Here is a 49,074-nt window from a genome sequence, read left to right as displayed (position 1 = left end):
ACAGAATCACTTAATTGCCCCAAAACATAATCACATTCATCAACAAAATTGTCTAGCGTATCCGTCCATCTAGGGCCATCTTCCTGAACCCTGTAGTTGAAAACACGGATACGTTGATGTCCATGTCCCCCAATAGCATAATCAGGGGTCTCCTGCATCCATTCCCTACTATCAGCCAAGATAACTAAAGAATCATCGACAAAGCCAACAACTTTAGCAACATCATAGGCACGGAACTCCCGTTCACCCCATCCGTCGTCAACCCCGCACCCCCACATGCATACGCATGCAAACGCGGTTATGGCAACCGCAAGCAGCCTCGCCATTTCAGACTTGTTCAACAGATTTTCCATACTCTGTTCTCCTTAAAACTTTTTCTGCGTATTTCACTACAAAATAATAGCAAACCACGTTGCATATTCAACGCCCCAGTACCTTCATGGGGGCTATCAAGCGTAACAATCTTATCCACATCATCATTACTCCAGATCCACCACAACATCGTCATCTTTATAAAATTTTAAGGGTTCGCGCCACGTAAACGCAGAATCAAGACATGAAATTTCCTGATTACCAAGACTACATATATTTGCGCGCAGTTCTATCATATCACCCCAAAAAAATCCGCTACTAAATATTAAAGGAGTTGAAAGAGTGTCTGTGTTATTTCTTAGAATATAGCCTTCAAGAGGATGTTCTCCAGAAACAGAACAAATCACATCATCGCCCCACGCCCGTACATCATCGCACTTCTGAATCCATTTTAAATTTTCATCAAGGCGCTTGAATGTCAAGGTTCCAGCCACCGTATCCAACACCGCATACTGACAGGTATCACCACCATATCTTAAAGATTTTTCACTCAAAACAATAATTGATTCCTCAATCCAGCTCCTCATGTTTTTTACAAAAAATGTTTGACTGCACCTTTCCGTTTCAACAGAAATATTTTTCACAATTGGCTTTTCACCTATTTTCCAAAAAGTCATCAAAGGGCCCTTCCATACTTTAGTATAAAGAGAAGGTTGCCCCCCCATACAACAGAATCACTTAATTGCCCCAAAACATAATCACATTCATCAACAAAATTGTCTAACGTATCCACCCATCTAGGGCCATCTTCTTGTATTCTGTAATTGAAAACACGGAGACGCTGATGTCCATGTCCCCCAATAGCATAATCAGGGGTTTCCTGCATCCATTCCCTACTATCAGCCACGATAACTAAAGAATCATCGACAAAGCCAACAACTTTAGCAACATCATAGGCACGGAACTCCCGTTCACCCCATCCGTCGTCAACCCCACACCCCCACATGCCCACACACATGAGAGTCACCATCGCAGCCACAATCAGTCTTTTAATTTCAAACTTTTTCAACAGATGTTTCATACTCTGTTCTCCTTAAAACTTTTTCTGCGTATTTTACTACAAAATAATAGCAAACCAAGTTGCATGTTCAAGGCGCCCGTACCTTCATGCGGACTATCTAGAGTAATTATCTTGTCCACGTCCTTGTTGTAGTTCGGACCTTGAACATATTCGCGGATGGCTACGCCGCCCATGCTGTGACCAATAAGGATGTAGCGGGAGGGTATTTGGCGGTAAAGGTCGGGGTTCTGACGAATGGAATCAAGAGCTTCTTGACCATGTAAGTTCTTCGATGTATCACCTGAATCTACTACAAAACAAGCTTTTACTTCCTGGGCTTCTTCCATCATCGCACGACGATGTTCGTATTTGGAAGCAGGCATATACCATGTTCTGCTACCAAGTTCAAAGGCATTATTATAAGAACTGTTCGCCGGGTTTGAAAAAGAGCGCCACTGATAGACGTAAGAATACTTGCTTTCCATTGGTTTGGGAACAGCCCAACAACCGATGAATAATGCCACCACTAATAAAAGAATATTTTTCATAGTATTCCTTAGCTTATAAATTCAAATCCAGAATTATCTCGTCATCTTTAAAAAAATTCAATCCGCCACGCCAAACGACTCCTGAACATACAACCACTCCATCAACAAGGTTACATAGATGTCCATTTGGTTTTAGCACACTACCAAAGAAGGTTCCAACAGTAAACTTCAATGGGACATCAATAGTATCCTTTCCGTTTCGTAAAAAGGTTGCCTCAAAAGGTTGTTTTCCAGGCATAAAGCAATACACATTATTTCCCCATGTCCGCACATCATCGCACTTCTGAATCCACTTCAAGTCATCATCCAATCTTTTGTACGTAAGCATCCCTGCAACCGTATCCAACACCGCATACTGGCAAGTGTCATCTCCAGCAGTCAAAGGTCCTTTCGCAAATATTGAACCGTCGCGCCACTCCCGCAAGGAAGCAATCGGAAAAGAAACTGAACACCCATCAAAATTTGAACTTATGTTGATAACATGCGGTTGTTCACCAATCTTCCAAAAAGAAAAAGAAGTCCCATTTTTCCATACTGTAAGATTCATAGCCGTATTACCGCCCCAAACAACGGAATCTGATAGTTGTCCCAGAATATATGTATAATAACCGAACCCTTCGTCAACAGAATCCACAAAAACGGGGCCATCCAATTGCTCCCTATAGTTGTATATACCAATAGTCCAGCGGCCAAGTCCAAAACGTTCTCCGCTACACATGCAACCAGCTGCATAACTCCATTTATTTGCATGAGCCACGATAGCAAAGCTATCATTCACGAATCCGACGATTTTCTTCTCGGTCTCTCCTGCCCAGCTATATTCCATGTCATCGCACGGATCGTCGTAACACCCCCACATGCATACGAGTGCGAGAATCAAGGCCGTAAGCGGCCAAAACTTTCCAATCATGGATGAAATCTCTTTACAATTTTCTTTCATAATAGCATCGGTGTGATTTTTATCACACACAAATGTATCCAATATTTAGAACAAAGTCAAGACAAATTGAACGATAATTTTAAGAAATGATTAAGTCGCGGATGGCCACGCCGCCCATACTGAGCCCGACGAGGATGTTGCGGGAACTTGCTGTCGGTAGAATCAAAAGCTACGAGCTTGCCGACTACTCCGAAAAAACAGCTTGGCGCAACGCTTCGAGAGCTTCGTTGAATTTCCAGGATTCACGGTCGCGGGTGGTAGCCATATTGCATACGGCGCGGATTTCAAAGACCGGCACGCGACAAGCCATGCAGGCGGAAATTCCCGCAGCGCCTTCCATATTTTCGATATCGGCATCGAACATCCTGGAACGGGACAGGCCCAGTTCCTCGGTTCCCGTGCAACGATTTACCGTAAGGCCCACAACCGACTTCAACTTCTGCAGATGGGCGGGCGCATGTTCCGGCGCAGTCGCACGCACGGAACTCGGGAACGGATAAAAAGAACCGTCACGGTCCTGATACCCCATATCACCAACAGATTCGGCATCCACGCGCACGACATCGAGCACATCGATTCCGCGGCCAGGATACGCGCCACAAACGCCAAGAATAAACACGGCAGAAATAGAGATTCCGCGACGTTTGGCATCCCCCAGCAGGAAAGTCAGATTTGTCGCAAAATTAAGGATACCGATGCCCAAGACGCAGGCATAGCCACGACCATCCGAAAGTTCAATTAATTTATCTGAAACAACACCGTCTGCCGTATCGGCATACTCGGGAAAGAAGGAGGCGAACTCCGCCGGAGTCGCAAACGCAAACAATTGGTCACGACCGGGGAAATCCATCGGCTACTCCAGTTTTTCGACAGCATCCGCAAGCGAAGCTTCAAGCTCGGCAACGCGTTCCACTTTGAGATTGCAGGGTCGGTCGACTTCGCAACGAGCCGTCGCGACAGCGGTCGCCTTGACGAGACACTGTTCAAATTCCATTCCCTGACTGTCGGCAAAGAGCCAACCGGCAAAGAAAGAGTCTCCCGCACCGATACGGTTGTTCACCTGGATTTGCGGGGGTTGTATCTGCACGCCCTGGAACTTCTTTTCGACCAGGCGGAAGGCACGAACCGGGGAATCCTCGTCGGTGACCACCAGGTTCTTGATCGGGAGGCGTTCCAGCACGGCGGTCGCTGTCATTTTCCAGAACTGCGGACTCGATAGCACTATGGGGAGACCGAGGCGAGTGAGCAACTTGCAGTACTCCTGCATATTGATCTTGAGAAGCTCGACGCCCTTTTCAAGCCAGCCGTCAATGCCTTCGATGGCGTCGACGTATATCTTTTTACCCGTGAAATCCAGGTCGTTCAACAGCGACAGATTGAAGCCTTGGGGGAATGTTCCGCACAAAGCGACACTCTGCGTCGTGCTCCAGTAATCGTTGAGCGTCTGGATAAAGTCCTCGTTCTCAAAATCGGAAAGGACCGGCGAGGGCTCGATGAGTTCGGTAGACTCCCCCTCGCTCACGACGGTCGTGCAAATGCGCGTAGGTTCCTTGATCCACACGGGCGCCTGCTGGATTCCGTAAGCGGAAATCTCATCGAAAATACGCGAACCGTGTTCGGAGCCCAGGAAATGCATCATGAGAGGCACCCCGCCTAAAAGGCGGAGAACTAGGCCGCAGTTGATTCCCTTGCCGGAACCGTACTCTTCGACCTTCTTGATGCGATGCACCTCGCCCGGCGTAAACTTGTCCACGTAGAACAGGCGCTGCCAGGCGGGATTGAGCCCGAGAATCAGGATTTCCTGCGACATGGGTTGCCTAGAAATTCACCTTGAAGAACTTGCGCTTGCCCACCTGGACGACGAGGTTGTCGTCGCCCTTGATTTCGATCTGGGCTTGCGGATCGGCAAGCTTTTCGCCGGCAATCTTCACGCCGCCGTTCTGGACCATGCGGCGAGCTTCGCCCTTACTGGCGAAGGCCTTGATTTCAACAAGCAGGTCCAGGGCACCGTAGGTGCCGGCCGCCACGCTGCATTCGGCGGCATCGCTGGGGATGGCATTACCGCTATGAATTTCGCGTTCCTTCGCGGCAGCGGCCTCGGCGGCTTCTGCGCCGTAGTACTGCGTCACGATGTCGATAGCGAGGCGGTGCTTCGCGTCGTTGGGGTTCATACGCCCTGCGGCAATGTCCGCCATCATCTGCTTGATTTCTGCAAGCGGGATGTTGGTGAGAAGTTCAAACCAGTTCTCGACGATGCTGTCGGCGAGGCTGTAAATCTTGTGGTACATCACGTCGGCGGGCTCGTTCAGGCCCACGTAGTTGCCGATGGACTTACTCATCTTGACCTTGCCGTCGGTACCGAGGAGGATAGGCATGAAAAGGCCGATTTGCGGATCCATACCTTCAAAAATCTGCAAGTCGCGACCGCGAAGCACGTTGAACTTCTGGTCGGTGCCGCCCAGTTCTACATCGCTCTTGATGGCCACGGAATCGTAGCCCTGCATCATCGGGTACATGAATTCGTGCAGGCTAATCGGCGTATTGGCCGTGTAGCGGTTGTGGAAGTCCTCGCGTTCGAGCATCTGGGCCACGGTGAACTGGCCCATGAGTTCGGTCACCTTGCTGAACGGGAGCTTACTGAACCATTCGCCATTGTAGTGGATTTCCACCTGGTCGCGGCGGACGACCTTGAAGAACTGTTCCTGGTATTCCTTCGCATTCTCGAGCACCTGCTCGTGGGTGAGACGCGGACGGGCCTTGTTGCGGCCGCTGGGGTCACCAATCTGGGCAGTGTAGTCACCCACGATGAGCACCACAGTGTGACCCAAATCCTGGAACTGGCGGAGCTTGCGCATCACCACCGTATGTCCAAAATGAACATCAGGAGCTGTCGGGTCCACGCCCATCTTGATACGGAGCGGAACACCAGTATCGTAGGACTTCTGAAGCTTCTTTTCGAGTTCTTCTTGCGGCACAACATCGATAACGCCGCGCATCAAAATTTCAAGCTGTTCTTTTACAGGACGGAATTGCATAATTTTCTCAGTGGTTAGTGGTTGGTAGGCCGAAGGCCGTTAGTGGTTAGGTAAAATCGTTAACACAACTAATCACACAAAGCCCATGAAGAAGGAATAAATTTTCATACTGGACAAATATAGAAAATTAGACAAATTGGGTTTGGAGGCAAATGAGAGCGACCCCACAAAAGAGACATCATCGGACCTTCTCGAGGAAAGACGGGCCGACGGTTGGTCCCACTAAGATCCATAAAATTCTTTTACATATAACGATGTCTTTTTTATATAAATTTACATCATGAACATCCTGGTCTATTTCCTGTTTGCCCTGTCCGGGTTCGCGGGCCTCATTTACGAAGGCTCGTGGGCGCGATACCTTAAACTTTTCCTGGGGCATTCCAGCTACGGCCAGGTGCTCACGCTCTGCATTTACATGGGCGGGCTTGCCATAGGCAGCTTTGTGGCGGGTAAGATGGTGGTGCATACCAAGCGCCCCTTGCTGGGTTACGGTATAGTGGAACTTGCCATCGGTATCGGAGGCGTAGCGTACCACCCGCTGTACAACTGGCTGACGGGGATTTTCTACGATTCTGAATATACGGCGTCCTTGACCAGCCGCGGGGCCGAAATCGCCAAGGTGATTCTGGCTACGGGATCGACGCTGCCGATTGCGATTGCGGTAGGCATGACGTTCCCGTTCATTGCGGCGGGTCTTATGCGCAAGAGCGGTGCCGAAGTTTCACTCCCGATGCTTTACTTTACGAACAGCCTCGGTTCAGCCATCGGTATCTTGGCGACCAGCTACTTGTTGATTCCTGAAATTGGCAACCATGCCACCTTATGCGTTGCGGCCTCCATCAACTTCTTGCTGGCGGCAGTGTTCAGCTTTATTGGCGTAACGACTTCGCCCGTGGCATCCAAAGATGAAGATGCCCCCGAAGTCCACGACGAAGATTACGTGGCGGAGCACAAACTTGCGATGCCGCCGAAGAACACCTGGTTCTGGATTGCGGCGATTACGGGTCTCACCTCGTTCGTGTATGAAATTGTCTGGATTCGCCTGCTGTCGCTATTGCTGGGTTCTTCGAGCCATAGCTTTGACCAGATGCTTTCGGCGTTCATTTTGGGGCTTGCGCTGGGTTCTGCGGTAAGCGGAAAACTCTTGAAGAAGGACAGTCTCGTCGTCCTTTCGATGGCGCAGATTTTTATGGCTTTCTTTGCGCTTTGTACCTTATACTTCCACCAGCCCTTCTGGGGCATGATGAATGAGGCAAACCAGATTTTCAATCCGACCTCTGACGGTTACATTTGCTGGAGCCTGTTCAAGTACGCGCTTTCGATGCTCTGGATGATTCCAACGAGTTTCTTTGCCGGCATGACGCTACCGTTGATTACCTTGATTTTGACTCGCGCCTTCAAGAGCGAAGCCCCGATTGGCAAGGTCTACGGCTGGAATACGCTCGGTTCCATTATCGGTTCGGCAGGCGGTGGACTTTTGCTACTGCCCCTGTTGCAGCTCAAGGGCGCACTCGTGACGGCCGCCTTGCTCGACTTCGCCATCGGCTTTATCTTACTGGTGATTTACCGCAAGCGTTTCCGCTACAGCGTGATGTTCTATATCATGGTGTGCGTCATGATTATGCCCGCCATCTTCGTGAAGTTCGATCCGTCGCTGATTACCTCGGGCGTGTTCCGCAGCTACAAGAACATGCACCCCAACGAAAAGATTCAGGTAATCGACGGAAAAACCGCAACCATCAGCTTCCACGAATCGCCGGTGCATTATTACGTGAAGACCAACGGCAAGGCCGATGCCAGCATGAGCAAGAACCGCGAGGCTCCGATTTCAAGCGACGAACTCACGCAGGCGGCAACCGCCTTTATGCCCATGGCCGTAAAAACGGAACAGTACGACGCCGCCATGGTGGGCTTCGGTAGCGGCATGGGCGCTCATTACCTGCTCGCCGACCCCCTGCTCAGGGACTTTGACTGCGTGGAAATCGAGCAGGCGATGATGGATTTGGCGAAGGGCTTTTATCCGTGGAACTACCGCGGCTACGATGACCCGCGCATCCATATCTATATTGATGACGCGACGACGTTCTTCCATACGAACCGCCGCAAGTACGACATGATTATCAGCGTGCCCAGCAACCCCTGGGTGAGCGGCGTGGCAGGACTCTTTGCGCATGAGTTCTACGCCAAGATGCGCCGTTACATGAGGCCGGGCGCCCTTTGGGTGCAGTGGATTCAGACTTATGAATTCAACGACCTGATGTTCCTGAACATTCTGAAAGCTCTGGATACGGTTTTCCCGTACGTTAGTTTGTATAAATCCACCGATGAACCGGACATCATCATGATCGCAAGCGACGAACCGGTGATGCAGAAAGGCATTGGACGATTCTCTACGGATACGGCGCTGGTTGCGGAATTCAAGCGCATCCACCGCGACCCGGAATTCTTCGGCGAAAGAAACTTCCTCTTCACAAACAAGATGGTCAAATCGCTGCTCGAAGGTGTAAAGCCGAACAGCCTGTTCATTCCGATGGTCGACAACAAGGCCGAAGAAGCCCGGTTCGTCCACTCCGAGGCGCACATCGTGAGCGTATTCGACAGTTGCGAAATTTGCTGGCAGCAGTACCTGGACCCCGAGGACTATGCGCTCCGCCGCCCCGCTCGCGTAAAGGCGATGCTTGAAGAACCGAAGGATGAATTCAAGAAGACAGCCCTGCTGGCCTATGCGGACGAACTCATCGCCGCAAAAAAGACTTCGGATTCCATCGTTGCCGATTCCGCTTCCGCAGACAGCATTCAGCCGGAAGACCCGCGCCTTGCCGAACTTGAAGCATCTACAGGCTACCAGAAATTCCGCGAGAACTACATCGAGTGGATACGCGCAGTCCCGATGGAAGCGCGAGACTCCGACGAAGTCTATATCAAGGTGAGCGAAGCCGTGAACGCAGGTGCACTCCCCCGCAGTTTTGCCGACGAATTCAACATCATGGACGCGGCACGCCAAGGCGTGTACAAGCAGGCGGCACTCCTGATTGCGGACTTCTTCGACCGCTACGAGATGAACGACATGGGCGACATTTTCCTGCGGAACTGCATCGTGATAGCACTCCTCGCTGGCGAACCGGAACTTGCGAACATCGTCTACGAAAACGCCATCCAGAAGAACGAAGACTTCTTTGCCGTGGAGAAGCGCCTGATCGAGCGCGAAATCCAACGGGCAAGAAGAAACCCATAAAATACGCATCTACAGAAATGCCATCGTATGACTTTGTAGGGAAATAAAAAGACGAGCCCCTTGAGGGCCCGTCAAACAATGCTGTATATAAGCGACTAGAACAGGAAACTTACGCCGACCGTCGTGTAGAACGTTTTGAGCGAAGATTCCAGGAAAATGTCTTCGCGCATAAGCGACTTGTTCGAAAGACTCGTGAAGCACTGCACCACGCGAATGTTCACATGGACCCAGCGGGTAAGCATGTAACCGAGATCGAAGGCACCGCCCACTTCCATACCGGAAGTGGAAATGGTATTGTCCTGGGATTCCGTCGCAGCCCCGTTCTTGAACTCGGAGGTTCCGTTGAGCTTGAGACCCATATTCAGACCCAAACCGACATAGAAGTTGTAGTCTTCGAACGTATAGCGGAAAATAATCGGAATGTCGAAAATGAATATGTCGATGCTACCCGTATTCGTGTAGATGTTCATATCCTTTTCGTAGACGTAGTGACGGTAGTTGAAGGTGAGTTCCGGAACAAGGCTCAGGTCCTTCAGCATGAAATTCATCTTGAGCATCAAGCCACCGCCCACCTGGAAACCCATCTTCCAGCCATCGGAATTTTCACCAAAAAGGGTGTTGGTACCGACCTGGGCTCGGATACCGAGCATCACGGCACGGGCAAAGCCCTCGTTACGCATACGGTTGATTTCCGATTTCTTCGTGGTTTCCGCCTTGTAGCGGGCGTACGCACTGGCATATTCCTCGTCGTTCGCAAACTCACTGTCGGTAGAGCCGTCGTAAGCAGGAGCATCGTTTTCCGAAGTGCTCTCGGCGGACGGAGCCGTCGCCCATCCCTCGTCGTCAGAAGAATCGTCCTGGGCCATGGCGGGTACGGAAAGCGCAAACGCCGTGGCTAGAATTACACACAATCTCTTTAAATCCATGATTCAATAATAATAAATGAATATGTAAAACCCGCCTAAAAAATAATTTCAGTGGGCCAAAAGTGTGTAGAAAAATTTTTTTACTTTAACAGAACGGCCTTTTGGACCTTACTAGAGCAGCAGCGTAACACCGAGCGAAACATGCATCGCGTAAAGTTTTGAATGCTTTAGAGTCGATTCCGCAATCCGGTCCAGGTCCAACACGTTCGTGAAGTTCTGCACGACCCTGAGGTCCATAACCAGCCAGCGGTTCACCACATAACCGATATCGGCAAGCCCGCCAATTTCCACTCCGACCGTCGGAATCGTATTGCTGCGCGTTTCCTTCGACTTGTGGCCCTCGGCTGTAATGGTCTGCTTGAATTCGGATTCACCGCTCATCTTGAGTCCGAGGTTCACGCCCAAGGCAAAGAAAAGGCCGTCTTCATCAACGACGAGCTGTCCCATGACCGGAATTTCGAACAGCATTTCATTGATGGCCGCCTCGTTCTCGCCGTAATCGGACTCACTCTCGTAACCGTAGTGGCGGTAGCTGAAGTTCAGTTCGGTCGCCACACCGAAGGATTCACCGAGCGGAAGCCGCGCCATAAGGCCTGCCCCGAATTCCGGCCCGAAATTCCAATCACCGGATTTTTGTCCAAAACTCTTGTTTACGCCACCCGACACGCGGACGCCGAACTGCACGCCCATCGAAAAGCCCTCTTTGCGGGCGCGGTATTCCGCCGCATTTTCGGCAACATAATGGGGAGCATCGTCGTCTTCCTCGTCGATATTCACCGTCGCCACCTTGGCGGAATCGGCGGTACTGTCGGAAACGACGCTATCTGCGGGTACCTGCTCGCCAGAAGCAGATTCGGCGGAGGATACTTCTGAATTTTCGCCGTACTGGAAGTCTTGTTCGGAGGCCTGTTCGGCAGGGACATAGCCGCAGCCGTCACCCACGCAATTCGGGTCGTTCACTTCGCCGGAACCTTCAAAAACACCCTGCGCAAAAGCAAGAGGGGAAGCAAGGGCTCCTGCAAGAAGAACGACTGCCAAACGGTTCGACAGCGAAAAGGTTTTCATACTTTTAATTATAACAAAAAATCGGGGAAAGCGGACAAAAAAAATGCCGATCAATAATTCTAAATTTGTGGCATGCCTATTCTTTCTGCCCAGAACCTGTTGTTGCGAATAGGGGCGAACGCCCCGTTGCTGGATAACGTGAGCTTTGACATCGAGGCCGGCGACCGAATTTGTCTGGTCGGCCGCAACGGTTGCGGCAAGAGCACCCTTTTAAGGGTGCTTTCGGGCGAGACCGAGGCGCAGTCGGGCGATATCGTAAAAAAGACCGGGCTCCGGATTTCGCGCATGATCCAGGAAATTCCCGCACACATCGAAGGGACGGTTCGCGACGTGGTGATGGGAGCCGTTTCTGTCGGAAATTCTGCCGCATGGAAGATTGGCGATGACTCGGCGCGCGACACCCACGCCGAGGCGATTTTGGGAAAGACGGGAATCGATCCCGAGGCATTATACGACAGCTTGAGCGGCGGGCAGAAACGCCGGACACTTTTTGCGCGTGCCCTTGCGCAGGACCCGGACCTGTTGCTGCTCGACGAACCCACGAACCATCTGGACATTCCCGCGATCCAGTGGCTCGAAGGAATCGTGACGAGACTAAGCAGCGCACTTTTATTCGTAAGCCACGACCGCACCTTTGTGCGACGGGTTGCAAACCGCATTTTTGATTTGGACCGAGGCCGTATACGCTGCTGGGATTTCCCGTACGACAAGTTCGTACAGTTTAGGGACCAGGCGCTTGCCGAAGAGGACAAGGCGAATGCGCTTTTTGACAAGCGGCTTGCAGAAGAAGAAGTTTGGATTCGCAAGGGAATCCAGGCGCGGCGGACCCGGAACGAGGGCCGCGTGCGGGCGCTTATTAAAATGCGCGAGGAGCGTGCGGCGCGCCGCACCCGAACGGGCAACGTGAATATGCAGATTACCGAGGCCGACCGTTCGGGGCGCCTGGTGGCAAGACTCACCGACATCAGCTACTCCTACGATGGGGAGCCTCTCATCAGCGGGCTTTCGACCGAAGTTTCCCGCGGCGACCGCATCGGAATCGTAGGGCCGAACGGCTCCGGAAAGACGACGCTTTTACGCCTGATTCTGGGCGAACTCAAGCCCGACACCGGCGAAGTACGCCTCGGCACGAACTTGCAAATCGCCTATTTCGACCAGATGCGTACAAGGCTCCGCGAAGACAAGGCGCTGGTGGAAAACATCGCCGATGGCCAGCAGTATGTGATGTTAAATGGCGTGAAGCGCCATGTATTAAGTTATCTGCAAGACTTCCTTTTCTCGGCGGACCGCGCCCGTGGTCCCATCAGTGCGCTTAGCGGCGGTGAACGCAACCGCCTGCTGTTGGCTTGCCTCTTTAGCCACCCGAGTAACGTTCTCGTTCTCGATGAACCGACGAACGACCTCGACATGGAAACGCTTGACCTGCTCGCCGAACTCCTTGCGGATTACAAGGGAACAGTGCTTACCGTAAGTCACGACCGCGCCTTCCTCGATTCTGTCGCCACAAGTATTTTAGCAATCGAAGATGGCGGCAACGTATTTGAATCAGTTGGCGGCTACAGCGACTACGAGGCGAAGAAAAAAATCCGCGACAAGGAAGCGGCGGCGGCAGCGCGTATTGCCGCCGAAAAAGAAGCGGAAAAGGCGGCGAGGTCCGCACAGAATTCCGCAGCGGTTTCGGCGGCGCAGGCCCCTGCGGGGTCTGCCGGCGCTCCTCCGAAAAAGAAAAAGCGCAGCTACAACGAGGAGCGCGAATACGCCGCCCTCCCCGAGAAAATCGAAAAACTCGAAGCGGAAATTTCGGAACGCCAGACGGAACTTTCTAAGCCCGAAGTGTTCACGAACGCCGCCCGCATCGTGGAACTGCAGAAAGAAATCGCAGACCGCGAAGCCGAACTCGAAAAGGCCTACGAACGCTACGAGGAACTCGACTCGCTGGGTTAAGCCAGGGTGTTAGGGGCCGGCGACTGAGGCCCCTAGGCGAGGGGGTAGCGGCCTTTCGACAGGCTCAGGGCCATTTGTCACTGAGGCTGGCGATAGAAGCGAGGGGGAGGCTTCCCCCTCCGGATAAATCAGGTTGACGGAACTATTTTATTTACAAAAGTTTACAAATGCTTCCCGAGACGCCTATTTTTCATTATCCCAAGTTGCAATATTCATATTCTTATATTACATTTAGAAGGATGGATATTAAAGGGAAATCATAAGAGGTCTATTATGATGAAAAAAATGGTTTCATATATGGGTGCCTTGGGCATCTTGGCAAGTTCCGCTTTCGCGGCTCCTGCAACGGTTTGGGGACCTGAAGGCGCAGGCGACAAAGCTCCCGCCTACTGGTACTCCTACGAATACGGCACCGGTGCTTCGATCGACACTTCTACGACTGCGGAGAACGTCAAGGTCGCCGACATGGTGGCCAAGGCTGGCAGCGCAAGCAACGGAGCCGGTTTCGGTTTCGCATGGGAACAGAACGCCGCCTATAAAGATGTTCCTGTTTCGCTTTCCGGCTACAAGGGCATGTGCCTGACCTACAGGTCCACGGCTCCTTTCCGCGTAGACTTCAAGCAGTCCACCATTACCGACGACAACTACTTCGGCTCGGAACTGAAGGCATCCAGCGGTTTCAAGAAACAGTTCATCGCCTTTGCCGACCTGAAGCAGGGGTGGAAATCCACGACGACGGTCACCTGGAACATTACCAAGCAAATCGGAGTCCAGTTCGGTTTCAAGAATACCCACGCAACAACGACTCTCAACACGAACACAGTCGAAATCGCAAGCATCATCCTCGGTGACAAGTGCGAAACCAAGCCCCCTGTCCTCGTAGGGACCGAAACGGATTCCACCACCTTGTACGAAGGCGACACCCTGGACATCAACCTCTCCAAGATTTTCAGTGACGATGACGGCGATGCGCTCGTAACCGCCTTGATTACGAGTGGCAAGGCCAACGCCTCGTTCATCAAGTCAAAGACCTCCTATGAGCAGACCGACCATATCTATATGGTGGCAGCCGCCAATACGGATGGCACGGCAACGGTCGTCCTGCAAGCAGACGATGGAGAAAACGACCCCGTTGATTACACACTCACCGTAACAGTCAAGGATAGGGAAAACGCGCCGGTCGCAGTGAACGATACCTACACCGTCAAGGAAGACTCCGTCCTCAAGGTCAAGGTCACGAACGGTCTCCTGAAAAACGACTACGATGTTGATGACCCGAGCGCCCTGTCTCCGCTGACGATTACCGTCGTTACCGAACCGGAGAACGGAACGCTCTTAATGGAAACGAATTCCGCAGGCAACCTGAACGGAGGCTTCACCTACACGCCCAACCCGGACTTCTACGGAACGGACGTCTTTACTTATACCGTCACCGACGCCACTGAAAATGTAAGCAAGCCGGCAACGGTAACCATCAACGTGACCGCAGTCAACGATCCGATGGTTCTGGTGAAAGTCGATGCCGACCTTTTCAAGGACACTCTCCGGCTTGAAGAAGACTTCGATCCAGATGCAACAGACGCCTTTGAAATTCCCGCAACCGCATTCGTCGTTGACGATCCCGACGGTCTTGAATCTGTAACCTACGGTGTGACCTCTAGCGGAATCGTAAAGGCCGAGTACAGCCACGCCGCCGGTTCCCACTATATTCTATTCACCCCGATTGCCAATGCAAACGGACTTGCAAAGCTGACCTTCTGGGCCAAGTCCGGCAAGGATTCCGTCGGTGTCAACTTCTTCGTGAACGTACTTGAAGTCAAAGACCTGCCTGTCGCAACCGACGACAGCTACAAGGTCGTGCAGGATTCCCTGAACAAGATTGCTAAACCCGGCGTGCTGAAGAACGACCTGAACCCGGACAGCGCAAAGGCTACGCTTACCGCGATTCTCGTGGAAAATGCTGGCGAAGGAACCGTTAAGCTTGCTGAAGATGGTTCTTTCACCTACGATGCAGGACATTACGAAGGACTTGACTCCTTCCAGTATGTCGTGGTAAACGACAAAGGCGACACATCGCTACCGGCAACAGTTATCCTTACGGTCGGACACAAGAACCAACCCCCGAAGGCGATCGCCGGTGTAGCAGACACGGCCAGCAAGCGTCTTTCGACCCTCAAGGAAGATTTTGGCAGTCCGGTGACCTTTCTGAAAAAGGAAATGCAGACCTGGTTTACCGATGATACGGATGACGCCACCAAGTTCACCTTCTCGGCCCGCAGCGACGACAGCCTGCTTGCCCCGATCGTGATTACCTCGACGGGAGCTATCCAGGTCAAGTCGGTCAAGAACGCCTGCGGCAACGCCGAACTCATTATCGTCGCTAAGGACTCCCAAGGCGCAACGGGAGAAATCATCCTTCCGGCCGTCATCGCCTGTTTGAACGACCGCCCGGTGATTGCAAAGGCCATCGACACCCTGTATGCCGGCCTCGGAGAAACCTGGAACCTCAAGTACGAATTGAACAGCAACGTTTCCGATCCTGACGGTGATTCCCTGACCTATCAGATCGAGCCGATTAAGAATACCGATTTGTTCACATGGTCTATGAAGGACGGTATCATCTCGATTGCAAGCGCCAAGGACTCCGTCGTTGCCCCGGGCACCATGTTCCCGATTGCAATTACTGTAAGCGACGCCGAATTCTCCGGAACGTTCAAGCTGCTCGTAATCGCCAAGGAAGCTCCTGCATCGTTTGCTCCAGTGATGGCCTCTCCGAAGATGAACTGGCAGAGCGCCATCGTAGCAAACCGTGGCACAGTCGCCCTGTTCGACATGCAAGGCCGCGTGATGTGGCAGGCCAAGCTCCCGGTGAGCGAAGCCGACGTGCGTAACGCTGCCGCACAGGTGCAGGGCAGAAAGATCCTGCAAGTGAACAAGCAGACCTGGACAATTAAATAGACGAGAGAACGGGCCTACGGCCCTACAGACGAAAGACGAGAGATATTTCGTAACGATATTTAAAAGAAAGGGCTCCGCGATGCGGAGCCTTCTCTCGTCTGTAGCCGCAGAGCGGCGTTCTTTCGTCTCTCGTCTACTTTACGAGCGCTTCAGTATCCAGCGCGATGAGCAGTTCTTCGTTCGTTGCAACGACCATCGCGGTCGGGGTGCCGTCCTTGCTAATGATGTGGCCGGATTCCTTGCCGTTTTTCTCGTTGCGGGCTTCGTCGATCTGGTAGCCGAGAATCTTGAGGTTGTCCATCGCCATCTTGCGGACAAGCTTGCTGTTCTCGCCGATACCGCCGGTGAATACGAGCGCATCGATGCGGGGGAGTGCCATGGCGATGCCGCCGATTTCGCGGGTGAGCCTGTAGGCGAACGTTTCGAGGGCAATCTGTGCGCCGACATGGCCTTCGCTTGCGGCCTGCGTCAGGGTGCGCATGTCGTTAGAAAGTCCGGAGAGGCCGAGCAGGCCCGATTCCTTGTTCACGAGCTTGTCGAGGCGGTCGATGTCGTAGCCGTATTTTTTGCTGATGAAGAAGAGCACGGCCGGGTCGATGCTTCCGGAGCGGGTGCCCATGATGAGGCCTTCCAGCGGGGTAAAGCCCATGGTGGTATCTACGCACTGGCCGTTCAGAATGGCGGAGCAGCTGGAGCCGTTACCGAGATGAGCCGTGATGAAGCAGCAGTCTTCCGGCTTCTTGCCGAGAATCTTGGCGGCTTCGCCAGTCACGAAGCGGTAGCTTGTACCGTGTGCGCCGTAGCGGCGAATCTTGTCTTCTTCGTAGAACTTGTAGGGGATGCCGTAGAGGTAAGCCTTGCGCGGCATGGTCTGGTGGAAGGCGGTGTCGAACACGGCGACCTGCGGGAGGCCCGGGAAGAACTTGGTGGCGCATTCCATACCGGTGGCGTGTGCGGGTTCATGCAGCGGGGCGAACAGCGTGATGCTGCGGATATAGTCGATGACTTCCTGCGTCACCTTTTCGCTCTTGACATACTTGCCGCCGTGCACCACGCGGTGGCCGATGGCTTCGATGGTGTCGGTGAGCTTCTGTTCGGCGAGGAACTTCTGGACTTCGGCGACGGCTTCGGCGTGCGTGGGGCAGTCGAAATTGAAGTCGATGTTGCCGACCGGGCCCTTGGCCTTCACGTGGCCATTTACGCCGATATTTTCGACGAGGCCGCTAGAGATGGATTCTTTGGTCTGGGTGTCGATGACAGCGAACTTGACCGAGGAGCTGCCGCAATTAAGAACGAGTACGCGCATTGTAGTTTCCTTTTTAGTTTTAACGGTTAATAAAATAGGAATTTTATTAACTACATTTACGCCGATGTTCAAGAAAGTTGCAGAGTTTGACAATCGCGTGTCGGTTTATTGGACCAACCGGCATTATTCCGAGAAGACGACGAAGCTCCTCAAGTTTTATGTGCGCCTGGGTGACGGCTATATTTGGGGCGTTTTTGCACTGGTTCTTTTTTTGCATTTGGGATGGTCGGCGTTTTGGCCGATTCTTGCACAGGCTTTGGTGGCCATGGTGTTTTCGCTTGGCCTGTATGAGGGCGTAAAGCTTAGCACAAAGCGTCCGAGGCCATTTGCGGCGAACCCGCAAATCAAGGCGGAAGTTCCGCCGCTCGACAAGTACAGTTTTCCGTCTGGCCATACGATGAACAACTTGGCGGTGGCCTCGGCGGTGTTTTATGCGGTACCGCAGTACGGTTGGATCATGATGCTCTTGCCGCTCACATGGGGACTTTTGCGCGTGTACTTTGGCGTGCACTGGCTCACGGATATTATTTGCGGTTTCCTGCTTGGCATCTTGAGTTTTGCGATTGCGCATGCGATTTGGGCTTTTTGCTCGCCGGCTGTTCTTGCGGCGATCGGTGTCGGGGCTTAGATGGAATTTGTACCGGCGGCGAAGTTTTTTGATTCCCTTGCTTCCGACGAACGCGTATTCCTTTTGATTCGTCACGGAGAACGCAGGCATATTACTCCCGAAGATCCTGATTTCGGTGCGCATGTGGGCCTTACAGAGCGTGGGCGCAAGCAGGCCTTGGCGCTTGGCAAGTGCATTCCTGCCGAGGGCGACATGAGTTTCTTTTCGAGCCCGGTAGGCCGCTGCATCGAAACGGCGCAGAATATTGGTAAGGGCCGCGGCATCAAAAATTCGCTCATCGAAAAACTGGATTGTCTCGCAGAATACTTTGTTCAAGATTACGATGAGTACACCAAGGTGCTGCGTTCCGGTTTTTACGAAGGCATTTGCCAGTGGCTGCAAAAAGAAGCTGCAGGTAAGCCGCGCGGCGATAAAGAAGCGTTTGCGCCTCTGGCCGGGCGCTCCGAAGAAATGCTTGCGATGATGCTTGAAAAGGGGAACGCCCGCTTCAACATTTTCGCGACGCACGACGCCTGGGTGGTGCCGTGCCTTACACACTTTTGCAAGATGGCCTTTATGCCTCAGCGCTGGATGAATTTCTTGACCGGCATGGCCGTGGCGGCGACGCCTCGCGGCAAGCGCATCGTACCCATAACAGCGCTTGATTCCGGCTGGTTGGAATTTTAACCTTCTTTGGTGAAAATTCTCCATTCTTGTCGATATCGCCTCTTTTTTACATATATTTTAACCATAAACAGTAAGAAGGGGTTTTATGGGTTTAATTTCAGGGGACTCGCATTCAAACAATCTATGATGATTCTGGCGGCCATTACGGTCGTCTTCGGCCTGATATTCGGCATATGAGCTACAAGACTCAAAATATGCTGAACAGGATGACCGTTGAAAATGGAGAAGAGTCTAGCCGCGCAAACGCAAATTACATTGACAAGTTGTTCAATGCGGGAAAACTGGTTCCCCAAATCGTAGCAGTCGTACTCGCATACGAACCTTGAATGGGGCCTGAAACACCCAAAGGCGAATTCATGCGACTCGCCCGTTTCACTGAAAACGAAATCAAGCTTGTCACCGGCGGGCACTACGACGACAAGGAATGGTACTACAGTACAAGGGACGGCAAGACCAGCCGCTGGCATACGACCTCAAGCAAGGTTCCATGGTCGTGAAAAACGCAAGCTCCGAAATCAAGGAGATTTTCGAAGTGACCGGTTTCTGCGACATCTTGACTGTCGAATCATCTTATTTCGTCAGGTAGAAACTTTCAGGGTTCACCGAGATGCCGTCAATGCGGATTTCGTAATGGAGTCCAATGCTTGACTGGGTCCCGCTCTCGCCAATCAGGGCGATGGGTTGGCCACGGTGAACCGTCTGTCCCTGGTTGACCAGGTTCTTACCCAAATGGGCATAGAAGGTGCGCACGTCGTGGCCATGGTCTATCTTGACCGAAAGGCCAAAACCGCGATGCTTGCGGACCTCGATAACGGTACCTGCACCCGTTGCATAGACCGTATCGCCTTCGGCTGCCACGTAGTCAATTCCTCGGTGCGGAAGTTCGCTGTCGGTAAACGGATCATAGACGATTTCGAAACGCTTCTTGACGGCATGGCCGTTCTTCATCGGATGAAGCACCGGAATCTTTTCGGCCGCGACGGAATCCTTTTCCAGGGCGGCCAGCAGCTTTTTAAAGGAAGCCTCCACCTCATTTACGCTCTTGCGTTTCTGCAGCAGGGAATCGTCGAGGGCCGAACCATCCAGCATAAAGCCGAGACCGCCCACCTTCAGGGTACTGTCGCGGAGCACGCGCGTTTCTTCGGCGCGCAAGATTGAGGAGTCCACCGAAGCTCGGATTTCCTTGAGTTCCTTCTTGATGGCGGCATTCTGACGGTAGACATTCGTCACATTCCCGCTCGTTATGTTGTCTAAAATCTGAACAGGGGAGAAAAGAATAAAACCCAGAACGGCGGCCACCACGGCCACCACGGCGACAACCGCACCCCAGAAAGAGAAACGGTAGCTTTTACCCGAAGCGGTCTTGCTCGGGAATACATGGACCTCAAGTTTCTTCACTTTCGGCCCCGGGGTTTTCTATACGCTTGCGGAGAGATTCAATGTGGCGTTTTTCCTCTTCGATGGCACCCAGCAGTTCTACCACGGACGGATCGTCCTTGATGGTCTGGAGCAGGTCGTCTCGAACCGCCCCGTGAAGCTTTTGGCCCAGCGCCATAAAACGCTTTTTGAGCTTGGATTCCTCGTTTGCAAGCTCCACCCGCAAAAGGGCCGTCGATGCCAAATTCAAAGCCTTGTTTTTTATCTTATTTAGCGTTTTTTCTGCCATGTTCAGATTCCTTTTGTCCGTAAAAAAATTAGTTTTTTATCTGTATAAAAATGGAGATCAACTATGAGCCGTAGCGACCGCAGACGCGCAAAACAGAACGCAAAGCAATTTACCCCTAAAAAGGCCAATGCACTGGACCCCAAGATTATTGCAGTCCTTGGCGCTATTGCCGTAATTTTCTTTATTGGAACTATGCTTATCCAGAGAGGCGCATAAATGAAGTTCAATATCAAAAAATCCGTATTGCAGGACGCGCTGCAGATCGCAATCAGCGCCATTCCCAACAAATCGACCCTGCAAATCCTCAACGACTATTCGCTGCGACTGGAAGGCAACTTCCTCGAAATTTGCGCCACCGACTTGAACCTGGGTGTGAGGATTAAGCTCGAAGTCATGGGTGAACGCGACGGCGAAGCCCTGATCAACGCCCGCAAGTTCTCCGACCTCATCAAGGCACTCGTGGAACCGAGCATCGACACCATCAGCGTGGACGTGCAGGACCACCTCACCCGCATCAAGTGGAGCGAACGCGGCCAGGCCTCCATCACGAGCTTTGACGCCAGCGACTTCCCGCCGTTCCCCGAAGTCGAAGGCAGCTCGCTCACGCTCGCCGCAAGCGAACTTGCATTCCTGGTCGAAAAGACCGCATTCGCCGTTTCGACCGACAACACCCGTCAGAACCTGAACGGCGTGTTCATGGAAGCAAAGGACGGCAAGGTTTCCATGGTCGCCACCGACGGTCACCGTATGGGCCGCGCAAGCATCGACCAGGAAGGTGCCAACCTCGAATCCGGCGTGATCGTCCTCCCGAAGGTGCTGCAGCTCGTGCTCCGCCTCGCAAAGAACGAAGACTCCGTCGAAATCTGCACCACCGAAACGCACGTGCTGTTCCGCATTGGCGCAACGCAGATTATCTCGAAGCTGATCGAAGGTCCGTATCCGAACTACCGCGCCGTGATTCCGCAGAACTTCGAACGTACCGTACAGGCCAACACGACCGAACTCCTGAACAAGGTCCACTGCATCCTGCCGATGGCCAATCCGCGTACCCACCAGATCCGTTTCCAGATGGACGGCAACAACATGGAACTGTCCGCGACCGACCCGGATGTCGGCGGTGAAACGCGCGAAGCACTCGCCGTGACGCACAATGGCGAAGGCAGCTTCAGCATCGGTTTCGACGGCCGTTACTTCTACGAAATCCTCAGCATGTGCAAGAGCGAAGAAGTGGTGCTCAAGATGAACACCCCGATCGGCGCCTGCATCATCGAACCCGTCGGTGACGACATGGGCTTCAGTTTCTTGCTGATGCCGCTCCGCCTCGCCGACTAAGGATTGAGCGGATTTTAAACAAATTAAAAAGTCCACTCCGGTGGACTTTTTAATTTCTCTCCTGCTTATTCTAACTCTGAATTCCGAAATCCGAATTAGCCATGTCCAACGCCATCCGCAAACGCATCAGTAGAAAAATCACCAAGGCTCTCCACGACTTCAACCTGATTGAAGACGGCGACAAGGTACTGATCGCCGTAAGCGGAGGCAAGGATTCCAGCGTGCTGCTGATGGAGCTCGCGAGCCGTATGGGAAAATTCCTGCCGAACTGCGAAATCGGAGCGATCCATATCCAGAGCGACTTTGCCGACAAGGCTCCTCGCGAATTCTTGCAGCGCATGGCCGAACAGTATCCGCAGATTCCATTCTTCTTCAAGGACGTTGCCGTCGAAGGACGTCTCAAGGAAGGCCGCAAGCTCAACTGCTACTGGTGCAGCACGCAGCGCCGCACCGAGCTCATCAAGTTCGCCCGCGAAAACGGATACAACAAGATTGCACTCGGCCACCACATGGATGACATCGTAGAGACGCTCCTGATGAACATGCTGTACAAGGGCGAATTCAGCGGCATGCCGCCGATGGTCCCCTACGAGAAATACCCGTGCAGCATCATCCGCCCGCTGTGCTACTGCGAAGAATCCGAAATCATCGAGTACGCCGAAGACGCCGACATCCGCAAGTTCACCTGCACCTGCGAATTTTCGAAGGCAAGTCACCGCAAGAGCATCCGCGAAGAAATCAAGAGCCTCACCAAGGGAAATTCCACCCTCAAGGCGAACCTGTTCGAAAGTATGCGCAACATCCGTATGGACTACCTGCTGTAACGCGCCGTCCGCGTATTTCTCCACCATATTTTATCTATAATTAGGTCATGGTCGCAAGCGAAGTCAACGCACTCATCAAGAAACTCTCCCCCTTCATGGAAGAGGAATCCGAGATATTCCGCGAACTCATGACGTTTTTCGGACAGGGATCCAAGATAGACGTCCACCACGGCGATCTCTCCAAGTTCCTGGGATGCAAGCGCCTTTACCGCGTCATCCGCCTAAAGGGCGAAAGCTACAAGGATTGCGTATACCAGCTGGCCGACAACTACCCCGAAGCAATGGATGCGCTCGGAATGCTGCGTTACTACAAGGCTCCCGTCGGGCCTGTCCGCTGGGAAGAAGTCGAGAAAGCGGAAATTGCCATGGGGCAGGAACTCACGATGGCCGCCTACGGCTGGATGCCCGACGCTTGGACCCTGTTCGAGAAAGGAGAAGGCCATGCAGATCCCGGGCAGCACGAACTCGTCGCGATTCTTGCGTTTGACTTAGGGGAATAAACTAGACCACAACGGCCTACTGTTTCAAGAATTCAAATAAAGTAACGCCAGGAAGTTTCGCCTTGCCGCGACTTTTTAGGTAATCGACCAGCGGAAGCTCCAACACCTGCTTCTTGAAAGCGGCATGGCGAAGTACGGGGAGTTCCCCTTGGCGGAACACGACGAAACCCGTATGCGTTGCATCGAGATCGTCCTTCGCCGCGACAAAGGCGATTCCCGTCACCATCAGGGGACCTTCGTAAGGTTTTGACACCATTTCGACGGCGCGGTCATAGGGCAGGTAGCGGATATCCATCGGCGCATCGGGCTTGTCGTACTTGAGTTTTTTCGCATTGAACAAGGCCCGCTTCGGCATCGTGCGCTGCACGACCGTATCGCCGTTCACCTGCATCGGGCGGGCAAACTTTCCCTCGCCCACCCAGTCGGCCAGCAAATAATGCTTACGGTGCATGTAGTCAATAACACCGTCCCTGTAACGGATTTTCTGAAGCAGCGGGGCAATCGCATTCTCGTTCGGTGCAAGGGCCATGGCAAGCACATGTTCCAGATAAGTCACGCAGTCTACGGAATCCATGTACACAATCGGCTTGCTCTCGATGGAATCCAGGTAACTTTCGCCCATGGGTCCCAGACGGTACGGGGTGCCCTTCATCATGCGGGAGAAGTATTCGAGACGCGCCGTCAGTCCCGCCACGTTCTGCGCCGAGAGCCACAACTGCTTCATCTTCATGAGCGAGGCGTAATGGTCATTGGTCCGCAGCACCAGACGCGTCCACAGGGTATCGAGGACATCCTTGAGCCTGGCGTCGGGATTCTTGCCCGTCTCGTTCAGATACATCGCGACCGCGAGCGTATCGCCGTCTAACGCGTAAATGTACCCCACCAGTCCGTGCACTTCGCCAATGAAGCCCGTCTTGAAACGGGTCAGCCACGGGTACGGCAGGTCGAGCATGCGTTTACCGCCGGTTCCAAGCCCCGGCCCGGCAAAACTGTTGATGTAAAATTTTCCCTTGGGGTGCCGCGCCATTTTCGCAAGCAGAGCCGTCTCGGTCGAGGGTTTCACCTTGTTCCTGGGGGAAAGGCCGCAACCGTCCCATATTTCAAAATCGGCCGTATCGAGCCCGATTTCCTTAAGGAACTTCATCTCCATCGCGCGGCCGCCCTCGACGCTTCCCTCGCCCGCCTTCTGAGCGCCCAAGTTACGGAAAAGCGTTTCGGCGTGCATGTTCTGGCTACGCTGATTGATTTCGTCGAGAATGCTGAGGAAGGGCGCCGCCGAGTAGGTAAAGGACCTTATCTGGATTCCCGCCGGGACATTCTGCCGTTCGACAAACGCCACCCCGCGCTCCTTAAGGGCATGGATAAAGGCTGCCTTGAAGTAGGCAATCGGATTACGCACCGGCAGTACCAACTGGCTGGAATCCACGCCTATTCCGATAGCACCGCCAATCGTGATTTCCGGTTTTGCCGAATCGAGCGCCCAGGTCCACTTGCGTTTTTTTCCGGGAACGGTCAGCATCTCGTTCTTAAGGACAACATAACCCACATCCGGGAGAATTTCGGCAATGGCCGTATCGCCCACCTTTTCGCCCGGCTTGAAGCGAATCATGGTGCAGTTGTCATTAAAACCGAGCGGAGCAATTTCGGCGCCGTACCAGGCGTCGTAAAAATTCTTGCGCCAATGTTCGGCACGCCACGGGCCTTTGTAATAGGCAGTGTCCAGGGTGATCTGGCCAAGCACGGTGTCGATTCCCAGCGCGTGAATTGAATCTGCCATTGCGTTCAGAATGTGGAACGGATCGGCGTAATAGCGGCCCGAAAAATTGGGATCGCCCTCGCCACGCACATTCACCTTTCCGATAAACTTTTTCTTCTGGACACTTCCGTTCAGCGACACTTCGGTCTTGGGGGCGTAATCAAGCGGCAGGTAATGGAGAGCCGTCGCCGTCGTCAAGGTTTTCAGCGTACTTGCCGGAGTGAACTTCTCGGCACCGCGGATATTCCCCAGTTCAGCACCGGACTTTACCGAACGAATCGAAAGCCCGTAACGGGAACCCGGTACCATGGAATCCACGTAGACCTGGAAAGAATCCAACCTGAAATTCGCGAAAACGACAACCGAAAGAAAACAGACAAAGAATAGAACTTTTCGCATACTAACGCTTGCGGAAACGGATAATGAATATCAGGAGCAAAACAACGGCAACGGCACCCAGCGAAACCACCACGATCAGGCGCGGACTGAAGCCGGACGAATTTCCGACAAAGTTTATGCCCTTGTCGTATTTCTTTTCCTCGACCGGTTGCATCAACGCATCCCTGATCCGTTTGCGAACGGCGGCGCGGTCCGCATCCTTATATCCGAAGAGACTGTTGATTCTTTCATGCGTTTCCAAGACAAGCTGCGCCGTCGCATCGTCGACTCCGGAATCCCCTTGCGCAATGTTCCTTGCAACCGAGTTCACCATCGCATTCACCAACATTTCGATTTCGCTCCACTCGGGAATGTTCTGGCAGCTACGGCCATTATGTTCCAACCCCGTCACCAAGTGACTGTAGCGGGAATCCTGCATCCAGATTCGAATCAAGCTTCCGTCCGACGGGATAAATCCGCTCTGTCTGGAATAGTAGTCGATATTGTCGGCGCGGACCATGAATAGGAAAAGGTCGTTCGCCGTTTTCCGTTTCGAGAGGTTCCCGTTCTTGGGCAAGACCAGATGGGAGCCACCGACAAAAGTGAAATTTCCGACAGGACCACCAGGCGCCGAAACGGATATCAAGCCGTCCTTGGCAATCGGGCTTTCCTTAAGCCCGCCAATGTCGCTATCAAATTCAATCTTGCGAATCAGTTCGGGGGTACCGAAAATCAGCAGCTGCTCGGAGCGCACGAAGCGATCTGCCGCCGAACTGGAATTTTCATGGAGGTTATGGGGAGAAACATCCTGGTCACGGAGCAGTTTCAAATAAACACGAAGTCCCACAAGCGTAGAAGAATCCGCCAGGGCGCTGCGGTAACCGTTCTCGGTTTCGGCGACAAAGTCACCACCAAAATTCCACAGGAACGGCGACATCTGCTGGTAACCAGTCCAGTCGTCCTTGACGCCGAACTCGAAAGGAACCACCAGGCCTCCGGCCCTATTCTGCACCTTGGCTTCGGCAATGGCGCGCAGCACGCCAAAGAACTGTGGATAAGTTTCAATCTCGCTATCGTGCAATCCGAGTTCCAACCAGATCCGTTCATTGGCAAAGAACCCGCGAACATCCAGGAACCAGGGAATCGAATAGACAACGGTGTCGCGACCGATATGAGAAGCCTTCATCATTTCGGGGTAGAAACGGCTCGTATCGACAGCATCCAGCATTTCCGTCAGCGGGGAAATCAAGCCCGCCTTGGCAAAATACGGCACCCAGGTGGACCCCAGCTGTAACACGTCGGGATAGTCCGTTCCCGATCCCGCCTCGGTCGCAAGGACCTTGTTGAGTTCGGCGAAAGCAGCACCCCAGTCCAGGAAACGGATCTTGACCGGGATCCCGCTCTGCTGCGTATACTTCCGCATCAGTTTCTGGAGCGCCGTTCCCGTATTGATATCCTGGTCCATAACCCACAGAACAAGAGTATCCGGGGGAGGGGCTGCGGCACGGAGTTCCGGAACAGCAAATGCAGGAACAACCCCGGCCAAGGCCAAGGTTATCACAAACAAAGCAATGCCGTAAACCCGTCCAAGCATGAATCTTTCCCTAATATACAAACAAATTTATTTTGCAATTCTCAGGAAATCGTCGAAATACTTCGGATACGTCTTGTTGATGCAAGCAGGATCCATAATCTTGATAGGGACTCCACCCAAGGCGACCAGGCTAAAGCACATTGCCATACGGTGGTCGTTATAGGTTTCGATTGTCGCGGGCTGCAAATTTTCCGGCGGGAAAATCGTAATGGAATCGGTTGTTTCGCGGACCTCGGCACCCACCTTGCGGAGTTCCGCAGCCATCGCCGCGATACGGTCGGTTTCCTTGACTCGCCAACTGGCGATGCCGCTGATAGTCATCGGGGCATCGGCAAACAGCGCGAGTACGGCAACCGTCATCGCCGCATCCGGGATTTCAACGGCATTGAACTCGCCAAGACTCTTGAGCTTACCCTGCGGTCCCGTACATTCCACCCAGTCGGGTCCCATGGTCACCGCGGCACCCATTTTCTTAAGAACATCGACAAAGGCGATGTCGCCCTGGCGGCAATCCGTACCGACTCCCAAAACACGCACCTTTCCACCGGCAATGGCAGCGGCAGCAAGCGGATAACTTGCGGAGCTGGCATCGCCTTCGACCATATAGTCGCCCGGAGTCTTGTAGACGCCCTTGGGCACATAGAAATCCATCAGGTCGGCATGCTTCACCTCGATGCCGAAATGTTTCATCACGTCGAGCGTGAGCAGGATATACGGAGCGGAAATCAGTTCGCCCTCGACATGGATATGCAACGGAGATTCCGCGTACGGGGCACATATCAGGAGCGCCGTCAGATACTGGCTCGAGATATTGCCGCGCACCGACACGGATCCGCCCTTAAGGCCATGCGCATTGATGCAGACCGGCGGAAAGCCTTCCGTTTCCAGATAACTGATATCGGCGCCAAGCGAACGGAGCGCATCGACCAAGTCGCGAATCGGGCGTTCCTTCATGCGTTCTTCGCCGCTCAGGTGGAACACGCCGTGCCCCAGCGCGAGAGCCGCACACAGGGAACGCATCGCGGTTCCCGCATTGCCCAGGTAAAGGCCGGCGAAATTCTTGCCGTCTTCCAGCAAAACCGTCTGAGCGTCAATCGGAGCTCCGCAACCTTCGATGACGGCCTCGGTAAAGTCTTCGGACATTTCCACATGAACGCCCAGCGATTTCAGGGCCTCGCCCATGTAGCCGGTGTCGTCGCTTTTCAAAAGGTTATGTAGGCGTGTCGTTCCAGCGGCAAGAGCCGACACCAAAAGCACGCGGTTCGTGATACTTTTCGATCCGGGAACGCGAAGTTCACCGTTATAAGACTTCAAAGCGGGAATCTGTATGTTACTGGGGCGAAAAAAAGGTGTATCCATGTCCGTAAATTTATAAATTAAAAAAGTAAAACGATTACACGGAGTTTAAAACATGAGCGAAATCACAGACCACAAATTCACGGTCCGTTTTTCGGATTGCGACGAGTACGGCAGACTGAAGCTTTCACGCCTTTTCCAGTTCATGGAAGAGGCGGCCATCGCCGACGCCGAAGCGAACGGTTTCGGGCTGTGGAAAATGATCAAGGCCGGCTATACCTCCGCCATCACGCGCATGAAGATGAGAATCGACCATACCCCGCTCATGGGGGAAACGCTCGGGGTTACCACCTGGATCAAGGAAATCTACAAGGACAAGGTGGTGCTCAAGGACTATGCCGTCGTCGATAGCCAGGGCCGCGCCCTCGCCGAAGGGACCTCATCGTGGATCCTGGTGAACCTGAAAACGGGATTTGCCGAGCACCCGTCCAAAAGCCCCTACCCCTTCCCGGTGCAGCTCGAAAAAAGTGCGCTACCCGAAATGCTCCAGGTGCTGCCCATGGGCGAAGACCCACAGTTAGTTTATACAGAAAGAGCCCGTAACAGCGACCTCGACATCAACCACCATGTGAACCATTGCCGCTATGTGGACTGGATTATCGACTGCCTTTCGAAACAGGAACTCAAAGAACGCGGGATACGTTCCATCCAACTGAATTTTGTCCAGCAGGTTCCGCTCGGTGCCAACATCAACATCATCCGGTTCAAGGATACGAACCACCACGCCGTATTTTTCGGAATGAACGCCGACATGGAAAAAAGCCCGACGACAAACCGTTGCCATTTCCAGGTCCGCGTAGGCTTCAGGGAGTAACCCTCAGGGCATCACCACCCCGATTCCGGGCCACATTCCAAAAGAGACTGTCCCGTGCAGGTCCGTGCGGAAAACCGCAGCGGAATCCCCTGTCACATAGCGGAGTTTCTGGAGGACTTCTGCGGTCGGGTGACCGTAGCGGTTATTCCGGCCGACACCGATCACCGCATACCGCGGCGACACCCGCGAAAGGAACCTGAGCGTGCTACTTCCCGCCGAGCCATGGTGCGGCACCTGCAACAAGTCCGCAGACAAGCTAGGCGAAAGCTCCAGAAGTCGGCGCTCTCCCGCCGAATCCAGGTCGCCCGTCAACAGCAGCGATGGTTTTTCGGAGTCGTCTTCGAGAGCCACCTTCATCACGACACTCGCCCCGTTTTCGCCGAACCGCCCATATTCAGGAGGCCACAGGACATCCAGTTTCAAGCCGTCGGCAAGCCACACCGTATCGCCTCGGAAAAGCGTATCGACCGGTATCCCGAACCGCCGGGCAAGACGCAGGACACTGTCGGGCACAAGCCCCGATGCCGTATCCGGCCCCACCAGCAAGCGTCCGACATGCAGACGCCCCGCTGAAAGCGCCTCCCCCATTTCCATAAAACCGCCCACATGGTCGCGATGCCCATGACTCAGGAGCACCCACGAAAGCGAATCGACTCCACGGGCCAAAAGGGAATCCACCACCCCCACCGAATCGGGACCCGAATCGTAAAGCGCATAGCGGCCCTCCCTTTCCAGCAGCACGGCAAGCCCCTGCCCCATATCGAGGACCGATACACGGACAGGATCCGGCTCATCCTCGCCGCCAGAACCATAGGCACAGCCACCCAGGACAACCCCCGCGACCACCGCGGCACCGCCCCACAGCAAGAAACACAGAAGAATCCAGAGCGGAATCCACAAGTTCGTATTTTTATGTATCAGCATAAGACAAAACTCCATTTTTGCAAAAGTCTCTCCTATATACACGCACGGACCGCGAAAAATGGGAAAAAATACTCCAGACACGACTTATGGCAAGCTACGACGCGCCATGTGCGAACAAAACGGGGATTTTTTACTATCTTTTAGCTTAACCCGAGGTTTATAATGCAATTACCCAAGTACAAGAAGAAAAAGCGTATCAAGCTGAAAGTCTGTCAGGAACCCGGCTGCGGCCGCGAATTCTGGGGCCACCCGATCGCCAAGTACTGCGAATTGCACCGCGACATCAAGCAGCGCCAGAAGCAGAAGAAGGACGTGGACAACATCGAGTCCAAGAACATCATCTTCCGCCACAACTACACCGAGTCGATGGACCTCACCTTCAAGTGCTGCCTCGAAGGCTGTAACGAGATGTTCACCATCCGCGTGTTCCCGAAACAGTACATCTACCCCCGTTTTTGCGACGAACACCGCAACGACTTCAAGCGCGCAAACTTCCTGCGCATCATGTCGAAGCTCAAAAACGACTAAAATTTCGACTTTTTCGTAAAAATTTGGATGCCACCCTTGAAATTTGAGGTGGCTTTTTTATATTTGGGCTCACAATCATGGTGGGTGTAGCTCAATTGGTTAGAGTCCCAGATTGTGATTCTGGATGTTGTCGGTTCGAGTCCGGTCACCCACCCTTAAAAAATTCCTGCGAGATTTCGCAGGATTTTTTTTGAGCAGAAATGGATTTGTAGTTTTTTTTCGAACTTGGTTTCTTCCTTCGTCCAGAACCAAGTTTCGTTAAACACGCTCGCTTCGTCATATCTTGTACCGATTGCAGAGAAGCCCAGACGGTTTGTTGCACCGGCGCGTTCCCAGAAGCCGTTCACCGCCATCAGGTCTCCCGGAGCTTCAGTTTCCTTCAACAGGTCATTCCACTCCGTAATCGAGGGAATATGCCAACCAGCCGGGCAAATGCCTAGTTCCAGGGTGTCGTCAGGATATTCCCGCCCATCCAACGCAGCCTTCCAGGCAAACCAATCGCAAGGGGCAACGCGAACAAGAACTTTTTCATAGATCCTCCTAAAAACAACCAGTTTCAAGCCAACCGCGTTCAATACAAATTTAACAAAAAAAAACGACCACCTACCAAGCTAGGGACAACAAATTAAAAAGGAACCCCCGGCGCACTGCCGAGGGTTTCCCCATGTTCAATCATGAATCCCGTCGCGCGGCTTTCGCCTTGCTCCAGGACAACGTCTTACGAGAGACGGCTAATCATGTAACCGGCGCAGACTGCGGTACCGATCACGCCAGCCACGTTCGGGCCCATGGCGTGCATCAAGAGGAAGTTCTGCGGGTCATACTTGGCACCTTCCACCTGGGAAACACGGGCAGCCATCGGCACAGCGGACACACCGGCGGAACCGATGAGCGGGTTCACAGGGTTCTTGGGAGTGCACTTGTTCATGATCTTTGCAAGGAAGAGGCCTGCTGCGGTCGAGAAACCGAAGGCCACCACACCCATAGCGATAATCATGAGGGTCTGCGGACGGAGGAAAATGTCGGCAGACATCGTGAGACCCACGGAAGTACCGAGGAAGATAGTCACGATGTTCATGAGTTCGTTAGAGGAGGTCTTCACCAGGCGTTCGACAACGCCGGCTTCCTTGAAGATGTTACCAAGCATGAGCATGATGATAAGAGCAGAAGCATCGGGCACCACGAGGATGCACACGATCATCACCATCACGGCAAACACGATGCGTTCTGCCTTGGACACCTTGCGGAGCGCCTTCATACGGATCTTGCGTTCCTTGTCGTTGGTCATGAGGCGCATGATAGGCGGCTGGATCAGCGGAACGAGAGCCATGTAAGTGTAAGCTGCCACGGCGATAGGTCCAATGAGGTGCTTTGCTAGTTTGTTTGCAGTAAAGATGGAGGTCGGACCGTCGGCACCGCCGATGATGCCGATAGAGGCCGCTTCACCGAGAGTAAAGCCACCGAAAGCCACGGCGCAGAACATGGTCGCAAACACGCCGAACTGAGCGCCACCGCCGAGGAGCAGTGTACGCGGGTTAGCGATAAGCGGTCCGAAGTCCGTCATGGCACCCACGCCCAAGAAGATGATGGGCGGGAAGAGTTCCAGGTGGATACCCTGGCTGATGTAGTAATAGAGACCGGCAGTCGGGGTAAACATACCTTCGATGCTCCAGCCACCATCGTAGAATCCCGCACTGGGGATGTTCACCGCCAGTGCGCCGAGGGAAATCGGCAAGAGCAGCAGCGGCTCATACTTTTTGACAATCGCCAAGTACATCAGGACGAAACTCACGATCCACATCACGATCATCGAAGGGGTGACGTATGCGAATCCGGTGTCGCCTGCGAACTCAACGACCGAATTTAAAAGAGAACTCATTTATCTGTACCTCTTAGGCGATGGTCATGAGAGTCTGGCCGTCGACGACAGTGTCGGTTTCCTTGACGGCAATGGAGTTCACGGTGCCGGCGCACGGAGCGACGACCGGGTTTTCCATCTTGAGAGCTTCGATGATAGCCACTTCCTGGTTGGCGGCAACGGTGTCGCCGACCTTGACCTTCAGTTTGAACACGGAGCCAGCGAGCGGGCTCTTGACTTCGGTACCACCGGCAACAGCAGGAGCGGCGGCAGGAGCCGGAGCGGCAGCGGGAGCTGCAGCAGGAGCGGCGGCAACGGCGGCATTGGAATCAAGAACTTCTACTTCGACATCGTAGGTCTTGCCTTCGAAACTGATACGGACGGTTTTCTTCATTTTGATATTTCCTGGCTTAAAAGCCTGTTGAGTTTTAAAAGTTTACCTTACTTGACGATCGTCCAAGCAGGAGAGTTGATGTTTCTGTAAGCAGTCACGCGGCAGGGCTGACCGATAGCCTGGGTCGCCGCTGCGGTCACGAGGGCGAGGAACTGGTCGTTGCTCATGCCCGGGTGTTCTTCGAGGGCTGCCACGGCGGCAATGCCGAGGAAGGCCTGGAGCTGCTTGTTGGTGAAGCCCGGATGGACGCTCTTCGCGTTCGGATCCCAGTCGCAGTGGGCAGGACCGATGGTCACCGGTGCTGCAGCGGCGGGAGCGACGGCCGGGGCAGCCTTAACTGCAGGTGCCGGAGCCTTGTCCTTGTTGAGGCCGAGCTTGGCCATGATGAAGTTCATGAGGTAGCAGAGCACCGTGAGGCCCACGATGACGCACATCACCACGATAAGACCGGTTGCCTGGAATTCAATCAGGGAGCCGATACCGAAGGTGTCGGAGTCGCCCTTACAGCCCTGTTCGGTCGAAAACTCGCCCTTGCAGTAGGTCGAGCCCAGCTTGGCCTTGGCGATGGGCAACACCTTGTGGCCGCCGGCGTTTTCGATAGAATCGCGAACGTCGCGTGCAAGAACTGCCTGATCGTAGGTCTTATAGAGAACCGAATGGTTACCAGAGTGGGTTTCCACGATCTTGTAAACCATATCGTCATTCATACCCGGCATAGAAAGCTGCTCCTGAACCTGGGCGGCATCGGAGGGGAGCATGAGTCCGAGCTGTTCGTCGAACTTGCCCTTCACCTTTGCTGCAGGTTGCGGTGCAACGAGAGCCGGCTGCTGCACATCCTGGGCCGGGGCTGCGGCGGGAGCCACTTCCTGAGCTTCGGGTGCATTGGTCTGTGTTTCGTTCATATTGGATTCAATCCATTCTTTTGGGTTTCTGTTTTGTAAAAATCAGCGGGGAAAATATAGTTAAAGGCCTGTACCGCGTCATCCGGCACACTCAAAAATACACCCCGTATAAGATTTCAGGCATATTCCTAAAAAAAACAGAAAAGACCAACTTTTGTTCCAAGCCCCAGATTATCATATTACAGCACCATCTGTTTACATTTTTGTAAGGATGATATTTTACCGTTTCAATTTAGCCAAGCTTTCAAAGGGTAGCAATTCCCCGCCGTTTGTGTCGTTGCGGAGGTCGTTGTATATGTTTCTGCAGTTGGCACAAATGCAGTGGAAATTCTGACGAACATTTTTTACCGGGCGCTTGCTCGGGAAAAAGTTCTTCACAAGATCCAGTTGAAGAGGCACTACCATGCTGTAATGATATGTTTTAGGAGCGCTTTCCGTATTCGTTTCACACAAATTAGAAGCAAAATTCCTTTTTGCAGAGACACAAAAAGCGTTATAGAGAAAATTGACCCACAGCCATTCCAATTTCGTCCCGAGAGAGTCGTTCAGCACCATCCCCGAATGCCCCTCTTTCCATACATATCGAGGGAACGCCTTTTCGAGATCCCGAATGCTTAGATGCGCGCCACACTCCGTATCCACCAGGAAATCAGGCTGGATATTCACATAATAAGTCATCCGGCCCTTGCCAGACCAGTCTTCGTCATGATAAGGGTCGGACACGATTCTTCCGCTCATGACCACGCCGGTTTTCCCCTTGCCGACTCGGAGCATAAAGAATCGGTCCCCGCAGTGAACCTTTTCGTGTTCCCACACGCTCCAGTTCAGCATGTAGTTTTGCGTATTTCGCGCTTCTTCCATGGCATTCTTGAAACGGTTCATGCCATAGCTGGAAATTTCTGGATTCCATCTCAAAATGACGACGCTCATAGGGACCTCCTGTGGTTTTGGGCCTGCACAGGAAACATACATTCATTCAACTGTCATAAAATGACAAGTTTGATAATTTTCTGTTTTTCGCCTGTAAGCAGATGGATTTGATATGAAAAAAGAGTTGACACGTTGGAAAGTCACCCCTATTGCGGAATTTTGCCGTTTGATGTATATTCAGGCTATGGCTCGGCTACACAATATTGACTTTCTCAGGAAATTAATGTATCTTGGTTATTGTCGAGATATCGGCAACAAGTGCGTGGTCCTGCCTCAGTGGACAGAAACAAAAGGCGAGTGGTCCTGCCTTAGTGGACAGACTCAAAAGGTGCGATGTCCTGCCTTAGTGGACAATTTTAAAATATCCCTGACCGAAAAATCCGCTAGATAAAAAGATAGATCCCGTATAAGGCTAGATTTCTATCGAAACGCATGGCATGAAGCCTGCTTTCACCTTAATGGGACCTGTTTACTATAAAATATATAAATAGAGGCAAAAAGTCAAATAGCCAACCGTTTAATATCGCCTTTTTTTGGACGTTCCCCACCTTGGTGGCCATGCGCACTAAACAACAAGTTGTTAAGTGCTGTCCGCCCACTGGCGTGGGTCGGGCTATATTGCAAGGCGCCCCGTGTGTGCCTGCGGCACCCTCGCGCCACTCTTGCAACGGAGCCTCGCTCCAATAAACAGCAATACAAGACTGCCGCGAGTCTCCGCCCCAAGGGGTCACTATCCCTAACGCGAAAAGCGTTATTGTTCACCGAATACTTCTTCAACCATTGATTTCAAACGTTCAGCATCTGCCAAATGAGGCATTCCGTAATTCCACCATATAGGCAGCCACTTAATCTTTGAATTGCAATATTTCATCGCCTTTTTCAGGCTCAATTCATTCTCCCTAGGAAACCGTACTCCAGGTATAACGCCACAAAGAGAATCCGAAATAGAAAACGAAACCAATTCATCAGTCTTCTTCAAACTTTTATCTATAAGAAGCAACCGAAATTCTTGTTCATCTCTAAAATCTTGGCACTTTTAAAAAAGCAAGCTTATCTTTTCCGAGGTTAAAAGCGATTTGCAATTCTGCTCCAACGATTCCTGTAGTGGATAAAGATTGTTTGTGTAAGTCACTTCTTTGCAATAGATTTCACACGAACCGAAAGACTTTTCAAATGACTTCACCAAATTTTCTCTATCAAATACCAAGCAAACACCCTTGTGATTATCAGCATATTGAGCCCACATCCTTGAGCGGGCCCATCCTTTGGATAAATTGTTATAGCAATTTTCTTGAGAATCCTTCGGCGGATTATAAAAAGACATATCCATAGCAAAAGATGCAAAACGAACCGAGCGAACCTTTTCATCTACAGCATTTTTATAGTCGCCAATGATTACGGCGAGTTCTTCATTTGAAGGATTGCCATAAATTACCCGCCCATCATCACGATGATCTTCAAATTCCAACGGGTCATTCTTGTTTACAAGGGGCCCCAAACGCATTTGTTGGCTCAATAAAATCCCCAACGCAGCAGAATATGTCGTATAATGAAATAGAAACTGGTTCTCTTTCTCAGGAACATTGCATTCTAGAAGGATATCGGAGGGATATTTCATTTACGCATCTATTCCATTTCCGGATAGGCAACCAAATATGTTTGAATCAATTCACAGATATTGTTAAATATATCTTCTTTAGAATTTGTATTCTCAACAATACTGTCATAGAAAAAATCTAGACCTCCAAGCATTATTTGAGTAAATCGTTCTTCATCGGGCCCAGCAGCTTCAGTCCCTCTTATTCTAAAAGCCTTGTTTATTCTCTCTTTTAGCGAAACACTTCCTTTCTTGTCATTCAACATAACAAGCTCATAGAAATATTCTATTTCGCGACCATATCGGATCATTTGTTCCGGGTCAATTTTTGCGGGTTCTATTTTTGAATCATTATCAACATTCGCGCTCAGGTTTTGCCAAAGACCTAGAACAATACTGATGTAAAACACATCAATATTTCTGCATGACAACAACTCTGTAAGTTTACGTACTTTCTCGGCATGCAAGCCCTTTATTTGGTACAATTGATTAAACAAAGCCATTTTTATCCTCCTCAACTTTTGTGCATTGGAATGATTTATCCATAGGAACCAGCTTGTAACTCCGTCCAATCTTCGAGAACATTCTTTCTCTTGCTATTTCACCATCAACATCCTTAATAAACACGATAATTTGCTCAGACACCTTAGGTAAAACATCACAAAGAGATATTATTCTTTCTTTGTCTAAAACAGAAAACGGAGCATCAAGAACCAGAGGATATGATTCCAACTGCATTTCAGCATTTTCCTCTCTATTTTGCTTAATTACATCAAGAAGCCCAGAAAGGAAAGCAAATATTACAGAGAGGCCCTGACCTGTTGAAAGCTCTTTTTTGGATGTGGTAGTGATATTATATTCATCATCTATGCTAATCGTAAAATCGGCGTCATATATTTTCTTAAAGGCATTCTGCACAGCATTTACAAGATTTTGTTTCTTTTCTTGTTCATCCTTACTAAGTTCCTCTTCAAAGTCCTTTACAAGTTTGTCCGTTATCTTTTTCCATTCAAGAACTTTTCGTCCTTCTTCACTTGTTTCAAGCAAGTTTTCTCTTTCTCGTTTTAATCTATCTGATTCTGATTTTATATTGTATATCAATCTTTGATAATTTGTGATTTTCTCTTTTGAGTCCTCCAAATCTTTCGTAGACAATTTCAAATTTCTTTCAATCTCAGAAGTATCCTCGGCTTTTGCAAGTCGTTCATCAAGAACTTTTATTTCCTCCTCAAGGCCATCTATTGATTCGAGATAATCAATAACTCTTTCTTTCCTAGCTTTCAAATTATTCCAGAGATCCTCACCAAAACGCTTTTTATCTTGTGTTTCTCGCCTTACTGTAGATATAAGTGTTCCTAGCGACTCGGGGGGAACTATGTGTCGCCATTTTTCAAGTAAATCAAAACTTGCCTCATTTTTATTTATACAAGTTCCACAAATACATTTCCCTCTTTTCTCAATCCAATCTATAAGGTCTGCATGCAATTTATCGGGAATGTCATCGGATTCTATATCCGAAGCCTCCTTTAAATAATCCAGCATTGCATCCATAGCATGTCTTGCAAAAAAATAGGGCGATGATTTGACAAAATCCAAAATTCCAGACTTGTATTCTTGCTCTATACGATTTTTCTGTTTCGTACACTCATTTTGCTTGGACTCTCTTTTTTCTGCAATCTCTTTTGAAGATTCTATATTTTTCAGTTTGCTCTTATATTCTGCGATTTTTTCTAAATGATAATCACGACTATCTTCTTCCTCTTTCATCTGGTTTTCAAAAGTTTCCAGATTCTTTACGTTAGAACTAATTTTTGAGTTTAACTGATTTAACTTTTCGTTAAAATTTCCAGATATACCGGAAACACTGTACTCTTTTGAAATAGATTTCAAATGTCTTATGGCATTCTTATAATAATCAAGATCCAGCAACGTATTTACGGCTTCTCCGAAAGCACGCGATTTACCCTTCTTTATATCATCCGACATGGCTTCTATTTTTTCGCCACTCAAGAAAAAATATTCAGATAACTCTTCTGGAATTATTTCATTAACAAATTCTTGTTTGTTCGATACCTCTTTTTGCACGCCATTTTCAATATAATACACATGAAATTGCAGAGACAATTCACCGAACTTATCATTCTTTTTTCTATATGTAGAGGTTCGGGTTATTATGTAATCCTTGCCACCATGAGATATCTCTAAAGAAACCGTAGCAGGACAGGACTGACCATCCTTCAAAGAATCAATCTTCTTCTGCGATAATATATCTTCTGGCTTTTTAAAATCTGACTTGCCATACAAGCACCACCGAAATGATTGGCAAAGAGTTGTTTTTCCAAAACCAGTACCACCCAAAACAAATGTTATGTTTTTCTCTGGTTCAACAGAGAATATGATTTCATTTTCACCATCATACTGACGGAAATTTTTCAAGACAATCTTTTTTATAAGCATGATTTTTCCTCAAGTTTAACGGAGTTTTGAATCAGTCGTTTGATTTTTGATTCCATTTCTTTCGGTTTGCTAGTTTTATTATGTTTGTTTTCATGTTCCCACTCGGCAATTGTATCAAACAGTTTTTTGTATTCTTCAGAATTCATAGAGAACATCCTCCGCATTCATTTGTTTGGTTATTTGAAATTTCCTTTTTATTTCGTCAATTAGAGACAATGTTTTCGATTTGTTTAAGGCAAGTGATCCGAACTCCGTCATTCTCGCAACCTCGTTACGTATCAATGTTGAATACATCTCATTTTCTGAAGGATCCATTGCACCTGCAACAATCAAATCATACGGCAAAGTTATAAAGTCGTAAATAGTCGCCTTTACCTTATCTTTGTGTCTCCTTAAAACACGACCTCGTCTTTGAACATATTCTTTTGGATTTGTAGAACTAGCCAATATAAAAGCTGTTTCGACCATAGGTATATTAACACCTTCGTCCAGACATCTAATTGCGACAATCGCTTGCAAAATTTTTTCTTCAAAACGCGTTATTATCGATGAACGTTCTTCCGAACTTTCTTCTGCGGTAAACTTTGCAATGCGCATATCAAATTTTTCATAAAGATTCATCGTTATCGCTTCAATCTGCCTAACATCATCTTGATTTTCCGAGTCAAATCCATGAACATCTTCGCTATATTTTGTAGCACCACAGTAAATCAGAATTTTATTTTCATTCTTATATGGTTCAATTCTCTTTATAAGTTCTGTAAGTTTATTTTTTGCACCAGCAATTAACCTAGAACGAGCAATAGCCAGCTTTTTTCCATATTCAGACAAACATTTTTCATGCGTTTTTGGAGATATTCGAATCTCTCCCGCCATCTGCTTTGTGAGTTCCGCATACGACTCCCGCTCTTTTGAATCCAACGAAACAACAACCGGAATATAATCATAGGGAACTAAATATCCAGCATCTATAGCCTCTTTCAACCCATACTCTATACACTTTTCTCCAAAATAGGAATGAAGGAATTTCGTGCCAAATTCGTCCATATGACGGTCTATTGTCGCAGACAGCGCCAATTTATACATGAAATTCATTCTTTCAAGATACTTTATAGCATCTTGCGCACCTAAATTATGAGCTTCATCAGCAATTAAAAGAATCGGTTTTCTATTTTTTGCCAAAACTCCTTGAACGAAATCACTTTTAAATGTGGCAATTGTGGACACCAAGCAAAAGAAACCTCGTTCGTTATCGCAGAAATTTCTTTTATCAACAGCCCTTTTTAATTTTTCCTTCCAATCTCTTTGCGGCGAAGATCCAAAAGCAACAATTGGCTTGATATTGAACTTTTCTATATCTTCGAGCCATTGCGTGACAAGATGAATATACGGACAAAGGATAACAACACTCAAATTACCATTATCATGTTTTCTCAAACAATCAAGAGAGAATAGTGCCGTAAGAGTCTTGCCCGTTCCCGTCGCCATATCATAAATACCGCAACACCCTTTCGCCATCCAGCTATTGATAGCTCTCTTCTGATATTCGCGAAGCATATCAAAGGAAATAGATTTTTCTTCACCAGTTCTATAGTCAGGACTGGACTCATGAACATTTGATGGAACGGAATCTGTAAAACCTTTATCCCAATTTGGCACGCTAAAATCTATATTTTGCCTTCTATACTTCTCTAAGATTTTATTCGTTACCGAAGGAAAGTCAACAACAGTCAGTTTTTGTTCAGTATTATTCCAAATATTTTCAAAGGCGTTTATTTTTGATTGAGCCCGTTCTCTATCTTCCGATTTCCAATCACAATAAACGTTAACAGACTCATAATTATATCGCATAGCGGTTCTTGATTCGTTCATGCTTCCGTCAAATGCAATTTTCTGACCATCAAAATCTTCAAATACACCTAACTTTTCATGATATATTCCAACTTCATTCCCGGAATCAATGAAAGCTATTTTCAACGACAGGAATCCATTGGCAATTAAATTCGCCAAAAGATTCAGTCTTGCATTTCTAAAATAATCCGTTTCTTCAATATCTAATTCCCCAAGTAATCTGCGCTCTATTATTTCAGAACGCTTTTCATAGCCAGCACGTATAGCATCAACATCTTCATCACTTAATTTAGGAGAAGCAACAATTTGTATTTGACCCTTATTTTTGACAAGTTCGGTAATTCCCTTAGTTATTTCAACTAATGATGTTGACGAAAAAAAGCCTACAGAGCGTTTGTAAATTTTAGCACAGGAAAGAGCAGGAATAAACAATTCTTGAACAACATCGTTCTGAGGAGAACGATATTCATTACGAATTGTTAATGTTGTCAAAGAATTCATTTCGTAGATTTATTTAATTCCATTTTTTAAAGACATTTCTAATCCATCAAGGGTTGTCTTCAATTTTGAATACAATCCTTCATATCGTTTGTCTAGAAATTCCTTTAAAGTTGTTGTTCCAATAACGCAATCTAGATTTGGTAAAATTCCTCTTACATTCTCATCGTTAGAATATTTTGAGTAATCCATATCAAGAATTAATTTGTTGTCATATTGCGTTATGAGCAGCATGTTTAACGGAGAATTAAACGGATTATCTGCTTTTGTTCGAAGTTCTTTAGTGGTTTGGCTAATTTTTTTCTTCGGATCTGAACCCAACGGATTTATGTGATGTATTTCCAATTTTCCTTCATAGAAAACATTTATATCATCATTGTCGGATTTATTATTCTTTTTATCTACAAAGAAACTTTTATATCCAAATCCCCTACTTAAATAATATTGGCAAATATAATCAGTCATGCTCTTTGACGGATATTTTTCCGTTTCTGCAGCTCGACACATCGTAAGAGTTTCCTTATCCGAGTAGAATTTCTTATTCAATACATCACTTCTAAATTCTTTCAGATAGGCAAATTCACTTACAGGCGATGAGGATGCAATGTAAGACTCAAATTTTTCAATAGAACTAAGAATGTCTATTTTTTGATTTGATGGATACATCCACGCAAAAATGCTTATCCAATACCAGTACTCAAACAAATCGTGCATCTTCTTGTTTTTAAAGAGAGATTCATCCGCGAAAAAATATGCAATAACAGTAAGCTGCGCCTTATAATTAATGGCATCAAATTCCCGAATACCACTTCTCGTCTGAAAAAAGAATAATGCTCTGGCTATAGCAATACATGTAGATTTATAATTCTTCATGACATCTTCAGCCGAAATTTTCAGAATTTCCGTTTCTTTTGTCACTAACGGCGTGAAGTACTTGTCCGTTTTCTCTCCTTTTATAGCTTTTGCCGAGAATTTTTTTCCTTTGTTCTTGTGCGTTAAAAGAGCCAAAACATCCAAGAAGACGCTTGTAAACATTTTCTTCATTTCCCCCTTTGATGTTATTACATTTGCAATATCAAAAGGATTGTATGACACCTGATTCTGAATAAGCGTTTGCATTTCAGACGAAAGCACTTTCTTATCAAATTCAAAATTCGTATTTAGAGAATCAAGAAGTTGTTCGTAAAAATTTTTATCATCTTTCGTTCCGACTGTTGCAATAATCAAATCAAGAATGCTTAATTTTACTCCACCTTGGTTTAAATTGCTATAGATATCAATAGCTCGAGCCTTGTCGGAATTCTCCACCTTAATTTCTTCAAGTCCAATTTCACTCAAGCATTCTGTGAAATAAGCGGACAATGCATTTGTCCACATATTTTTAGCAATATCCTTCTTTTTTCCTTTATGGTGATTTGCAATTTGGTCCATTATACTTGCACGGAATTCTGCAATTAAGCCCTCATGTCCATTAATAAATTGGAGCGGGAAACGGTAGAAGTTAGCTCCAGTTTCATCAGGATTAGGGGAAGTACAATATTTATAAATATCTTCGAAAATTTTTTTGTTTGTTATTTCAAATGCTTTCTGTTTCTTTTCTACATTCTCTGATATTTCAAACACATATTTTGAATCAATGACAGCATTGATTTCAGAACTTGAAAAGAATCTTTCTTTAAATGAAAGATTTCTCACACCAAAAATATCTTCACTATTTTCATTATCTTTTGCAGGAAATTTCACAAAATAAAGACATAACAAATCATTTGACGCAATGTCTTTTTCAGCATTAAAAAAATTTTCAAAATAATATGTTGAGAATCCCGCAAGCAAACTTGTAAATCGCTGTTGTCCATCGATTAAATAATCAACTTTTTTCTTAGTTTTTTTGAGAATTCTGCTTCGTGGTCTTGCACCAATTTGTTTGCAGTTAAACTTATCATCTTGTGATTCTAGGCTAAGAATACTGCCAACCGGTATTTTTGCAAGAATACTTGCATACAATCGTTTCATACGATCCTGTTCCCATACAAACCCTCGTTGGAAATCCGGCAGAACCAAATCATTAGTTTTAATTCTTTTTAGGATATCTTTGAAATTCATAATTACATTCTCCTAGATTATAAATTTTCTTTCAAAAATGACATAGTCTTTTTCAACAAAATAAAGTCTTCATCTCTCGTTAACGCGCTACAACTAAATCTCACAGTTCCCGAAGGGAACGTTCCTAACGTTTTATGGGCAAGCGGAGCACACTGTAGTCCACTTCGAATAGCAATATTCTTCTCGGCAAACACACTTGCCGCAGTATCACTTGGCAATCCGTCAATTACGCAGGAAACTATGCCCACATATTGATTACTTTCATTATCACCAACGATTTTTACAAAATGATAAGAACGAAGGATTTTCAGCAATTCTTTTCGTTTTAATTGTTCATGCTCCCATAAATAATCCATTCTCTCATCTAATATCCAACCCAAAGAAGCATGCAATCCAGCAATTCCGGCAATGTTAAGGGTCCCCATCTCATATCGTTGAGGTATGTCATTAGGCATATCCTGATTGGCGCTTTCAAAACCGGTACCCCCAAATAAAACTGGGGTCAAATCAAAATCAGGCTTCATCGCAAACCCGCTAATTCCTGTTGGCCCATAAAGCGTTTTATGTCCGGCAAATACAGCAAAATCGATTGTTTCCAAACCGACATTAATATCAACTAAGCCCGCAGTTTGCGCCATATCTATAACGGTAACGGCGTTGCATTTTTTCGCCATCGAGCAAAGCTTTTCTACTGGAGAAATAAGACCTATCACATTGCTAGCATGGCTCACCACCATCAAATCGGGAGAATCTTTGGCAAATTGCGCCAGGATTTTTTCAAAATCGTAGGTTAGATTCTCCTTGATGGAAAGGAGTCTCACATTAATTTTCCCTATTTTCTCATAATGGTGAAGAATCCTTGTCACTGCATTATGTTCAAATGGAGATATATACACATTTGCTCCTGCAGTCATTTTGCCATCAAGAACGCCCTGCAAAATCATATTCAAGGCAATCGTTGCCGACGGAGTAAATACGATTTGTTTATTCTCGCAATGCAGCAACTGTTTAAGACGTTTTCTTGTTTCAGAAACCATCTTGCCAGCGCCCATCGAAAGCTTGTGGCTTCCGCGGCCTGCATTTCCACCACATTCCCTATAGAACGTATTCATAAAATCATAAACACATTCGGGCTTAGGGAAAGTTGTTGCAGCATTGTCGAAATAAGCCATCAGTTGTTCTCTCCGCACATTTTTTGAAGGATGTCCACAACAACCTGTCTTTTTTCCGCAGCAGTCAAAGCTTGTCCCATTGTATTAAGGGCATCTTCCATTTTATTGAAGAGCAACCGCGAACGAGGCGACAGATTGACTTTATTAAACGTCTTTGTAGATTCACGGCCTTCTTCATCGGTAAAAGAAAGCCTATAGCTATTATCCTGATTTCGTTTATCAGATTTTTTATAGTTTTCTGCAGTATTTTTGCACTCTTTCAGTTTATTTTTAAAAGAATCGATTGTATTAAAATTCCAATCAACAATTCTCAATCCAGTCAAAATTTCTGCAAGATCTTCAATGAATTTTGATTCGTCCGACATATTCTGATAGAAAAGATTCAGCATCCTATCAGTTATACCATCATCAAATACATTGTCAGAAACATTCTTGTCAAGCTTTTTAGTCCATTCTTTGCATATAGAAGGCACAGAGGCTTTCTTTACTGGCTGATTGGCGAAAACATTTCTTGTTATATCTAAAAGCGACCGCTTTAGTCTAATTATTGAATCATCGATGTCTTTTTTGGCATCGGATAGCTTCGTAAGAACATTTTTCCCACATGATGTTTTTCCCGTAAACACCATTGGAATTCGTTCAAAAAGAATTTCTTCACAACTTGCATTTTGTGTAAACAAATTCAAAAAATCAACAAAGACCAGGTCGGTTCTTTTGGGATTTGCCTTTGAATAAATTTCTTTCGTGTACTTAGGTAAATCGAAATACCAACGATTCATCGCAGAAACCAATCCATCAATTTCAAGCGATTTCATCTCGTAAGGAGTGAGCCACTGACCAAACAAAATTTTCATATCACGGATGTATTTTTCCTTAGTCGCATCCCAAGATATGTATGTCAGAGTATATGAATCAGGATTTTTATTTATCTGGTTTAAGGTCTGCGCAGAAATTTCTACAGAACCATTTTCATTATGAATAGAAATAGACTTTTTATGGCAATGCAAGAAGGCGGCAATAAATATCGGTATGATTCCTTTTCTCATGCCGATTCTTCCACTAGGTGATGTCAATTTTCGATAAAGCGCATCAAAAGAAACCTTATTCTTCTCAGCAGCATTATTGACAAACCATTGCAGAGCGTCGATAATAGGTTTTACAACGGCAACATCATCCTTTTTCTGGAAATCAAAATTTAATCTTACGTCATTCTTTTCATTAATCAACAGACCAGCATTTATCAAAACACTACGCATAATGAACACATCAGGGCCCGTTCCGGTCAAACCAAGATTATATTCAAGTTCGTTTCTTAGTAGAGCAGAAATAACCTTATCTCGGGCGTTCTCCATTACTGTTGTTGGAGAGTTTTTGTTGATAGCCTCGTTCTTGATAATCGGAGCTTTTGAATAAATATTTTCACAGATTTCAGAAAGTTTTTCAGAGAGTTCCGATTTTCTACCAATACAAGCGTCCTCTCCACAATAAATATATGACGAAGCGTTTCTTTCGGCTCTAGTATAATCGGCAATAAATCCGTGTAATACCTCGCTTAAATCATCTATCACGACTTGATATTCGTCTTCTAGAGCACTGTCGCCATGAGATTTCTCGCGTAGGGCATAAACTGCGCTATATTTTTTTGCAGTACTTTCGATTTCGTTAAACTGCGTGGGAACAACAAACAAAATTTGTCTCTGTGCAGCAGAAACTTGTTCGATCAAAGTGCGAATCTTTTTTGCTGAATTTTTCCCACTTAAAACGACCGCGATAACTCGACCATCAGAATCACTATCGGCATATTTACTTTGCCAGTCCGTATCTTCTAAGAATTCTTTATCAGAAACAAATATGAAATCAAACCATCGAGTCATCTCATACTTGTCATTATATCTCGAAGGATATAAATACGCACAGGTATTAAACTCGTTTAAAATATCGCACAAGTCAAATTTACTGCGCTGCCGTTCAATTTCATCATTTATCGTCTTTTCAATATCAACACCAGAAGATTCTTTCAATTTCAAATAAGAATTACTCTGTCGCAAATAGACGACGAATTCTTTTTCTACAAGATTATCAATAGCTAAAAGAATATCTTCTTCTGAGTATTCATTTTTGAAAATGCGGAATATTTCTTCTTTAACCGGCTTGATTTTTTCAAACTGTTGCAGGATATAAAGCAAGCACAATGTTTTTATGATCTTACATTCAAGAACTTTTTTCTTCCCAATTTTATCCAGAGCGCGACTTGCCAATAAATAGACATCACGAATTTCATTATTGTAGATTTCCTTCTTGAAAAGCTGTTCAAAATAATCAAACAACAAATCAGGAGTTACTAACTTGAAGTTAGAATCGTCATACCCACTTAAGAATGCAGAAAGCGTCGAGTGCCCTTGTGCCGACAAGAACGTAAAAAGAGTTCTTTCATTTTGTGCAATCTGCTCTGAAAGTCGAGGAAGAATAAAAATACTGACCGGATGAAGCGGGTAGCAATCAAGTAGCAGTTTTTGCACCTCATCGGGCTTCATTTCATTAAACAACGGGTGCTTACCATATAGTGCAAACAGGTCATCAAATTTCCGGCTTTGACTTTTCTTAAAGCGATTCCAATCAGCGGGTTTCTTCTTAATGACCGATGATATTATCTCATATACTTGCGTAAAATTATTGTTGAGCAAGACATGCTCAAATCGTTCTGAGATACCTCGCCATCCATCTGTTTTCTGTTTCGGAAGTTGGTCAATATAATTCGCAATCTCTTTATGCGAAATAAGCATAAGGTGCATCTGCGTATCACCACTTCTTGAACACTTTTCCGCAAAATCTTGCAACATTTTTGTGTCGCTAACACTTGCCGTTGATATGTTGGCTTCAAGATACTTGCTAAACTCGTCGTACACAACATAAAGACCGGTCCATTTTGAGGTCCTTTTTAATGCCTTAGCAACACTTTCGTATAAATCAACAACATCAAAACCCACAAACGGATTGAATATACTTCCGGCAGTCAATTCGGGATAAATCTGTTCGAATTGGCGATATGCATTCACATCAAAATCCTGCAATTTTTCAATGAACGCTTTGGTTGTTCCGTTTATTTCTTTTGCAAACGCTTTAAATGTTTGAGGATAGTCTTTTTCCCATTTTTGAATCGTTTTTATTGCCGCGGCATAATTGGTTTCCGGCATAACATCCATCAGGTTATTATCGCTCAAAGTTTTCTGCAAAGAGAATATAAATGCCTGATGCAAACTTGTACTATTGCCAGAAATAACTACAGGCAACAGCTTAACCTTTCCACTATAATAATTATCCAGCAGTGCAGATAGACGGTTATTTTCTTGAAGTTTTTCGTTTAAATGATCAAATAATTCGCGATTCTTTTTCATCAACAAAGAAAGAATCGTAAGTACAATATGGCTTTTGCCTTTTCCATAAGCACCAATTAGAATCCTAGCTCGATTAGTAGCACTACTCTGAGTACTTTCAAGGATGTCTTCTAACAAGGACAACGACGATCTCGTTGGGATAAAATTTCCCAATTTTTCTGTATTATGCAAATCATATTCAATATTTACAGAATACTGGAAACCACTTGCAGTTTGAATCATTTTGCTCATAACATTAAGCCCTTTCATTTGCAATGGATTCGTAATACTTTTGAACGCAATCAATGTATTGTAGTTCTGGATGCTTAATCCTTACGACATCCAGCCCTGCCGTTCTAATAATCTTCGCTTCGCCCAGTTTTTCAAGATTTCGTAAAACTTCAAGCAATGTTATAGAATCAAGATTGAAAGCCTTCCCAATACTTTCTGAAGTCAATAGCAAGTCTTTCAGTAGAATTTCCTCTGTTCCGCAATGTTTCTTCTGAATTAGGGCTAGTGTAATCCAAGGATTAAATGACGAGGCACTCAGAATATTCTTCCTATATACACTATCTCTCTTATTCAGTACTTCAATAAGGTTCATCTCACCAAACGGACAATCGATATTGCTTTCAGCAGAAACCTTTGCGGGATTCAATTTATAACGGGGAACATATGTTCCTACAATACAATTAAAGTCATCTTCCAGTGTTCTTGTGGTTCCAGATTCTTTTTCATCTTCACCAACATTCATCGAAATGTAACTTCGAATAAAATTCAGAAAATCTTCTTGTGTAAACTCACTCATCAAGAATTCATTGAAAAATACATACCAACTGGTGGCAAGTTCTTTATTTGTCGCTAGTTCATAGTGAAGCAACAAAAGCGTTCCCAATTCCTCAATATAGCGGTCATTTTCTCGAATTAAATTTCCCAAATCTGTAAATTTCTGAACTCTCTTTGTTGCGGCGTTTTCATACGTGATGCCAACGGCCTGCATCCAGTAACGAAGGGACTTAACCATATTACTGCCAATTCCAAGCACATCCATCGGATTGTTTTCTTTATCTATAAAAACTCGACCTTCGGTCTGCTCAACATATTTGATTCCCTTAGAAAGCCAACCTTTACGGATAAAAAACGTCTCATGAGCTCTAAATTTCATCTAACGAACCTCTTTCGTTTTCAAATACTTTCCCATCAAACATCCCATTGCTAAAACAGATTGGTTTACACACATTTTGCAATGAACGCATTTATTTTCATCAATGTGATATCCATCAGCAGTTATGCTAATTGCACCAGCCTTACACACGCTTTCGCACTTCAAACATTTTCTGCAACCATTAAACTTCCGAATCTGATAAGCAATTTTTCTTTGCAAATCGTCATGATCCGCAACATTCATTGTTCTTATCTTTACAGCATGTTCAAAGCCATCAACGGTAAATGGTTGGAGAGAAATGATTGGAACATTTGTACGGACATCAAGTACAAGAACTTCATGAAGAAGTTTTCTACCTAATTCACGATTAATCTTTCCAAACGGCACAAACATATTCACGAGTTCGTCATCAAACGGACGTACTAATCTGTAATTTTTCGCATGGTCTTCAGCGGTGCAATTCGTGAACTTAATTTTG

The 49,074-nt window shown here is 48.2% G+C and carries 45 protein-coding genes, 1 tRNA gene and 1 pseudogene (1 of these 47 cut by a window edge); 14 read left to right on the top strand and 33 right to left on the bottom strand.

The window, feature by feature from the left end; genetic code table 11:
- From Q0P86_RS02145 to tyrS, 8 genes and pseudogenes are all read right to left on the bottom strand, one after another.
- Positions 1-353: pseudogene (locus Q0P86_RS02145) on the bottom strand (hypothetical protein); the annotation flags it as partial.
- Positions 354-479: 126 nt separating this feature from the next.
- Positions 480-989 (bottom strand): hypothetical protein, encoded by a 510-nt coding sequence (locus Q0P86_RS02140; protein ID WP_294111148.1) that lies wholly within the window; start codon positions 987-989, stop codon positions 480-482.
- Positions 989-1,393, bottom strand: coding sequence for a hypothetical protein (locus tag Q0P86_RS02135; protein ID WP_295037124.1), 405 nt, complete (start codon positions 1,391-1,393; stop codon positions 989-991). The genes Q0P86_RS02140 and Q0P86_RS02135 overlap by 1 nt, the downstream gene beginning before the upstream one ends.
- A complete protein-coding gene (locus Q0P86_RS02130; RefSeq protein WP_295037123.1) occupies positions 1,390-1,920 on the bottom strand; it encodes a hypothetical protein in 531 nt (176 codons plus the stop codon). Before Q0P86_RS02130 ends, Q0P86_RS02135 begins: the two co-directional genes overlap by 4 nt.
- 13 nt (positions 1,921-1,933) lie before the next feature.
- Complete coding sequence (locus Q0P86_RS02125; RefSeq protein WP_295037121.1) at positions 1,934-2,902, bottom strand: hypothetical protein; 969 nt, start codon at positions 2,900-2,902, stop codon at positions 1,934-1,936.
- Positions 2,903-3,044: 142 nt separating this feature from the next.
- On the bottom strand, positions 3,045-3,710 hold the full coding sequence (locus tag Q0P86_RS02120; RefSeq protein WP_290990997.1) for a futalosine hydrolase: 666 nt from the start codon (positions 3,708-3,710) through the stop codon (positions 3,045-3,047).
- 3 nt (positions 3,711-3,713) lie between these two features.
- A complete protein-coding gene (locus Q0P86_RS02115; protein WP_072979149.1) occupies positions 3,714-4,670 on the bottom strand; it encodes a 1-phosphofructokinase family hexose kinase in 957 nt (318 codons plus the stop codon).
- A 7-nt stretch (positions 4,671-4,677) separates the two neighbouring features.
- Positions 4,678-5,895 (bottom strand): tyrosine--tRNA ligase, encoded by a 1,218-nt coding sequence (gene tyrS / locus Q0P86_RS02110; protein ID WP_290991001.1) that lies wholly within the window; start codon positions 5,893-5,895, stop codon positions 4,678-4,680.
- 280 nt (positions 5,896-6,175) lie between these two features.
- On the opposite strand from tyrS, the gene Q0P86_RS02105 reads away from it, so the two are divergent.
- A complete protein-coding gene (locus Q0P86_RS02105) occupies positions 6,176-9,130 on the top strand; it encodes a spermine synthase (RefSeq protein WP_295037117.1) in 2,955 nt (984 codons plus the stop codon).
- A 95-nt stretch (positions 9,131-9,225) separates the two neighbouring features.
- Here Q0P86_RS02105 and Q0P86_RS02100 read toward each other — a convergent pair whose 3' ends face one another.
- Both Q0P86_RS02100 and Q0P86_RS02095 read right to left on the bottom strand, forming a co-directional pair.
- On the bottom strand, positions 9,226-10,056 hold the full coding sequence (locus Q0P86_RS02100; RefSeq protein WP_295037115.1) for an outer membrane beta-barrel protein: 831 nt from the start codon (positions 10,054-10,056) through the stop codon (positions 9,226-9,228).
- 111 nt (positions 10,057-10,167) lie between these two features.
- Positions 10,168-11,121: a porin family protein gene (locus Q0P86_RS02095; RefSeq protein ID WP_295037113.1), complete on the bottom strand. Its 954-nt coding sequence runs from the start codon at positions 11,119-11,121 to the stop codon at positions 10,168-10,170.
- Positions 11,122-11,193: 72 nt separating this feature from the next.
- Here Q0P86_RS02095 and Q0P86_RS02090 point away from each other — a divergent pair, with 72 nt between their 5' ends.
- Both Q0P86_RS02090 and Q0P86_RS02085 read left to right on the top strand, forming a co-directional pair.
- A complete protein-coding gene (locus tag Q0P86_RS02090) occupies positions 11,194-13,065 on the top strand; it encodes an ATP-binding cassette domain-containing protein (RefSeq protein WP_295037111.1) in 1,872 nt (623 codons plus the stop codon).
- A 273-nt stretch (positions 13,066-13,338) separates the two neighbouring features.
- A complete protein-coding gene (locus Q0P86_RS02085; RefSeq protein WP_295037108.1) occupies positions 13,339-16,023 on the top strand; it encodes an Ig-like domain-containing protein in 2,685 nt (894 codons plus the stop codon).
- Positions 16,024-16,156: 133 nt separating this feature from the next.
- Here Q0P86_RS02085 and Q0P86_RS02080 read toward each other — a convergent pair whose 3' ends face one another.
- Complete coding sequence (locus Q0P86_RS02080) at positions 16,157-17,329, bottom strand: acetate/propionate family kinase (RefSeq protein WP_295037106.1); 1,173 nt, start codon at positions 17,327-17,329, stop codon at positions 16,157-16,159.
- A 64-nt stretch (positions 17,330-17,393) separates the two neighbouring features.
- Between Q0P86_RS02080 and Q0P86_RS02075 the strand changes: the two genes are divergently transcribed.
- From Q0P86_RS02075 to Q0P86_RS02060, 4 genes are all read left to right on the top strand, one after another.
- Positions 17,394-17,957 carry a phosphatase PAP2 family protein gene (locus tag Q0P86_RS02075; RefSeq protein WP_295037104.1) on the top strand — a complete coding sequence of 188 codons (564 nt, stop codon included), beginning with the start codon at positions 17,394-17,396 and terminating at the stop codon, positions 17,955-17,957.
- Positions 17,958-18,623, top strand: coding sequence for a histidine phosphatase family protein (locus Q0P86_RS02070; protein WP_295037102.1), 666 nt, complete (start codon positions 17,958-17,960; stop codon positions 18,621-18,623).
- Between the two features lie 173 nt (positions 18,624-18,796).
- Positions 18,797-18,949, top strand: coding sequence for a hypothetical protein (locus Q0P86_RS02065; RefSeq protein WP_290991026.1), 153 nt, complete (start codon positions 18,797-18,799; stop codon positions 18,947-18,949).
- Positions 18,950-19,120 carry a hypothetical protein gene (locus Q0P86_RS02060; RefSeq protein ID WP_294111179.1) on the top strand — a complete coding sequence of 57 codons (171 nt, stop codon included), beginning with the start codon at positions 18,950-18,952 and terminating at the stop codon, positions 19,118-19,120.
- A gap of 73 nt (positions 19,121-19,193) precedes the next feature.
- Here Q0P86_RS02060 and Q0P86_RS02055 read toward each other — a convergent pair whose 3' ends face one another.
- Positions 19,194-20,021: a M23 family metallopeptidase gene (locus tag Q0P86_RS02055; RefSeq protein ID WP_290991031.1), complete on the bottom strand. Its 828-nt coding sequence runs from the start codon at positions 20,019-20,021 to the stop codon at positions 19,194-19,196.
- Complete coding sequence (locus Q0P86_RS02050; RefSeq protein WP_290991034.1) at positions 20,008-20,289, bottom strand: hypothetical protein; 282 nt, start codon at positions 20,287-20,289, stop codon at positions 20,008-20,010. Before Q0P86_RS02050 ends, Q0P86_RS02055 begins: the two co-directional genes overlap by 14 nt.
- A 63-nt stretch (positions 20,290-20,352) precedes the next feature.
- Between Q0P86_RS02050 and Q0P86_RS02045 the strand changes: the two genes are divergently transcribed.
- The 4 genes from Q0P86_RS02045 (at position 20,353) to Q0P86_RS02030 (ending at position 22,945) form a co-directional block, all read left to right on the top strand.
- Positions 20,353-20,505, top strand: coding sequence for a hypothetical protein (locus tag Q0P86_RS02045; RefSeq protein WP_175547423.1), 153 nt, complete (start codon positions 20,353-20,355; stop codon positions 20,503-20,505).
- Complete coding sequence (gene dnaN / locus Q0P86_RS02040) at positions 20,506-21,621, top strand: DNA polymerase III subunit beta (RefSeq protein ID WP_295037099.1); 1,116 nt, start codon at positions 20,506-20,508, stop codon at positions 21,619-21,621.
- 101 nt (positions 21,622-21,722) lie between these two features.
- On the top strand, positions 21,723-22,445 hold the full coding sequence (locus Q0P86_RS02035) for a tRNA 2-thiocytidine biosynthesis TtcA family protein (RefSeq protein ID WP_290991039.1): 723 nt from the start codon (positions 21,723-21,725) through the stop codon (positions 22,443-22,445).
- Positions 22,446-22,492: 47 nt separating this feature from the next.
- A complete protein-coding gene (locus Q0P86_RS02030) occupies positions 22,493-22,945 on the top strand; it encodes a hypothetical protein (RefSeq protein ID WP_290991043.1) in 453 nt (150 codons plus the stop codon).
- 16 nt (positions 22,946-22,961) lie between these two features.
- Here Q0P86_RS02030 and dacB read toward each other — a convergent pair whose 3' ends face one another.
- The 3 genes from dacB to aroA are packed head-to-tail and all read right to left on the bottom strand — an operon-like array spanning position 22,962 to position 28,032.
- Complete coding sequence (gene dacB / locus Q0P86_RS02025; protein WP_295037097.1) at positions 22,962-25,100, bottom strand: D-alanyl-D-alanine carboxypeptidase/D-alanyl-D-alanine-endopeptidase; 2,139 nt, start codon at positions 25,098-25,100, stop codon at positions 22,962-22,964.
- Between the two features lies 1 nt (position 25,101).
- Positions 25,102-26,673 carry an extracellular solute-binding protein gene (locus tag Q0P86_RS02020; protein WP_295037095.1) on the bottom strand — a complete coding sequence of 524 codons (1,572 nt, stop codon included), beginning with the start codon at positions 26,671-26,673 and terminating at the stop codon, positions 25,102-25,104.
- Positions 26,674-26,700: 27 nt separating this feature from the next.
- Positions 26,701-28,032: a 3-phosphoshikimate 1-carboxyvinyltransferase gene (aroA, locus tag Q0P86_RS02015; protein WP_295037093.1), complete on the bottom strand. Its 1,332-nt coding sequence runs from the start codon at positions 28,030-28,032 to the stop codon at positions 26,701-26,703.
- A 52-nt stretch (positions 28,033-28,084) separates the two neighbouring features.
- Between aroA and Q0P86_RS02010 the strand changes: the two genes are divergently transcribed.
- Positions 28,085-28,843: an acyl-ACP thioesterase domain-containing protein gene (locus Q0P86_RS02010; protein ID WP_290991055.1), complete on the top strand. Its 759-nt coding sequence runs from the start codon at positions 28,085-28,087 to the stop codon at positions 28,841-28,843.
- Positions 28,844-28,846: 3 nt separating this feature from the next.
- Here the strand turns inward: Q0P86_RS02010 and Q0P86_RS02005 are convergent, their stop codons facing one another.
- The gene (locus Q0P86_RS02005) at positions 28,847-29,767 is read right to left on the bottom strand and encodes a ComEC/Rec2 family competence protein (RefSeq protein WP_295037091.1); all 921 of its coding nucleotides are present in this window, start codon (positions 29,765-29,767) and stop codon (positions 28,847-28,849) included.
- Between the two features lie 162 nt (positions 29,768-29,929).
- Here Q0P86_RS02005 and Q0P86_RS02000 point away from each other — a divergent pair, with 162 nt between their 5' ends.
- Both Q0P86_RS02000 and Q0P86_RS01995 read left to right on the top strand, forming a co-directional pair.
- The gene (locus tag Q0P86_RS02000; RefSeq protein ID WP_290991060.1) at positions 29,930-30,295 is read left to right on the top strand and encodes a hypothetical protein; all 366 of its coding nucleotides are present in this window, start codon (positions 29,930-29,932) and stop codon (positions 30,293-30,295) included.
- Positions 30,296-30,375: 80 nt separating this feature from the next.
- Positions 30,376-30,449: transfer RNA gene (locus Q0P86_RS01995), tRNA-His, on the top strand.
- A 1-nt stretch (position 30,450) separates the two neighbouring features.
- Here Q0P86_RS01995 and Q0P86_RS01990 read toward each other — a convergent pair.
- From Q0P86_RS01990 to Q0P86_RS01915, 16 genes are all read right to left on the bottom strand, one after another.
- Positions 30,451-30,855 carry an FISUMP domain-containing protein gene (locus Q0P86_RS01990; RefSeq protein ID WP_295037087.1) on the bottom strand — a complete coding sequence of 135 codons (405 nt, stop codon included), beginning with the start codon at positions 30,853-30,855 and terminating at the stop codon, positions 30,451-30,453.
- 158 nt (positions 30,856-31,013) lie between these two features.
- Complete coding sequence (locus Q0P86_RS01985) at positions 31,014-32,174, bottom strand: sodium ion-translocating decarboxylase subunit beta (RefSeq protein ID WP_163437804.1); 1,161 nt, start codon at positions 32,172-32,174, stop codon at positions 31,014-31,016.
- Between the two features lie 13 nt (positions 32,175-32,187).
- The gene (locus Q0P86_RS01980; RefSeq protein ID WP_073321322.1) at positions 32,188-32,547 is read right to left on the bottom strand and encodes a biotin/lipoyl-containing protein; all 360 of its coding nucleotides are present in this window, start codon (positions 32,545-32,547) and stop codon (positions 32,188-32,190) included.
- A gap of 47 nt (positions 32,548-32,594) precedes the next feature.
- Complete coding sequence (locus Q0P86_RS01975; protein ID WP_295037085.1) at positions 32,595-33,449, bottom strand: hypothetical protein; 855 nt, start codon at positions 33,447-33,449, stop codon at positions 32,595-32,597.
- Positions 33,450-33,668: 219 nt separating this feature from the next.
- The gene (locus Q0P86_RS01970) at positions 33,669-34,379 is read right to left on the bottom strand and encodes a hypothetical protein (protein WP_295037083.1); all 711 of its coding nucleotides are present in this window, start codon (positions 34,377-34,379) and stop codon (positions 33,669-33,671) included.
- A gap of 751 nt (positions 34,380-35,130) precedes the next feature.
- Entirely contained in the window at positions 35,131-35,358 is a 228-nt protein-coding gene (locus tag Q0P86_RS01965; protein ID WP_295037081.1) for a hypothetical protein, read from the bottom strand.
- A 57-nt stretch (positions 35,359-35,415) separates the two neighbouring features.
- The gene (locus Q0P86_RS01960; RefSeq protein WP_295037080.1) at positions 35,416-35,997 is read right to left on the bottom strand and encodes a DUF2971 domain-containing protein; all 582 of its coding nucleotides are present in this window, start codon (positions 35,995-35,997) and stop codon (positions 35,416-35,418) included.
- An 8-nt stretch (positions 35,998-36,005) separates the two neighbouring features.
- On the bottom strand, positions 36,006-36,479 hold the full coding sequence (locus Q0P86_RS01955; RefSeq protein WP_295037078.1) for a hypothetical protein: 474 nt from the start codon (positions 36,477-36,479) through the stop codon (positions 36,006-36,008).
- A complete protein-coding gene (locus tag Q0P86_RS01950) occupies positions 36,466-38,433 on the bottom strand; it encodes an AAA family ATPase (protein WP_295037076.1) in 1,968 nt (655 codons plus the stop codon). The genes Q0P86_RS01955 and Q0P86_RS01950 overlap by 14 nt, the downstream gene beginning before the upstream one ends.
- The gene (locus tag Q0P86_RS01945; RefSeq protein ID WP_290737396.1) at positions 38,424-38,579 is read right to left on the bottom strand and encodes a hypothetical protein; all 156 of its coding nucleotides are present in this window, start codon (positions 38,577-38,579) and stop codon (positions 38,424-38,426) included. Before Q0P86_RS01945 ends, Q0P86_RS01950 begins: the two co-directional genes overlap by 10 nt.
- Positions 38,569-40,785, bottom strand: a complete 2,217-nt coding sequence (locus tag Q0P86_RS01940) for a DEAD/DEAH box helicase family protein (protein WP_295037073.1) — start codon at positions 40,783-40,785, stop codon at positions 38,569-38,571. The genes Q0P86_RS01945 and Q0P86_RS01940 overlap by 11 nt, the downstream gene beginning before the upstream one ends.
- A 9-nt stretch (positions 40,786-40,794) precedes the next feature.
- Positions 40,795-42,885, bottom strand: a complete 2,091-nt coding sequence (locus tag Q0P86_RS01935; RefSeq protein ID WP_295037071.1) for a DUF262 domain-containing protein — start codon at positions 42,883-42,885, stop codon at positions 40,795-40,797.
- Positions 42,886-42,902: 17 nt separating this feature from the next.
- The gene (locus Q0P86_RS01930; RefSeq protein WP_295037068.1) at positions 42,903-44,057 is read right to left on the bottom strand and encodes an aminotransferase class V-fold PLP-dependent enzyme; all 1,155 of its coding nucleotides are present in this window, start codon (positions 44,055-44,057) and stop codon (positions 42,903-42,905) included.
- Positions 44,057-47,683: a hypothetical protein gene (locus Q0P86_RS01925; protein ID WP_295037067.1), complete on the bottom strand. Its 3,627-nt coding sequence runs from the start codon at positions 47,681-47,683 to the stop codon at positions 44,057-44,059. The genes Q0P86_RS01930 and Q0P86_RS01925 overlap by 1 nt, the downstream gene beginning before the upstream one ends.
- A gap of 4 nt (positions 47,684-47,687) precedes the next feature.
- On the bottom strand, positions 47,688-48,596 hold the full coding sequence (locus Q0P86_RS01920; RefSeq protein ID WP_295037064.1) for a DUF4007 family protein: 909 nt from the start codon (positions 48,594-48,596) through the stop codon (positions 47,688-47,690).
- Positions 48,597-49,074, bottom strand: the end of a protein-coding gene (locus Q0P86_RS01915) for a phosphoadenosine phosphosulfate reductase family protein (RefSeq protein ID WP_295037061.1). 1,262 nt of this gene lie beyond the right edge of the window; the window shows 478 of its 1,740 coding nt (coding positions 1,263-1,740); the start codon falls outside the window, past its right edge; the stop codon is at positions 48,597-48,599.

This window comes from uncultured Fibrobacter sp. (assembly GCF_946062555.1).
Taxonomy (GTDB): domain Bacteria; phylum Fibrobacterota; class Fibrobacteria; order Fibrobacterales; family Fibrobacteraceae; genus Fibrobacter.
Note: the sequence above shows the minus strand (reverse complement) of the source record. Positions and strands in the feature narration are given on the sequence as shown.

What these genes read in the sequence shown, in the direction of transcription:
- Q0P86_RS01975 (WP_295037085.1), bottom strand. Translation starts at nt 33,449, where the DNA reads ATGAACGAAACACAGACCAATGCACCCGAAGCTCAGGAAGTGGCTCCC.
- Q0P86_RS02130 (WP_295037123.1), bottom strand. Translation starts at nt 1,920, where the DNA reads ATGAAAAATATTCTTTTATTAGTGGTGGCATTATTCATCGGTTGTTGG.
- Q0P86_RS01985 (WP_163437804.1), bottom strand. Translation starts at nt 32,174, where the DNA reads ATGAGTTCTCTTTTAAATTCGGTCGTTGAGTTCGCAGGCGACACCGGA.
- Q0P86_RS02070 (WP_295037102.1), top strand. Translation starts at nt 17,958, where the DNA reads ATGGAATTTGTACCGGCGGCGAAGTTTTTTGATTCCCTTGCTTCCGAC.
- Q0P86_RS02140 (WP_294111148.1), bottom strand. Translation starts at nt 989, where the DNA reads ATGACTTTTTGGAAAATAGGTGAAAAGCCAATTGTGAAAAATATTTCT.
- Q0P86_RS02100 (WP_295037115.1), bottom strand. Translation starts at nt 10,056, where the DNA reads ATGGATTTAAAGAGATTGTGTGTAATTCTAGCCACGGCGTTTGCGCTT.
- Q0P86_RS02135 (WP_295037124.1), bottom strand. Translation starts at nt 1,393, where the DNA reads ATGAAACATCTGTTGAAAAAGTTTGAAATTAAAAGACTGATTGTGGCT.
- Q0P86_RS01960 (WP_295037080.1), bottom strand. Translation starts at nt 35,997, where the DNA reads ATGAAATATCCCTCCGATATCCTTCTAGAATGCAATGTTCCTGAGAAA.
- Q0P86_RS02115 (WP_072979149.1), bottom strand. Translation starts at nt 4,670, where the DNA reads ATGTCGCAGGAAATCCTGATTCTCGGGCTCAATCCCGCCTGGCAGCGC.
- Q0P86_RS02060 (WP_294111179.1), top strand. Translation starts at nt 18,950, where the DNA reads ATGGGGCCTGAAACACCCAAAGGCGAATTCATGCGACTCGCCCGTTTC.
- Q0P86_RS01980 (WP_073321322.1), bottom strand. Translation starts at nt 32,547, where the DNA reads ATGAAGAAAACCGTCCGTATCAGTTTCGAAGGCAAGACCTACGATGTC.
- dnaN (WP_295037099.1), top strand. Translation starts at nt 20,506, where the DNA reads ATGAAGTTCAATATCAAAAAATCCGTATTGCAGGACGCGCTGCAGATC.
- Q0P86_RS02020 (WP_295037095.1), bottom strand. Translation starts at nt 26,673, where the DNA reads ATGCTTGGACGGGTTTACGGCATTGCTTTGTTTGTGATAACCTTGGCC.
- Q0P86_RS01945 (WP_290737396.1), bottom strand. Translation starts at nt 38,579, where the DNA reads ATGAATTCTGAAGAATACAAAAAACTGTTTGATACAATTGCCGAGTGG.
- Q0P86_RS01970 (WP_295037083.1), bottom strand. Translation starts at nt 34,379, where the DNA reads ATGAGCGTCGTCATTTTGAGATGGAATCCAGAAATTTCCAGCTATGGC.
- Q0P86_RS02095 (WP_295037113.1), bottom strand. Translation starts at nt 11,121, where the DNA reads ATGAAAACCTTTTCGCTGTCGAACCGTTTGGCAGTCGTTCTTCTTGCA.
- Q0P86_RS01940 (WP_295037073.1), bottom strand. Translation starts at nt 40,785, where the DNA reads ATGAATTCTTTGACAACATTAACAATTCGTAATGAATATCGTTCTCCT.
- Q0P86_RS01930 (WP_295037068.1), bottom strand. Translation starts at nt 44,057, where the DNA reads ATGGCTTATTTCGACAATGCTGCAACAACTTTCCCTAAGCCCGAATGT.
- Q0P86_RS02105 (WP_295037117.1), top strand. Translation starts at nt 6,176, where the DNA reads ATGAACATCCTGGTCTATTTCCTGTTTGCCCTGTCCGGGTTCGCGGGC.
- Q0P86_RS02085 (WP_295037108.1), top strand. Translation starts at nt 13,339, where the DNA reads ATGATGAAAAAAATGGTTTCATATATGGGTGCCTTGGGCATCTTGGCA.
- Q0P86_RS01935 (WP_295037071.1), bottom strand. Translation starts at nt 42,885, where the DNA reads ATGAATTTCAAAGATATCCTAAAAAGAATTAAAACTAATGATTTGGTT.
- Q0P86_RS02120 (WP_290990997.1), bottom strand. Translation starts at nt 3,710, where the DNA reads ATGGATTTCCCCGGTCGTGACCAATTGTTTGCGTTTGCGACTCCGGCG.
- Q0P86_RS01950 (WP_295037076.1), bottom strand. Translation starts at nt 38,433, where the DNA reads ATGCTTATAAAAAAGATTGTCTTGAAAAATTTCCGTCAGTATGATGGT.
- aroA (WP_295037093.1), bottom strand. Translation starts at nt 28,032, where the DNA reads ATGGATACACCTTTTTTTCGCCCCAGTAACATACAGATTCCCGCTTTG.
- Q0P86_RS02090 (WP_295037111.1), top strand. Translation starts at nt 11,194, where the DNA reads ATGCCTATTCTTTCTGCCCAGAACCTGTTGTTGCGAATAGGGGCGAAC.
- Q0P86_RS02010 (WP_290991055.1), top strand. Translation starts at nt 28,085, where the DNA reads ATGAGCGAAATCACAGACCACAAATTCACGGTCCGTTTTTCGGATTGC.
- Q0P86_RS01955 (WP_295037078.1), bottom strand. Translation starts at nt 36,479, where the DNA reads ATGGCTTTGTTTAATCAATTGTACCAAATAAAGGGCTTGCATGCCGAG.
- Q0P86_RS02005 (WP_295037091.1), bottom strand. Translation starts at nt 29,767, where the DNA reads ATGCTGATACATAAAAATACGAACTTGTGGATTCCGCTCTGGATTCTT.
- tyrS (WP_290991001.1), bottom strand. Translation starts at nt 5,895, where the DNA reads ATGCAATTCCGTCCTGTAAAAGAACAGCTTGAAATTTTGATGCGCGGC.
- Q0P86_RS02065 (WP_290991026.1), top strand. Translation starts at nt 18,797, where the DNA reads ATGAGCTACAAGACTCAAAATATGCTGAACAGGATGACCGTTGAAAAT.
- Q0P86_RS01920 (WP_295037064.1), bottom strand. Translation starts at nt 48,596, where the DNA reads ATGAAATTTAGAGCTCATGAGACGTTTTTTATCCGTAAAGGTTGGCTT.
- Q0P86_RS02000 (WP_290991060.1), top strand. Translation starts at nt 29,930, where the DNA reads ATGCAATTACCCAAGTACAAGAAGAAAAAGCGTATCAAGCTGAAAGTC.
- Q0P86_RS02050 (WP_290991034.1), bottom strand. Translation starts at nt 20,289, where the DNA reads ATGGCAGAAAAAACGCTAAATAAGATAAAAAACAAGGCTTTGAATTTG.
- Q0P86_RS02080 (WP_295037106.1), bottom strand. Translation starts at nt 17,329, where the DNA reads ATGCGCGTACTCGTTCTTAATTGCGGCAGCTCCTCGGTCAAGTTCGCT.
- Q0P86_RS01925 (WP_295037067.1), bottom strand. Translation starts at nt 47,683, where the DNA reads ATGAGCAAAATGATTCAAACTGCAAGTGGTTTCCAGTATTCTGTAAAT.
- Q0P86_RS02075 (WP_295037104.1), top strand. Translation starts at nt 17,394, where the DNA reads ATGTTCAAGAAAGTTGCAGAGTTTGACAATCGCGTGTCGGTTTATTGG.
- Q0P86_RS02030 (WP_290991043.1), top strand. Translation starts at nt 22,493, where the DNA reads ATGGTCGCAAGCGAAGTCAACGCACTCATCAAGAAACTCTCCCCCTTC.
- Q0P86_RS02035 (WP_290991039.1), top strand. Translation starts at nt 21,723, where the DNA reads ATGTCCAACGCCATCCGCAAACGCATCAGTAGAAAAATCACCAAGGCT.
- dacB (WP_295037097.1), bottom strand. Translation starts at nt 25,100, where the DNA reads ATGCGAAAAGTTCTATTCTTTGTCTGTTTTCTTTCGGTTGTCGTTTTC.
- Q0P86_RS02045 (WP_175547423.1), top strand. Translation starts at nt 20,353, where the DNA reads ATGAGCCGTAGCGACCGCAGACGCGCAAAACAGAACGCAAAGCAATTT.